Annotated in this window: 52 protein-coding genes and 1 riboswitch (1 of these 53 only partly in view); of the genes, 34 read left to right on the forward strand and 18 right to left on the reverse strand. The window is 70.7% G+C overall.

Annotation, left to right across the window (positions count from 1 at the left end):
• Positions 1 to 261: 261 nt before the first annotated feature.
• Both ccmD and ACRWK7_RS14125 read left to right on the forward strand, forming a co-directional pair.
• Entirely contained in the window at positions 262 to 459 is a 198-nt protein-coding gene (gene ccmD / locus ACRWK7_RS14120; RefSeq protein WP_431856883.1) for a heme exporter protein CcmD, read from the forward strand.
• Between the two features lie 88 nt (positions 460 to 547).
• Positions 548 to 958: a bacteriohemerythrin gene (locus ACRWK7_RS14125; RefSeq protein WP_431856884.1), complete on the forward strand. Its 411-nt coding sequence runs from the start codon at positions 548 to 550 to the stop codon at positions 956 to 958.
• 137 nt (positions 959 to 1,095) lie between these two features.
• Here ACRWK7_RS14125 and ACRWK7_RS14130 read toward each other — a convergent pair whose 3' ends face one another.
• Complete coding sequence (locus ACRWK7_RS14130; protein ID WP_431856885.1) at positions 1,096 to 3,237, reverse strand: methyl-accepting chemotaxis protein; 2,142 nt, start codon at positions 3,235 to 3,237, stop codon at positions 1,096 to 1,098.
• A gap of 278 nt (positions 3,238 to 3,515) precedes the next feature.
• Between ACRWK7_RS14130 and ACRWK7_RS14135 the strand changes: the two genes are divergently transcribed.
• A complete protein-coding gene (locus ACRWK7_RS14135) occupies positions 3,516 to 4,097 on the forward strand; it encodes a YceI family protein (RefSeq protein WP_431856886.1) in 582 nt (193 codons plus the stop codon).
• An 83-nt stretch (positions 4,098 to 4,180) separates the two neighbouring features.
• On the opposite strand, the gene ACRWK7_RS14140 is transcribed toward ACRWK7_RS14135, so the two are convergent.
• From ACRWK7_RS14140 to ACRWK7_RS14155, 4 genes are all read right to left on the reverse strand, one after another.
• The gene (locus ACRWK7_RS14140) at positions 4,181 to 5,998 is read right to left on the reverse strand and encodes a tetratricopeptide repeat protein (RefSeq protein WP_431856887.1); all 1,818 of its coding nucleotides are present in this window, start codon (positions 5,996 to 5,998) and stop codon (positions 4,181 to 4,183) included.
• Between the two features lie 8 nt (positions 5,999 to 6,006).
• Complete coding sequence (locus ACRWK7_RS14145) at positions 6,007 to 7,590, reverse strand: spermidine synthase (RefSeq protein ID WP_431856888.1); 1,584 nt, start codon at positions 7,588 to 7,590, stop codon at positions 6,007 to 6,009.
• A gap of 459 nt (positions 7,591 to 8,049) precedes the next feature.
• Positions 8,050 to 8,646, reverse strand: coding sequence for a lytic transglycosylase domain-containing protein (locus ACRWK7_RS14150; RefSeq protein WP_431856889.1), 597 nt, complete (start codon positions 8,644 to 8,646; stop codon positions 8,050 to 8,052).
• A gap of 172 nt (positions 8,647 to 8,818) precedes the next feature.
• The gene (locus ACRWK7_RS14155; protein WP_431856890.1) at positions 8,819 to 9,448 is read right to left on the reverse strand and encodes a DUF4136 domain-containing protein; all 630 of its coding nucleotides are present in this window, start codon (positions 9,446 to 9,448) and stop codon (positions 8,819 to 8,821) included.
• A 506-nt stretch (positions 9,449 to 9,954) separates the two neighbouring features.
• On the opposite strand from ACRWK7_RS14155, the gene ACRWK7_RS14160 reads away from it, so the two are divergent.
• From ACRWK7_RS14160 to ACRWK7_RS14220, 13 genes are all read left to right on the forward strand, one after another.
• On the forward strand, positions 9,955 to 10,791 hold the full coding sequence (locus tag ACRWK7_RS14160) for a cytochrome c3 family protein (protein WP_431856891.1): 837 nt from the start codon (positions 9,955 to 9,957) through the stop codon (positions 10,789 to 10,791).
• 78 nt (positions 10,792 to 10,869) lie between these two features.
• Positions 10,870 to 11,865, forward strand: a complete 996-nt coding sequence (locus tag ACRWK7_RS14165; RefSeq protein ID WP_431856892.1) for a peptidylprolyl isomerase — start codon at positions 10,870 to 10,872, stop codon at positions 11,863 to 11,865.
• A 31-nt stretch (positions 11,866 to 11,896) separates the two neighbouring features.
• On the forward strand, positions 11,897 to 13,705 hold the full coding sequence (locus tag ACRWK7_RS14170; protein WP_431856893.1) for a hypothetical protein: 1,809 nt from the start codon (positions 11,897 to 11,899) through the stop codon (positions 13,703 to 13,705).
• 145 nt (positions 13,706 to 13,850) lie between these two features.
• Positions 13,851 to 14,297, forward strand: a complete 447-nt coding sequence (locus ACRWK7_RS14175; RefSeq protein ID WP_431856894.1) for a c(7)-type cytochrome triheme domain-containing protein — start codon at positions 13,851 to 13,853, stop codon at positions 14,295 to 14,297.
• The gene (locus ACRWK7_RS14180; RefSeq protein WP_431856895.1) at positions 14,294 to 15,355 is read left to right on the forward strand and encodes a c(7)-type cytochrome triheme domain-containing protein; all 1,062 of its coding nucleotides are present in this window, start codon (positions 14,294 to 14,296) and stop codon (positions 15,353 to 15,355) included. Before ACRWK7_RS14175 ends, ACRWK7_RS14180 begins: the two co-directional genes overlap by 4 nt.
• Positions 15,356 to 15,368: 13 nt before the next feature.
• A complete protein-coding gene (locus ACRWK7_RS14185; protein ID WP_431856896.1) occupies positions 15,369 to 16,262 on the forward strand; it encodes a hypothetical protein in 894 nt (297 codons plus the stop codon).
• Positions 16,263 to 16,352: 90 nt separating this feature from the next.
• Positions 16,353 to 16,922 carry a c(7)-type cytochrome triheme domain-containing protein gene (locus ACRWK7_RS14190; RefSeq protein ID WP_431856897.1) on the forward strand — a complete coding sequence of 190 codons (570 nt, stop codon included), beginning with the start codon at positions 16,353 to 16,355 and terminating at the stop codon, positions 16,920 to 16,922.
• Positions 16,922 to 18,118, forward strand: a complete 1,197-nt coding sequence (locus tag ACRWK7_RS14195) for a hypothetical protein (protein ID WP_431856899.1) — start codon at positions 16,922 to 16,924, stop codon at positions 18,116 to 18,118. Before ACRWK7_RS14190 ends, ACRWK7_RS14195 begins: the two co-directional genes overlap by 1 nt.
• A complete protein-coding gene (locus ACRWK7_RS14200; protein ID WP_431856900.1) occupies positions 18,115 to 19,185 on the forward strand; it encodes a 6-bladed beta-propeller in 1,071 nt (356 codons plus the stop codon). The genes ACRWK7_RS14195 and ACRWK7_RS14200 overlap by 4 nt, the downstream gene beginning before the upstream one ends.
• Entirely contained in the window at positions 19,185 to 20,213 is a 1,029-nt protein-coding gene (locus tag ACRWK7_RS14205) for a cytochrome c biogenesis protein ResB (RefSeq protein WP_431856901.1), read from the forward strand. Before ACRWK7_RS14200 ends, ACRWK7_RS14205 begins: the two co-directional genes overlap by 1 nt.
• The gene (locus ACRWK7_RS14210) at positions 20,206 to 21,003 is read left to right on the forward strand and encodes a cytochrome c biogenesis protein (RefSeq protein ID WP_431856902.1); all 798 of its coding nucleotides are present in this window, start codon (positions 20,206 to 20,208) and stop codon (positions 21,001 to 21,003) included. Before ACRWK7_RS14205 ends, ACRWK7_RS14210 begins: the two co-directional genes overlap by 8 nt.
• A complete protein-coding gene (locus tag ACRWK7_RS14215; RefSeq protein WP_431856903.1) occupies positions 21,000 to 21,614 on the forward strand; it encodes a tetratricopeptide repeat protein in 615 nt (204 codons plus the stop codon). The genes ACRWK7_RS14210 and ACRWK7_RS14215 overlap by 4 nt, the downstream gene beginning before the upstream one ends.
• Position 21,615: 1 nt before the next feature.
• Entirely contained in the window at positions 21,616 to 22,140 is a 525-nt protein-coding gene (locus ACRWK7_RS14220) for a TlpA family protein disulfide reductase (RefSeq protein WP_431856904.1), read from the forward strand.
• Positions 22,141 to 22,192: 52 nt separating this feature from the next.
• Here the strand turns inward: ACRWK7_RS14220 and ACRWK7_RS14225 are convergent, their stop codons facing one another.
• Positions 22,193 to 22,867 (reverse strand): LuxR C-terminal-related transcriptional regulator, encoded by a 675-nt coding sequence (locus tag ACRWK7_RS14225; protein ID WP_431856906.1) that lies wholly within the window; start codon positions 22,865 to 22,867, stop codon positions 22,193 to 22,195.
• Here ACRWK7_RS14225 and ACRWK7_RS14230 point away from each other — a divergent pair.
• Together ACRWK7_RS14230 and ACRWK7_RS14235 are read left to right on the forward strand one after the other, a co-directional pair.
• Entirely contained in the window at positions 22,866 to 23,036 is a 171-nt protein-coding gene (locus ACRWK7_RS14230) for a hypothetical protein (RefSeq protein WP_431856907.1), read from the forward strand. The genes ACRWK7_RS14225 and ACRWK7_RS14230 overlap by 2 nt on opposite strands.
• Before the next feature lie 259 nt (positions 23,037 to 23,295).
• On the forward strand, positions 23,296 to 24,567 hold the full coding sequence (locus ACRWK7_RS14235; RefSeq protein WP_431856908.1) for a diguanylate cyclase domain-containing protein: 1,272 nt from the start codon (positions 23,296 to 23,298) through the stop codon (positions 24,565 to 24,567).
• A 207-nt stretch (positions 24,568 to 24,774) separates the two neighbouring features.
• Here ACRWK7_RS14235 and ACRWK7_RS14240 read toward each other — a convergent pair whose 3' ends face one another.
• The 4 genes from ACRWK7_RS14240 to ACRWK7_RS14255 all read right to left on the reverse strand — a co-directional run bounded on the left by ACRWK7_RS14240 (position 24,775) and on the right by ACRWK7_RS14255 (position 29,553).
• Positions 24,775 to 26,076, reverse strand: a complete 1,302-nt coding sequence (locus ACRWK7_RS14240; protein ID WP_431856909.1) for a ChaN family lipoprotein — start codon at positions 26,074 to 26,076, stop codon at positions 24,775 to 24,777.
• The gene (locus ACRWK7_RS14245; protein ID WP_431856910.1) at positions 26,022 to 28,157 is read right to left on the reverse strand and encodes a PAS domain S-box protein; all 2,136 of its coding nucleotides are present in this window, start codon (positions 28,155 to 28,157) and stop codon (positions 26,022 to 26,024) included. Before ACRWK7_RS14245 ends, ACRWK7_RS14240 begins: the two co-directional genes overlap by 55 nt.
• Before the next feature lie 22 nt (positions 28,158 to 28,179).
• Positions 28,180 to 28,662, reverse strand: a complete 483-nt coding sequence (locus ACRWK7_RS14250) for a rhodanese-like domain-containing protein (RefSeq protein WP_431856911.1) — start codon at positions 28,660 to 28,662, stop codon at positions 28,180 to 28,182.
• Positions 28,663 to 28,869: 207 nt separating this feature from the next.
• On the reverse strand, positions 28,870 to 29,553 hold the full coding sequence (locus ACRWK7_RS14255) for a hypothetical protein (protein ID WP_431856912.1): 684 nt from the start codon (positions 29,551 to 29,553) through the stop codon (positions 28,870 to 28,872).
• Between the two features lie 238 nt (positions 29,554 to 29,791).
• Between ACRWK7_RS14255 and ACRWK7_RS14260 the strand changes: the two genes are divergently transcribed.
• The 6 genes from ACRWK7_RS14260 (at position 29,792) to ACRWK7_RS14285 (ending at position 35,684) form a co-directional block, all read left to right on the forward strand.
• Positions 29,792 to 30,208, forward strand: coding sequence for a bacteriohemerythrin (locus tag ACRWK7_RS14260; protein ID WP_431856913.1), 417 nt, complete (start codon positions 29,792 to 29,794; stop codon positions 30,206 to 30,208).
• Complete coding sequence (locus ACRWK7_RS14265; protein ID WP_431856914.1) at positions 30,189 to 31,415, forward strand: hypothetical protein; 1,227 nt, start codon at positions 30,189 to 30,191, stop codon at positions 31,413 to 31,415. The genes ACRWK7_RS14260 and ACRWK7_RS14265 overlap by 20 nt, the downstream gene beginning before the upstream one ends.
• A gap of 289 nt (positions 31,416 to 31,704) precedes the next feature.
• Positions 31,705 to 33,276 (forward strand): sensor histidine kinase, encoded by a 1,572-nt coding sequence (locus ACRWK7_RS14270; protein WP_431856915.1) that lies wholly within the window; start codon positions 31,705 to 31,707, stop codon positions 33,274 to 33,276.
• Positions 33,273 to 34,649 carry a sigma-54-dependent transcriptional regulator gene (locus ACRWK7_RS14275; RefSeq protein ID WP_431856916.1) on the forward strand — a complete coding sequence of 459 codons (1,377 nt, stop codon included), beginning with the start codon at positions 33,273 to 33,275 and terminating at the stop codon, positions 34,647 to 34,649. Before ACRWK7_RS14270 ends, ACRWK7_RS14275 begins: the two co-directional genes overlap by 4 nt.
• 12 nt (positions 34,650 to 34,661) lie before the next feature.
• Positions 34,662 to 35,231, forward strand: a complete 570-nt coding sequence (locus ACRWK7_RS14280; RefSeq protein WP_431856917.1) for a tetratricopeptide repeat protein — start codon at positions 34,662 to 34,664, stop codon at positions 35,229 to 35,231.
• 51 nt (positions 35,232 to 35,282) lie between these two features.
• Entirely contained in the window at positions 35,283 to 35,684 is a 402-nt protein-coding gene (locus tag ACRWK7_RS14285) for a bacteriohemerythrin (protein WP_431856918.1), read from the forward strand.
• Positions 35,685 to 35,735: 51 nt separating this feature from the next.
• Here ACRWK7_RS14285 and ACRWK7_RS14290 read toward each other — a convergent pair whose 3' ends face one another.
• The 4 genes from ACRWK7_RS14290 to ACRWK7_RS14305 form a co-directional block, all read right to left on the reverse strand.
• Positions 35,736 to 36,494 (reverse strand): helix-turn-helix domain-containing protein, encoded by a 759-nt coding sequence (locus ACRWK7_RS14290; protein ID WP_431856919.1) that lies wholly within the window; start codon positions 36,492 to 36,494, stop codon positions 35,736 to 35,738.
• Positions 36,495 to 36,629: 135 nt separating this feature from the next.
• Positions 36,630 to 38,168, reverse strand: coding sequence for a hypothetical protein (locus ACRWK7_RS14295; RefSeq protein ID WP_431856920.1), 1,539 nt, complete (start codon positions 38,166 to 38,168; stop codon positions 36,630 to 36,632).
• 290 nt (positions 38,169 to 38,458) lie between these two features.
• Entirely contained in the window at positions 38,459 to 39,508 is a 1,050-nt protein-coding gene (locus tag ACRWK7_RS14300) for a c-type cytochrome (RefSeq protein WP_431856921.1), read from the reverse strand.
• Positions 39,400 to 40,665 (reverse strand): cytochrome c, encoded by a 1,266-nt coding sequence (locus ACRWK7_RS14305; RefSeq protein ID WP_431856922.1) that lies wholly within the window; start codon positions 40,663 to 40,665, stop codon positions 39,400 to 39,402. The genes ACRWK7_RS14300 and ACRWK7_RS14305 overlap by 109 nt, the downstream gene beginning before the upstream one ends.
• Before the next feature lie 177 nt (positions 40,666 to 40,842).
• On the opposite strand from ACRWK7_RS14305, the gene ACRWK7_RS14310 reads away from it, so the two are divergent.
• From ACRWK7_RS14310 to ccmI, 8 genes are all read left to right on the forward strand, one after another.
• On the forward strand, positions 40,843 to 41,574 hold the full coding sequence (locus ACRWK7_RS14310) for a cytochrome c3 family protein (protein ID WP_431856923.1): 732 nt from the start codon (positions 40,843 to 40,845) through the stop codon (positions 41,572 to 41,574).
• Between the two features lie 35 nt (positions 41,575 to 41,609).
• Complete coding sequence (locus ACRWK7_RS14315; protein WP_431856924.1) at positions 41,610 to 42,668, forward strand: 6-bladed beta-propeller; 1,059 nt, start codon at positions 41,610 to 41,612, stop codon at positions 42,666 to 42,668.
• Positions 42,669 to 42,803: 135 nt separating this feature from the next.
• Positions 42,804 to 43,115 (forward strand): c-type cytochrome, encoded by a 312-nt coding sequence (locus ACRWK7_RS14320; protein ID WP_431856925.1) that lies wholly within the window; start codon positions 42,804 to 42,806, stop codon positions 43,113 to 43,115.
• A gap of 34 nt (positions 43,116 to 43,149) precedes the next feature.
• Entirely contained in the window at positions 43,150 to 44,238 is a 1,089-nt protein-coding gene (locus ACRWK7_RS14325) for a ligand-binding sensor domain-containing protein (protein WP_431856926.1), read from the forward strand.
• Between the two features lie 14 nt (positions 44,239 to 44,252).
• Positions 44,253 to 45,503, forward strand: coding sequence for a ligand-binding sensor domain-containing protein (locus ACRWK7_RS14330; protein ID WP_431856927.1), 1,251 nt, complete (start codon positions 44,253 to 44,255; stop codon positions 45,501 to 45,503).
• 139 nt (positions 45,504 to 45,642) lie between these two features.
• On the forward strand, positions 45,643 to 47,634 hold the full coding sequence (locus ACRWK7_RS14335) for a heme lyase CcmF/NrfE family subunit (protein WP_431856928.1): 1,992 nt from the start codon (positions 45,643 to 45,645) through the stop codon (positions 47,632 to 47,634).
• A gap of 3 nt (positions 47,635 to 47,637) precedes the next feature.
• Positions 47,638 to 48,102, forward strand: coding sequence for a cytochrome c-type biogenesis protein (locus ACRWK7_RS14340; RefSeq protein ID WP_431856930.1), 465 nt, complete (start codon positions 47,638 to 47,640; stop codon positions 48,100 to 48,102).
• Positions 48,099 to 49,475 carry a c-type cytochrome biogenesis protein CcmI gene (gene ccmI, locus ACRWK7_RS14345; RefSeq protein ID WP_431856931.1) on the forward strand — a complete coding sequence of 459 codons (1,377 nt, stop codon included), beginning with the start codon at positions 48,099 to 48,101 and terminating at the stop codon, positions 49,473 to 49,475. The genes ACRWK7_RS14340 and ccmI overlap by 4 nt, the downstream gene beginning before the upstream one ends.
• A gap of 57 nt (positions 49,476 to 49,532) precedes the next feature.
• Here ccmI and bluB read toward each other — a convergent pair whose 3' ends face one another.
• Entirely contained in the window at positions 49,533 to 50,243 is a 711-nt protein-coding gene (gene bluB / locus ACRWK7_RS14350; protein WP_431856932.1) for a 5,6-dimethylbenzimidazole synthase, read from the reverse strand.
• A 46-nt stretch (positions 50,244 to 50,289) separates the two neighbouring features.
• Positions 50,290 to 50,474, reverse strand: a riboswitch (cobalamin riboswitch).
• Between the two features lie 28 nt (positions 50,475 to 50,502).
• Entirely contained in the window at positions 50,503 to 51,192 is a 690-nt protein-coding gene (locus tag ACRWK7_RS14355) for a hypothetical protein (RefSeq protein WP_431856933.1), read from the reverse strand.
• A gap of 392 nt (positions 51,193 to 51,584) precedes the next feature.
• On the opposite strand from ACRWK7_RS14355, the gene ACRWK7_RS14360 reads away from it, so the two are divergent.
• A complete protein-coding gene (locus ACRWK7_RS14360; protein ID WP_431856934.1) occupies positions 51,585 to 53,039 on the forward strand; it encodes a 4Fe-4S binding protein in 1,455 nt (484 codons plus the stop codon).
• Positions 53,040 to 53,080: 41 nt separating this feature from the next.
• The gene (locus ACRWK7_RS14365; RefSeq protein ID WP_431856935.1) at positions 53,081 to 53,644 is read left to right on the forward strand and encodes an iron transporter; all 564 of its coding nucleotides are present in this window, start codon (positions 53,081 to 53,083) and stop codon (positions 53,642 to 53,644) included.
• Between the two features lie 74 nt (positions 53,645 to 53,718).
• Here the strand turns inward: ACRWK7_RS14365 and ACRWK7_RS14370 are convergent, their stop codons facing one another.
• Both ACRWK7_RS14370 and ACRWK7_RS14375 read right to left on the reverse strand, forming a co-directional pair.
• Complete coding sequence (locus ACRWK7_RS14370; RefSeq protein ID WP_431856936.1) at positions 53,719 to 54,075, reverse strand: hypothetical protein; 357 nt, start codon at positions 54,073 to 54,075, stop codon at positions 53,719 to 53,721.
• Positions 54,076 to 54,252: 177 nt separating this feature from the next.
• On the reverse strand, positions 54,253 to 55,161 hold the 3' portion of the coding sequence (locus tag ACRWK7_RS14375; RefSeq protein ID WP_431856937.1) for a M48 family metalloprotease. The gene runs 183 nt beyond the window's last position; only the last 909 of its 1,092 coding nucleotides appear in the window; the start codon falls outside the window, past its right edge — the gene reads right to left on this strand; its stop codon occupies positions 54,253 to 54,255.

Raw genomic sequence — 55,161 nt, forward strand, 5'->3', positions numbered from 1 at the left:
AGCGTCATCAAGATGGGCGGGCCGGCGATCGCCGGGCCGATGCTGTGGCCGCTGCTGGTGATGGCGCTGGCCTTCACGCTGTACTTCGTCACCGTCGCGCTGCTGCGCGTCAAGGCCGAGATCATCGGCCGCAAGGTACAGACGCTGCGCTTCTCCGAGGCGCGCGGCTGACGGCTTGCTTTCGATCAAAGCGCACGGCCAAGCTGTGCCGTAAGCAGTGGGCACGATCTGAAACGCCGAACGGACAGGAGCAGGGGAGCCATGACCGAGTTCTTCGCGATGGGCGGCCACGCCGCGTACGTCTGGCCCGCCTACGCCGTGGCGGCGCTGATGATGCTCACCGTGCTGGCATCGACGCTGCGCGGCCTGCGGGCGCGCGAGGCGACGCTGAACGCGCTGGAGAGCGGCCGCCCGGCCCGCCGGCGCGGGCGCCGCACGGTCGCCCAGAACGCCGTCTGACCACCACCACACCGTCGAGCCGGACCGGGGTGCGGCGCCCGCCGCGGCCCGGTCCGGCATTTGCCGTTTCGGAAAGGAAGGCTCCACGATGGAGGGGACCGTCGCGCCGCTCGAATGGACCGAGGCGCACGCCGTCGGCGACCCGGAGATCGACGAGCAGCACCAGCAGCTCTTCGAGCTGTACAACCGCGCGCTCCACGCCCTGCAGGCGAACCCGGGGCAGCTGACGCCGGGGGCGGTGCTGCAGGCGCTGATCGACTACACCGACTACCACTTCGCCACCGAGGAGGCGGTGATGGACAGCGCCGGCTATCCCGGCCGCGCCGAGCACGTGCGCGAGCACAAGGCGCTGCTGACGGTGGTGTCGGACTTCGTGGTGCGGGTGGAGGCGGATCCGCGGGTGCTGTCCGACGTGGTCGGCCTGCTGCGCGTGTGGATCCAGGGGCACGTGCTGTGCGCGGACCGGGACCTGGGGGCGTTCCTGAAGGGGCGGTGGTAGCACGGCCCCTCCCCCGCCTCCGGCGGGGGAGGTTAGGAGGGGGCAGCGGCGTTTCGGGAAGACCGTAGCCCCCACCCTCCCGCGCTGCGCGCGGGGCCCTCCCTCCCCCTGCTCCGCAGGGGGAGGGCTTGATGAGATCACCCCCGCACCGTCCGCAGGAAGCGTTCGACCTCGGTGCGCAGCAGGCCGGACTGTTCGGTCACGCCGTGCGAGGCGGACAGCACGTTCTCCGCCGCGCTCTCGGCGTCGCTCGCCACCGTGCTGACCTTGGCGATGTTGGCGGAGACCTCGACCGTGCTCGCCACCGCCACCTGGGTGCTGCGGGCGATCTCCAGCGTCGCGGTGTGCTGCTGAACCACGGCGGCGGCGATGTCCGCCGCCACCTCGTCGATGCGGCCGATGATGGCGCCGATGTCGGTCATCGCCGCCGTCGCGTCGCCGGTGGCCGCCTGGACCGAGGCGATCAGGTGGCGGATCTCGTCCGCCGCCCTGGCGGTCTGGTTGGCCAGCGCCTTCACTTCGCTCGCCACCACGGCGAAGCCCTTGCCGGCCTCGCCGGCCGAAGCCGCCTCAATGGTGGCGTTGAGCGCCAGGATGTTGGTCTGGCCGGCGATGCGGTGGATCAGGCTGACCGCCTCGCCGATCTTCTGCGCCGCGCTGTTCAGCGACTGCACGTTCGCCTGGCTGGAGTTGGCGCGGTCCACCGCGGCGCGGGCGATGCTGGTGGACTGCGAGACCTTGGCGTTGATCTGCTCGATGGAGGCGGCGAGGCTCTCGGCGGCGTAGGCCGCGGTCTGCACGCTGCGCGTCGCCTCCTCGGCCGCACCCGCCACCACGGTGGACAGCCTGCTGGTCTGGTCGGCGGTCTGCGCCATGGACTGCGCGGTGTACTCCAGCTCGGTCGAGGAGTTGGCGACCGTCTCGACCACCTGGTTCACGCTCGCCTCGAAGCGGTCGGCGAGCTGCTGCATCATCTGCCGCTTCTCGACCTCGGCGCGGGCGTCGTGTTCCTTCTGCTCCCGCTCCAGGCGGCGCATGGCGATGGTGTTGTCCTTGAACACCTCGACGGCGCGGGCCATGCCGCCGATCTCGTCGCCGCGCGCGGTGCCCGGGACCTCGGCCTCCAGGTCGCCGTGCGTCAGGCGGTCCATGGCGCCGGTCAGGCGCTGGATCGGGCGGCTCATCAGCGTGCCGACGCCCAGCCCGGCCAGCAGCGTCAGCACGGCCGCGCCCAGGCCCATCAGCAGCAACTGCCGTTCGAGCTGGTTGATGGTGGCGAACAGCTCGCTCTCCGGCAGCAGCACCAGCGCCGACCAGTGCAGGCCCGGGAAGTCGTTGGCGCCGTTGGAATGCGCGTAGCCCAGCGCCTGGGCGCTGCCCTTCATGGGGTGTGGCGACTGCGTGGCGCCGCTGTCGCCCTTGAGGACCCTGGCGACCGGCTCGGCGCCGGATTCCTGCCACGGTGCCTTGCCGAGCGCCGCGGGGTTGCGGCGGGTGGCGCCCTTGGCGCGGGCCTCCGGATCGAAGGCGGCCAGCGTGCGGCCCTTCTGGTCGAGCAGCACGATCTCCGTCCCCGGCATGCCGCCGGCGGAGAGGTGCTGGTAGGCGGTGGCGAGGATGTCGTCCACCACGCCGAAGTCGGCGAAGTTGACCCACACGGCGATCGGCTTGCCGTCCTTGTCGCGCACCGGGGCGGCGAAGGCCAGGCTGTAGCCGTCGGAACCGTGCAGCCTGGCGACCTCCGGCACGAAGGCCGGCGGCTCCACCACCGTGCCGGTCAGGCCGTTGCGGCCCTGCAGGAACTCGCCGGCCACCGCCTTCTTCAGCCAGGGGGCGTCCTTGAACTGGTGGTCGTAGAGCCACAGCGTGTCGAGCGGCTTGCCGGCGCCGTCGATGTTCGGCACCGCCAGCACCTTGCCCTGCGGATCGACCAGGGCCATGAGCTTGTAGACGCCGTAGACGCGCATGTAGGCGTTCATGGCGTCGGTCAGCGGGTTCGGGTAGTCGGGTGTGTTGTAGTACGCCTTCACCTGGGTGGCGCGGTTGAGCGCGAAGGCCTGCACGTCGGCGTAGCGCTGCAGCAGGTTGCGGTCGATGGTCTCGGTGAGCTGCACGGCGGCGTCGCCGGCGCGTTGGAGGCCCATGGCGCGGAACTGCCCCTCGCTGCCGACGACGCTGACGAAGCCGCCGATGGCCGGCATCGCCGCGAACACCAGCAGCCATCCCGTCAGCTTGACGCGGATGCCGCCCAGCAGCTTGCGCAGAACTCCGGTGCGCATGACCGTACCCTCCAATTCGATCAGTCGGGGGCATGTCTGCAAAATCCGGTGCAGTTTCCGGAGCGCCCGGAAAAATCCCGGAGGCGTTTAGGAATACGCGGGCATGCGGGCGCGAGCGTGCGGGACGGACCTCCCATTCCCGGGAATGGCGGCGGGCGCTTCCCGGCATCGGGAAGCGGCGGGCCGCCGCGGCGCGGATCGGCGGGCGCGCGGCTCTGGCCCACCGCTTGCACAGGAAGGAGCACCAACGCATTTCCGCCCATCGCGAGAGCCACCCCATGAAGACCTTCGCTTCCGCCCTGCTGCTGGCCGGCCTGTTCGCCGGCGCCGCCACCCCCGCGCTGGCCCTGGACAGCTACAAGCTCGACCCGGCGCACGTCAGCGTCGTGTTCAAGGTCAACCACCTCGGCTACTCGAACCTGTGGGGCCGCTTCAACGCGGTGTCCGGCGCCTTCGCGCTCGATCCGGCGGACCCGGCCAACAGCAAGGTCGAGGTCGTCATCAAGACCGAGAGCGTCGATACCAACCACCAGAAGCGCGACGACCACCTGCGCTCGCCGGACTACCTGAACTCGGTCGAGTTCCCGGAGATGAAGTTCGTCAGCACCAAGGTCGAGAAGACCGGCGACAAGGCCGCCAAGGTGCACGGCAACCTTACCATGCTGGGCGTCACCAAGGCGGTGGTGCTGGACGCGGTGCTGAACAACGCCGGCGCCCATCCCTTCCGCAAGGAGGTGCAGATGGCCGGCCTGTCGGCGACCACGAAGATCAAGCGCTCGGATTTCGGCCTGACCTATTCGGTCCCGGCCATCGGCGACGACCTCGAACTGTTCCTCGAGATCGAGGGCGTCAAGCAGTAAGTCCCGTTACCGGTTCGTTGTTCTCCTCCCAAGCAAGACTTCACGGGCCCATGGCGACATGGGCCCGTTTCTTTTGTCCGGTGTCAGTCGCGGGTGCGGAGAAGCCATTCGGCGCGCGGCAGCGCCGCGGCGACCGCGGCCAGCACGGCGGGCCAGTCGCCGGCGCGCGGCTGGCGGAACAGGCGGGCCGAGGGGTACCAGGGGGTGTCGGCGCCCTCCAGCCCCCAGCGCCAGTCCGGCACCGCCGGCAGCAGCACCCACACCGGCACGCCGAGCGCTCCGGCGAGGTGGGCCGGCGCGGTGTCGACCGAGATCACGAGGTCGAGCCCGGCCATCGCCGCCGCGGTGTCGGCGAAGTCCGTGAAGCTCGCGCCGAGGTCGGGGACGCCGGGCAGGTCCTTCGCCGCGGGGCCGACCTGCAGGGAGACGAAGTCGATGTCCGGCGCGCCGCGGACGAGGTCGGCGAAGAGGTCGGCGGGGATCGAGCGGTTGGCGTCGTTGCGGTGCCCGGCCGCCCCCGCCCACACCAGACCGACGCGGCGCCGGTCGCCGCGCGGGGCGGCGGGCGCGCTCAGGTAGGCGGGCGCCGCCGCGTCCTCGGGGGCAAGGCGCAGCAGGTGCGGCAGGCTCATCAGCGCGGCGTGGTGGTCGGTGCGCGGCGGGGCGTCGGCGCGGGACACCACCTGCCGCACGCCAGCAAGGCCCTGGAGCAGGCGGACCAGCGGCGGCTGGACGTGCAGCACCACCTCCATGCCGAGTCTGGCGACGTGGCCGGCGAAGCGGGCGAACTGGATGGTGTCGCCCAGACCCTGCTCGCCGAACAGCAGGATGCTGCGGCCGGGCTTCGGTTTGCCGTTCCAGGGCTGGGAGGCGCGGTAAGAGGGCAGGGGCTCGCCGCCGCTGCGCTTCCAGCGCCATTCGTACCCGGCGAAGCCGCCGGCCCAGTCGCCGGTCAGCAGCTTCAGCAGCGCGAGGTTCCAGTGCGCGTCGGCGTGCGCCCCGTCGTGCATCACGGCGTCCTGGTAGGCCGCCATCGCGTCGGTGAGCGCGCCGCCATCCTCGTGCAGCGTGCCGATGTTGTAGTGCACCGTCGCCATCGCCGGGCACAGGTCGCGCGCCTTGCCGTAGGCGGCCAGCGCGTCGGCGGTGCGCCCCTGGTCCTGGCGCAGGCTGCCCAGGTTGTTCCAGGCCGCGACGCTGTCCGGGTCGAGGTCGGTGGCCCGCAGGAAGCAGGCTTCCGCCTCGGCCAGCCGGCCGCGGGCCTGATGCAGGTTGCCCAGCGCGATGTGCGGGCCGGGATCGCCGGGCAGGAGCCGCGCCGCCCCGGTCAGCGCCGCGACGGCCTCGTCGTCGCGGCCGAGCGCCGCCAGTCCGGTGCCGCGGCGGGTGAGCGCCTCGCCGTCGTCCAGGCCGTCGAGTGCGGCGAGGGCGTCGGCGGTGCGGCCCTGCGCGGCCAGGGCGTCCGCCAGCTTGAGACGCGGCTTGGCGGCGTCGGGGCGCAGGCCGAGGGCGCGGCGGAACGACGCCTCGGCGTCCACCGGGCGCCCCTGGGCGAGCAGGACCAAGCCCATGGTGACGTGCGCCTCGTAATGGTCCCTCTTCAGCGCGATGGACTGGCGCAGCGCCGCCGCCGCCTGATCCAGCCGGCCCAGGTCGTACAGCACCGCGCCGAGGTTGGCGTGCACCTCCGCCCATTTGGGATTGAAGCGCAGAGCGCGGCGGATGCAGTCCACCGCGAGGTCGCCGTTGCCGCGCTTGTGCTCGACCAGCCCCATCAGGTGCAGGGCGTCGGGGTGTTTGGGCTGGAGGCGCAGGACCAGCGCGTAGCCCTCCGCCGCCGCGTCGAGGCGTCCGGCCTGATGGTGGGCGATGGCGGCGTGCAGGGTGTCGGCGACGGTCACGGGCGGCCTCAGTTCAGCAGGATTTCGGCCGGCGTCTGCCGCAGCAGATGACGGCGGAAGGCGACCTGGAAGTCGGTGCCGACGCGGCTCCAGGCGTTCGCGTCGTCGGTCAGCGGCGCCAGGCCGGCCAGCGTGGCGTCGCCGGCGGCGATGACGCGGCCGTTGCGCAGCGCCCGCACGAACACCGGCCGCAGGTCGTCCGGCAGCCCGTCGGTGCCCACCGCGCGGCGGTCGAGGGGCGCGGTGCGGCTGGCCAGCAGGTAGCCGTTGCTCAGCTCCGCCCCGGTGTCCTCCGGCAGGAACAGCACGCGGCCGAACACGCGGGTCATGGTGGCGATCAGCAGCCGCTGCGACAGCGGGTTGCCGGTGGCGAAAAAGGTGTTGGCGGCGACCGCCCCGCCCGGCGTCAGGCAATTCGCCAAGTCGGTCATGAACTCCAGCGTCACCAGATGCTCGGGCATGCCGTCGCCGTTGAAGAGGTCGACCAGGACGATGTCGTAGGGCTCGGCGCAGCGGCGCACGAAGGTGCGGGCGTCCTCGGTGTGCACGCCCACCGCCCCGGCGCGGAAGCCGAAGTGGCGGCCGGCCACCTCGACCACCTTCGGGTCGATCTCCACCACGTCCACGCTCACGCCGCGGGCCGCCAGCGCCATCGGCACGAACCCGGCGCCGAGGCCGAGCACCAGCGCCCGCTTCGGCGCCGGCACGGCGCTCAGCGCCAGATTCTCCAGCGCGTAGGCGAACAGCGCGTCCGAGCGGCCGTCTGCGGCCATGGCGTTCTGCACCAGTCCGTCCCGCAGCAGGGCGCGCACCGGCGCCACTCCCGCCGGGTCGGCGATGGACACCACCTTGAGCCCGCCGAAGGCGGAGGGTGCCTCGGCCAGCACGGTCCAGGTGTTGCCGTCGCCGTCGCGGGCGGTGCGGACGGCGCCGCCCGGCACCTCGGCCAGCAGCCCGGTCGACACCAGCCCGACCGCGCTCAGCACGGCGAGCGCCAGCCGGTGCCGGCGGGCCAGCGGCCCGTCGCCGCGGCGGCGCAGCAGACCGGTCAGCGACAGCGCCGCCGCCAGCAGCAGCACCGCATCGCGGTTGCCGGCGTAGGGGATGATGAGGAAGGCGCAGACCAGCACGCCGGCCACCGAGCCGATGGTGCTGACGAAGAAGACCCAGCCGGAGCCGCCGTCGTCGCCCGCCGCCGCGTCGCGGTTCAGCGCCACCAGCAGCGGGTTGAGCGCGGAGAGCAGCAGCAGCGGCCCGGACAGCAGGATCAGGCAGGCGACGAAGCTGCCGCCCAGCAGGTCCCACAGCGCCAGCGGCCGGAAGACCGCCGGGTAGAGCCGGCAGGCGGCGACCAGCCACAAGGCCGATAGCCCCGGCGCCAGCTGGAACGCGAGGTCGAGCCTCGGCCGCGCCCACACGCGCGTCAGCCGGCCGCCGGCCGCGTAGCCAAGCGCCAGGAACAGCAGCGTGATCGACAGGATGCTGGTCCAGATGAACAGGCTGACGCCGAAGTACGGCGTCATGATGCGCGACGCGATCAGCTGGAGCGCCAGGATCGTTCCGCCGGTCAGGAAGATGATGAGCGGCCGCATGCCCCGGTCACCCGGCCGTCGGGGCTGGTGCGATGGTGTGGTCCATGGGGATCTCCGCGCGGTCGTGGGCGCGCGGAGACATGCAAGCGGTGCGCCGGCCGAGTGGAACAGTTTGGAACACCGTGGAACAGTGTGCGGGGGCTGTTCAGTTCACGTCCCCCGGCTGCGCACGGACACCGGGCTTCTATGACTATGATCCTATACGGTCGGGGCGCGTCTGGCAAGCGGACGCGACAGGGCAGTCGCTTGAAAGCACCTCCTTTGATGCTGAGCGCCCTCGTCCGTTTCGCTATGCCATCGTGAACCAACAACAATTTTCCGTTATCCCCGCCTTCGCGGGGATGACGGTCTGGAAAGGAAACGAGCGCCGGGGGACGCCGCCGGTCGCTTAAATCAGCGCCTATGCGCCTTCGCGGGGATGACGATGAGAAGGCGTGTGCGCCTACCCGGGGGACGACCTCAATCCACCGCCGCGCCGCCGTCCGGCCGTTCCGCCGTCTGGACGGCGGGCAGGCCGCGGGACAGCGTCGCGACGTAGGCCTGCGTGCTGCGCGGCAGCTTCTGGCGGCCGGCCAGCACCGCTTCGTAGCATTTCGGGCCACAGTTGTAGGCGGCGAGGTAGCCCGGGGAGCCGAAGCGGTCGTACAGGGCGCGCAGGTACGCGGTGCCGGCGAGGATGTTGTCGCGCGGGTCGGCCGGGTTGCGGCCCAGGCCGTGCCGGCCGCTCAGGCCGCGGTAGGTGTCGCGGGTCACCTGCATCAGACCGACGGCGCTGCCGTTGCGGGCCTCGGCGCGACCGCCGCTCTCGTGGCGGATCACCGCCTGGATCACCGGTTCGGGAATGCCGAAGCGCAGACTGGCCTCGCGGACCAGCGGCGACCATGGGTCGGTGGAGGGCCGGGGCGCCGGAACCGCGGTCACTGTCGGCGCGGGCCGCAGCGGCGCTTCGAGGCGGGAGGCGGGGAGGGTCTGCGCGCAGGCCGTCAGGGCCGCGCCGAACGCCAGGGTCAGCGCGATGCGCCGGGGCCGCACTGGCGAAGAAAAAATCGCGTACATCGCATCACCGAAGTGAACGTGCTTGCGTGAAGCACAAATGCCACTTCCGCTTTTGCAAGGCAGAGGCCAGAAACGGCGCCGCTGTTGGCGGCGCCGTTTCTGGCCTGGAAATGCGGGGTTTCTTGAGTTTGGGGGCGATTCTTCCCGGAAGCGGGAACGTGGCCGCGCGTGATTACTTTGATTTGTTGCCGCAGCAATCGGGCGTTACAACGACCGTGCGGGTCTCGCCGTTCAGGCCGGGGAATTCGGTGAACAGCGCGGCGATCAGTGGCGGCACCACCTCGGGCAGGTTGCGGTTGACGCCCTCGCTGTAGGCGCGGGCCTCGAACAGCTTCACCGGCGGCGCGGCCTTCTTGCGGGTGTCGGTGACGCTCAGCTCGACCCAGCGGGTGAAGACGGTGAAGCTCTGGATGTCGTTGGTCACCGGCGGGACGTAGCAGTCGAACGGTGGCATCACGCGCGCGCAGTTCTGACGCTGCCAGTAGGTGTCGCGCCCGAACAGCGGCGTGGTGACCAGCTCCGAGCGGCCGTTGTCGACGCCGTAGCGGAACTCGACCACCAGGTCGGCCGGCTTGCCGGGCGCGGCCGGCTTGTATCCGGCGGACACCATCTGGCCGGCGACGGTGCCGGCGTAGGTGTCGAACTCCACGCTGCCCCTCTGGTCCTGCTGCGGCTGGATGGCGAACGTCTCGCCGGCCGGGGGCAGGTCGCGGTGGAAACGGGTGACGGTGGCCGAGAAGTTCTGCGTTCCGCACCCGGTGACGGTCAGCGCGAACAGGAGCAGGAGGGCTTTCTTCATCATCGGGGGTCTCGCTGGAGCGGAAGCCTTATCGGCAGTGTGCCCGTTCGGCCGGCCGCGGGGAACGGCGGAATGCGGCGACGGCGGCGGGAAGCGGCGTGCGGAAACAGTGTCCCCGGCCCCGCCCGCCGCGGTCGAGCCGCGGCATGTCCGGGGGATGCCGGTCTCGATGGTGACGGCGCGGCGGGTGTGCCGCTCCTGTCCGCCGGATAGTGCGTCCGCGGAGGGTGCGTTCGGCCGCGATGTCCGGAGCGTTCACCGTGGTTCTCCAAGCCGGGTCGGCGCGGGTCCGCGGTGCAACACCCGGGCCAACGATTTCGGCCAGGGAACTCCCATCGGAGGTGCCCGAAACATCCCGAATCCGGGAGGGGGCTTCCCGCATTCAAGACGCCGGCGCGCCTCCACACCGGCTGAAACGGGGAATCACGGTCCTCCAGGGTCTGGCACGGGGCATGCACTTCCGCCCGTCAGGACACCAAAGACCAGAACGGCTTGGAGGAGTGACTACAATGAAACGCCTATCGTTCGTTCGCGCAGCTACGCTGATGGCGGCGACCGCTGCGGTCGTAACGGGTCTGTTCGCGGCGTTTTCGGGCTCCGCCGACGCCGCCGGCCTGACGGGTATCCGCAGCACGAAGCACAATCTGTCGAAGGACGGTCCGGGTATCAACAAGACCACGGACGTCGGCGAGATCTGCGTGTTCTGTCACACCCCGCACGGCTCGTCCTCGACGGCGGCGGCGCCCCTGTGGAACAAGAAGGTCGCCGACCCGGCGTCCTTCTCGGGCAAGATGTACAACTCGCAGACCTTCGACGCGGTCGATACGGTCGGCTTCATCAGCTCGTCGGTGTCGCTCGCCTGCCTGAGCTGCCATGACGGCTCGCAGGCCATGGATACGGTGCTGAACGCGCCGGGGTCGGGCGGCTACAACGCCAACGGTGCGACCTTCGCCGCCGGCTGGCAGGGCGCCAACCAGAACTCCGGCAAGATGACCGGCCTGGCCTGCCTGATGTGCGACGGCGATCTGAAGAACGACCACCCGGTCGGCATGGAATACGCGAAGTGGCAGGGCAACACCGGCGCCAACCTGGATGCCGACTTCAACCAGGCCTCCAAGATCGTCAAGGGCGGCAACAACATCTGGTACGTCGAGTCCGGTGCCGCGTCGCTCGACCCGGCGGCCCGCGACAAGCAGGACATGTTCCTCTACACCCGCAACGTCAACGGCACCGACAAGCCGTACGTCGAGTGCGCCAGCTGCCACGATCCGCACTCCGACAACGCGACCTTCCTGCGCATCCCGAACACGAACAGCCAGGTGTGCCTGACCTGCCACACCAAGTAGGTCGCGTCCCTCAGCACGTGTCCTGACATCCGGCCGGACGGCATACCGCCGCCCGGCCGGAATCGGAAAGGAAATCCAATGAAGCACGGTCTGCTTCTGGCAACCTGGATCGCCTCCGCGGCGGTCCTTTTGCCGACGTCGCTCCCGGCCCAGGGCATCGAACGCTCGCCCGAGGCGGTCATCGCCAAGGTCAACGCCGAGCCGATCACCCTGATGGAACTGGAAACCGTGCTGTCGCGTTCGGCGCGGGCCTCGTTCTATCACGGCCAAGTCAGCCCCGAGCGTCTGGCCGAGCTGCGCCAGAAGGTGCTGGGCGAGATCATCACCGAGCGCCTGGTCCTGGCCGAGGCCCGCAAGCGCGGCATCGCGCCGGACGAAGCGGCCGTGGAGGCGCGCATCGCCGCCTTCGAGCAGCAGTACAAGGACAGCCCGCAGTGGCCGCAGATCCGCGAGCAGGCGCTGCCGCAGCTGCGCGCCAAGATGCGCGAGAACAGCATGCGCGCCAGCCTGGAGGCGCAGGTCCGCGAGGTGCCGGCGCCGACCGAGGCGCAGCTCAAGGCCTTCTACGACAAGAACATCCCCTCCTTCACCGAGCCGCAGCGCACCCGCGTGTCGGCGATCCTGCTGAAGGTCGACCCGTCCGCGCCGCGCGCCACCTGGGACGCCGCCAAGCAGGAGGCCGAGCGCATCCGCACCCGCCTGCTGAAGGGCGAATCCTTCGCCGATCTGGCGGCCATGCATTCCGCCGACCCGTCGTCGAAGAACGGCGGCGACATGGGCTACCTGCACCGCGGCATGCTGGCCAGCGAGGTCGAGGAGTCGCTCGACAAGCTGCCGGTGGGCGAGCTGTCGGAGCCGATCCTGATGCTGCAGGGCTACGGCGTCTTCAAGATGACCGAGCGCAAGGCGCCGCAGGTCCGCAAGCTCGACGAGGTGCGCGAGCGCGCCGGCGAGCTGTACCGCCGCAACACCGGCGACAAGCGCTGGAGCGAGATGACCGAAAAGCTCCGCCGCGAGGCGAAGATCTGGATCGACGAGCCCTTCAAGCCGAAGCCCTCCGCCGCCCGGAACTGAGCGCGGCGGCATCGCCAAGGGGGCATGAGCCATGCGCCCTCTCCTGCACAGCGGCTGCATCGTCCTCGCCGCCATCCTTGCCCGCAGCGCCGCCGCCGAAGACCTGGTTTCGGGCTTCGAATGGCCGGCGCTGAGCTGGAACGGCGCGACGAGCTATACGCTCTCCTCGGCCCGCGCGGCGGGCGAGAGCGGCCGCACGATGCGGCAGTCGGTTACGCAGACCCTGGAAGGCGCCACCTACGTCTACGCCCCATGGCTGGCGGGGGTGACCGGCACGCTGAACGTGACCAAGGCGGTGGGCAGCTCGACGGGCGCCAGCGAAAGCTCGCTGATGCTGACCGGCAGCGCCGCGCTGAGCATCCTGCCGCGCAGCCTGTACCCGGTCGAGATCACCTACAACCGCACCAACAGCTCGCTGAGCTTCGGCACCAGCAACCCGGCCGACGTCTCCGGCGACACGCTGTCGATCCAGTCGCGCATCCTGTCCTTCGACCGGACGTCCATCGGCACCACCATCAACGTCTCGCGCATGCGCTCCGACGACGGCTTCCAGGAGAGCTACAAGGAAGCCGACGTGAACGTGAACCGGTCCTTCGACAAGGACGACCTGAACGTCCGGTTCACCTACCGCGACCGCGACTTCAGCCGCCCGGACGGCGACAGCGAGCTGGGCCGCTCGGCCAGCTTCTCCTGGCGCTACCGCTCGGTGCCGTTCATCGACGTCACGACCGAGAGCGTGACGACGATCCGCCACACCACCCTGGACAGCACCAGCTACAGCGAACGCAGCCTGGTCTTCCAGGGCGTGTCCACCGCGCTGTGGCGGCCGAAGGAGCTGCCGGAGCTGGGCGTCTCGCTGGCGACGCGCACCTACAGCGAGAACGGCGAGGCGGTCTACCGCGACACGAACCAGCGCCTGCAGAACGTCTACAAGACCGCCTTCGTCGACCTGGCGGCGAGCTACCTGTTCGCCCCGCGCCTGATCGGCAACATCGGCGTCGATGGCGGCTACGACCAGCGCCAGCAGCAGACGCTGGCCGCGGTGGCGTCCGGCAACTCGGCCATCCGCTACGGCGGGCGCACCAACCTGACCTACTCGTCGCCGACCGAGCAGATCCTGGGGGGCCTCGACTGGAACTGGAGCACCTCGGCCGGCGTCACCTACCGCTACTCCAGCTTCGGCACCACCCACACCGAGACGGTCAACGCCAGCCACGGCGGCCGCTACGCGCTGGAGCTGCCGTTCCTGGAGACGCCGCTGCAGCTCAGCGTCAACCAGTCGGTCGGCACCGGCTATTCCGACGCCGGGTACCTGTTCAGCCTCGGCCACGCGGTCTCGCTGGGCCGCACGGCGCGCGAGGGCAAGAACTGGGACTACGCGCAGATCTCCATCAACGACACGCGCGCCTTCGGCACCGCGGCCACCGACGGCCAGCTGCTGAACATCATGTTCACCCGCGGCTACGATCCCGACCGCTTCACCAGCCTGAGCGGCACCGTCACCTACCAGATCGCCCGCTTCCGCTCGGCCAGCGGCGAGGCGGTCGCCACCGACTCGCTGGGCGGCAACATCAGCTTCCGCATGATGAACGTCTTCGGCATGGACCGGCTGAACTTCACCTCCGACCTGTCGCTGGAGCCGCCGTCGATGTTCCGCTCGGAGCGCTCCTACTTCTCCGCCTACCGGCGCGAGGAGGACATCGGCTTCGGCACGCAGCGCTGGACCAACCGCCTCGACTACACGATCGGCAAGCTGCGCACGAGCCTGATCGCCCGCATCATGAACAGCCCCAAGGGAATCGGCGAAAGCTTCTTTTTCCAATTGGGGAGAGCGTACTGACCGCTTTTCCCGTTTTTGGCAAGCGGGCCCGGACGGCGGCGGTGGCGGTGGCGGAATCCAGGGTTTCCAAGGCATCCACAATTCGGCTCGGGTCTTGCAATGGGGTGCTCCGGGGCGCGAATGCCCGTTCGCCCAGGAGTTCGTTATGCTGAGAAGGTTCCTTGCCAAATGGCGCCTCGCCGCCGCGCTGCTGGTCGTGGCGGTCGCCGGCGTCCTGGCGACGGCCGAGATCAACGAGGCGAAAGCCGAGTACGGTGACGTCGTCATCAACAACTATTCGGACGCGGCCGGCATGCGGCCCGCCGTGTTCCCGCACTGGTTCCACCGCATCCGCTTCCGCTGCAAGGTGTGTCACGGCGACCTGGGCTTCCAGTTCAAGGCCGGCGGCAACGACATCACCATGCTGAAGATCTTCGACGGCCAGTTCTGCGGCGCCTGCCACAACGGGCAGATCGCCTGGTCGGTGGAGAACTGCACGCTGTGCCATTCCGGCAAGCCCAACACGCCGACGAAGGTGCACAACAGCACCATCGACCGCCTGGTGACGCCGCCCAGCAAGGCCGGCCAGACGCCCGCGGGAGGTGCCAAATGAGCCGCATGAACACCCCCAGCATGAGGGCTTTGGGCGCGCTCGGCGCCGCGCTGGTGCTCAGCCTGTCCCTCGCCGTTGCCCCGGCGCAGGCGCAGGACGGCGCCAACAAGTTCAACCGCCTGATGAAGTCCTCGGTCGAGAGCAACGCGCCGCCGACCTCCGACGGCATCCACGACGCCACCAACGCCGGCACCGGCGCCCTGCAGCCGCCCAAGGAAGCCTTCGGCGAGCTGCCCAAGGGCAACTCCGGCAACAAGGTCGATTGGGTGAAGGCGCTGCGCTCCGGCGCGGTGTTCCCGCGCGTCGACAAGGAAGGCACCAAGACGCCGAAGCAGACGATGGACCTCGACATCATCCGCGAGGTGAAGGGCTCCATGCCCGACGTCGTCTACCCGCACCTGGCGCACACCGAGTGGCTGGACTGCGCGCAGTGCCACCCGAAGATCTTCGTGCCCAAGAAGGGCGGCAACCCGATCAGCATGGCCGCCATCCTGATGGGCCAGTACTGCGGCGTCTGCCACGGCAAGGTGGCGTTCCCGGTTTCGGAATGCTCCAAGTGCCATTCCAAGCCGAAGTCGAACGCCAAGATGGCCATGTCGCACGCCTCGCGCGACAGCGCGGACGAGCCGGCCCCGGTGGTGACTCCCGCCGCCGCCCCGGCCGCCCCGCCGGCCCCGGCGCCGGCCGTCGCCGCCGCTCCGGCCGCGGCTCCCGCCGCCCCGGCCAAGCCGGCCGCCCCGGCCGCGACGCTGACCAAGGATCAGCTGATGACCAAGGGCAAGGCCGTGTTCCTCGACAACTGCGCCGGCTGCCACGGCGAGAACGGCGAGGGCCAGCCCGGCACCTTCCCGGCGCTCAAGGGCTCCAAGGTCGTGCGCGGGCCGATCGACAAGCACATCAAGACCGTGCTGAACGGCGTCGAGAACACCGCGATGCCGCCGTGGGCCGAGAACCTCAACGACGAGGAGATCGCCGCGGTGATCACCTTCAAGCGCAACTCGTGGGGCAACAACACCGGCGACGTGGTGCAGCCCGCCGCCATCAAGGCCGCGCGCTAAAAGGAAGAACAACATGAACGTGCTCTTGAGACTGGGCGGCGCCGTCGCCGCCGCCTTCCTCGCGATGGTCCTGGCCTGCTCGCAGCCCATGGCCCAGGCCGACAAGCGCGTGCCGGTCACGCCCTCGACGACCGAGCAGAAGGCGAAGTTCGTCACCAACCTGGTCAGCCACTCGGTGGCCAGCAAGACCATCGAGTCCAGCGGCGACGACGCGGCCAAGAAGGCGCTGGCCAACTCCCGCGCGCTGGTCGAGGCGGCCAAGCAGGACATCGCCAACAGCAAGTACGAGCAGGCCGACGCCAAGCTGAACCAGGCGGTGGACGGGGTGATGAACCACTCCCGCCGCCTCTCGGAAGGCTCGGTCAAGGCCGACCGCGCGCAGGAGGTCTACGCCAGCCGCGTGGCCTCGGTGAAGGCGTTGATGGACGCCTACACCCGCGTGGCCGAGGAGAAGAAGCAGGCCGGCAAGGCCGCCGAGCGCAAGGCGGCGATCCAGCAGACCCTCAGCGAAGCCGAGGCGATGGCCGCCAAGGGCAACAAGGAGGGCGCGCTGGTGGTGGTCGAGCGGGCCTACACCGCGGTCAGCAAGGAGGTCGCGGCGCTGCGCGACGGCGACAAGCTGACCAAGACGCTGAAGTTCGACTCGCCGGCCGACGAGTACGTCTACGAGATCGACCGCAACGACTCGCACTTCTTCCTGCTGAAGCTGACGATCTCGGAGAAGAACCCGGATCCGATGATCCTCAAGCAGGTCGAAGACCTTCGTGGCAAGGCCCAGGGCATCCGCAACGATGCCGAGGCCCGCGCCAAGAAGAACGATCACAAAAAGGCCATCGACGAGCTGGGCCAGTCCACGGATATCCTGATCCGCGCGCTGCGCATGGCGGGAGCCTACATTCCCGGTTGATGGGCCCGGTTGATGGGCCCGGCTGATCGGGGTCTTGCCAGGGAGGGCGGAGGGTGCCGCGCATCGTCCGCCCGCCTTTTGAGAGGCATCATGCGTCGCTATCTCACCATCGTCGCGCTCCTGGGCGCGGTCCTGTTCGGCGGGACGGCGCTCGCCCCCGCGGCGGAGAAGGCGCCGGCCGCCCAGCCGCCGGCCCAGTGGCAGCTGCACCCGCCGCTGGGCGCGGAGGGCATCTACGACCCCTCCAACCCGTCGCTGTCGGTTCTACAGGCGCCGCAGGAGGCGCTGGGCGTGCTGCCGCCCAACCCGACCGGCGGCAACTACGTCAACTGGGTGGACGCGCTGCGCCGCGGCGCCATCAACCCGCGCAAGGGCGTGCAGCCCGACGCGCAGATGAACGTTGTCGACATGAACGTGCTGATGACCCGCACCGCGTCGATGCCCAACGTCAAGTTCCCGCACCGCGAACACACCGAGTGGCTCGCCTGCACCAACTGCCATCCGGCGATCTTCCTGCCGAAAAAGGATGGCAATCCGGTCAACATGTACTCCATCCTGAAAGGCGAGTTCTGCGGGGTGTGTCACGGCAAGGTGGCGTTTCCCGTGACGGACTGCTTCCGCTGCCACAACACGCCGCAGGACCCGCGGAGACTGAAGTGATGCCGTCCGGCGGACATTTCGCCACACTTGCCCCCTCCCTAACCCTCCCCCGCTGCGCGGGAGAGGGAACTCCGCCGTCTTCCCCCTCCACCGCGCAGCGGGGGAGGGCTGGGGAGGGGGCAAGACGCGTTGCGTTTTTCGGCTTTGCCATCGCCGCCACCCTCCTTCTCGCCGCCTGCCAGTCCGCGAAGAGCCCGGCCGACGCGCAGCGGCAGTGGCGGCTCTATTCGGTCGAGCAGGCCGGTGGCGGCGGCGGCAAGCGGCTCATCCCCTTCACCACGCTCGACGGCTATCTGGCGCAGACCGGCGGCGGCCTCGGCTCGGTGGCGCGAGCGATCACCGGGGCGTCCGACCTCAATCCGCTGGTGCGCAACCCGGTGGCGGTGGCGGCCGGCGAGCCCGGCGTGTTCATCGTCGATGAGGCGACGCAGTCGCTCTACCGCTTCCGCTGGCGGCCCGACCAGGCCAAGGACGGGCTGCCCGGCGCCGACTTCGCGCACCTGCGCACGCTGACCGAGCTGGACGAGCCGACCGACCTGCACCTCAGCCAGCTCGGCGACCTCTTCGTGTCGGACGGCAACGGCAAGAAGGTCGTGCAGTACGACAAGGACGCCGAGAAGATCAAGGTCTTCAAGGACGAGGAGAACCTCAACCGCCCGGTCGCGGTGACCACCGACAAGCGCGGCCTGCGCATCTTCGTCGCCGACGGCCTGTACGACCGCGTGGTGGCGTTCAATCGCGCCGGCGTGTCGCTGTACGGCATCGGCGAGCGCGGCGACGGCGACGGCAGCTTCCGCAACATCCGCGCCATGATCCAGGGGCCGGACGGCCTGCTCTACATCGTCGACGGCATCAGCCGGCACATCAACGTCTTCGGCCTGGACGGGTCGTACATCGCGACCTTCGGCAAGGAGACCTTCACCGACCCCGGCGGCATCGCGGTGGACGACGACGGGCGCGTCTACGTCTCCGACGGCTTCAACCACCGCATCCTGATCTTCGCCAACCGCCGGCTGGTCGAGACCTACGGCAAGCCGGGCCAGGGGCCGGGCGAGTTCCAGAGCCCCGGCAACCTCGCCTACCACCAGGGCCGGCTGTACGTGGTGGACCGGCAGAACGCCCGCGTCCAGGTCTTCCGCGTGGTGCCCGAGGAGCAGGCGCGCCAGCGCACCGCGGCGGGGGACGCGTCCCAATGAGTGGAGAAATGAAGGTCGGCACCACCGTCCTGCTCGCCGCGCTGCTGCTCGCCGGCTGCGCCGGGCCGAAGCTGGCGCCGACGCTGGCGCCCGCCGGGCAGGCCAAGGTCTGGCCCGACCCGCCGGAGACGGCGCGCTACGCCTACGCCGGCACGCTGATCGGCGAGAACGACTTCACCACCGACACCGCCGCCACCTCGCGCAACACCGCGCTGAAGATCGCCGAGTTCATCACCGGCGCGCTGTTCGGTCAGGCGGCGCCGGTGGAACTGCAGCGCCCGGTCGCCGGCACCGTGGATGCGGAGGGCCGCGTCTACGTCGCCGACATGGGCCAGCAGGCGGTCATGGTGTTCGACATGCCCGCCAAGAAGTTCCTGCGCTGGAGCCAGGCGACCGACGAGCAGGACTTCGCCGCCCCCTCCGGCGTGGCGCTGGACGGCAAGGGCGGGCTGTACGTCACCGACACCAACCTGGGCGTCGTCGTCCACCTCGACCGCGCCGGCAAGCCGCTGGGCACCTTCGGGGCCGGCGAGATGGCGCGCCCCACCGGCATCGCCCGCGACCCGCGCACCGGGCGCCTGTACGTCACCGACACCGCGCGCCACAAGGTGCTGATCTTCTCGCCCGAGGAAAAGCTGGTCGACACCATCGGCGCCCGCGGCCACGACGCCTACGAGTTCAACTTCCCGACCCACATCGCGATCGCCGGCGACCGGCTGTACGTCGCCGACACGCTGAACTTCCGCATCCAGGTCTTCTCGCTGGAGGGCGACGGCAAGCAGGCCTTCGGCCAGATCGGCCTGACCGTCGGCAACATGGCGCGCCCCAAGGGCGTGGCAGTCGGCGGCGACGGGCGCGTCTACGTGGTCGAGTCCTACTACGACCACCTGCTGGTCTTCGATCCGCAGGGGCGCTTCCTGCTGCCCATCGGCGGCACCGGCAAGGAGGACGGGCAGTTCTACCTGCCGGCTGGCGTGTGGACCGACGCGCAGAACCGCGTCTACGTCGCCGACATGTTCAACGGCCGTGTCGCCGTGTTCAAGGAACTGACGCAGGGGATGGAGTGATGGGCGCCGCCATGCTCGGCCGTCCCCGCGCGCGGGCCGCGTTCCGCCTTCCGTCCGCCGTGGCGCGGGCGCTCGGCGCGCTGGCGTCGCTGTGGTGGACGCTGGCGTGGATGGGGGTGACCGCGGCCATCCTGGCGCACGGGCTGGCGACCGAGGCGATGGACGCGCGCTGGCTGGCGCTGCCGTGCGGCGGGCTGTTCGTCAACCTGGCGGCGGCGCTGGTCACCAACGAGAAGCTGCACCGGCAGCCGGGGCTGCTGGTCTTCCACGTCGGCTTGGCGGTGCTGGCGCTGGCCGCGGCGGGCGGGCGGCTGACGGCGATGACCGGCTCGGTCGAGGTGACGCAGGGCGGTGCCTTCGATCCGGCGCTGGTCAACGCCAAGGCCGGGCCGCTGCACCCCTGGGCCCTCGGCAAGATCACCTTCGTGCAGGGGCCGTTCCGCATCGACTACGACGCCGGATTGCAGCGCCGGCACACCAACAGCACCGTCTTCGTGCCCACGGCGGGCGGCGGCTGGGACGAGGTGACGGTCGGCGACGATCGGCCGCTGAAGATGTTCGGCTACCGCTTCTACACCACGCCGAACAAGGGATTCGCGCTGCTGCTGACGCACATCGGCGCCGACGGGCAGCGCCGCACCGGCGCGGTGCATCTGCCCTCCTACCCGATGCACGACTATAAGCAGGCCAACAGCTGGGCTATGCCGGATGGGCCGGAGCTGGAGCTGTGGCTCGACCTGCCGACGCCGGTGGCGACGCCGGAGCAGCCCTGGAGCTTCCGCGTGCCGGACGACGCGACCCTCGTGGTCGGCCTGGGCGCGCGGCGGCACGAGTTGAAGCCGGGGCAGGAGGTGCGCATCGGCGACGCCCGCCTGCGCTATGAGGAGCTGCGCGCCTGGATGGGCTACACGGTGTTCTTCGACCCGACGCTGCCCTGGCTGGCGGCGGCGGTGCTGGTTGCCTGCGCCGGGTTGGGCTGGCACGCGGTTGCGAAGATCCGCGCCGTGGCGGGGGATGCCGATGCTTGAGGACTGGACGCTGTTGGGCGCGATCGCGCTGTACGCGCTGGCCGCGGTGCTGGCGGCGATCGAGGCGCGCCGCGGCCGGGTGCTGCCGGTGCCGGCCCTGGTCGGCATGGCGCTGGTGGTGCACGCGGTGTCCATCGCGCTGCGCTGGCAGCGGCTGGGGCACGGGCCGTATGTCGACATGTTCGAGGCGCTGTCCAGCAACGTCTGGAGCCTGCACGCCGTGGCGCTGGCCGGCGTGCTGCTGATCCCGCGGTTGCGCGGGCTGCTGGCGGCGGTGCTGCCGGTGCTGCAGGTCCTCGTGGTCTGGCTGCTGACGGTGGAGGCGCAGGACACCCTGTTCCCGGTCACCTACGACACGCCGTGGCTGCCGGTGCACGTGCTGCTGGGCAAGGTGTTCCTCGGCGTCACCGTGGTGGCGGTGGGGGGAAGCGTCGTCATCCTGCTGCGCCGCTGGACGGGGTCCGGCTTCGCCGCGCTGCCGTCCACCAAGCTGCTGGATGAGATCAACTTCCGCCTCGTGCTGCTGGCCTTCGTGTTCGAGTGCCTGATGCTGGCCGCCGGCGCCGTGTGGGCGCAGGACGCCTGGGGGCGCTACTGGAACTGGGACCCGCTGGAGACCTGGGCGTTCCTGACCTGGCTGGCGGTCGCCGGATACCTGCACCTGCGCGTCACCCGCAAGCCGCCGCCGGAGGTGTCGGCCCTGGCCATCCTCGCCATCTTCGTCGTCGCCTTCGGCACCTTCTTCGGCATGCCGTTCGTCTCCGTCGCGCCGCATAAGGGAATGATATGAGAAAGACCCCGCGGACCTCCTGGATCCTGGCCGGCGTCGTCGTCGCCGTGACGGCGGTCGGCTCGTTCATCCTCGGGCTGACGTCGGAGGACCGCGGCGTGGTGGTCGAGGCGCCGCCCGCCCCGGCGTCCGCCCCTGCGCCCGCTTCCGGGCCGGCTCCGGCCGCCGCCCCGGCGCCGGGCGACGACGCCTTCCGCGACCACTTCACCGCCGGCGTCGAGTACCTGCGCCAGGGCCGCCCGCACGAGGCGCTGGTCAGCTTCAACGCCGCCAGCCACCTGCGCCCGCACGTGCCGGAGGTGTTCGTCAACATCGGCTTCGCGCAGGCCACCATGGGCAAGCACGGCGACGCCGCCGAGGCCTTCGACAGGGCGTTGCAGATCAAGCCGGACCAAACCAACGCCTATTTCGGGCTGGCGGTGGCGCTGGAGGGGATGGGCCGGCTGGAGGAGGCGCTGGGCGCCATGCGCACCTTCGAGCACCTGACGCCGCGTGAGGACGAGAAGTTCCGCGTGCTCGCCGCCAGCGCCATCTGGGAGTGGTCGGCGACGCTGGAAGCCCGGCGCGCGGAGGCCCGTCCGCCGGACGCCGAACCCAAGGAGGGCAACTGACATGGACCGCCGGAGCTTCCTGGGGGGTGCCGCGGCCGTCGCGGCCGGCGTGCTGGCGGGGTGCCGCGAAGACCGGGTCGCGGAGGCGCCGGCGGTCGACCTGCCCGGCGACCTGCGGATGGTGCGCCTGTTCGAGGAGGGGGCGGACACGCTGGCCGACTTCGCCGGCAAGCCGCTGCTGATCAATGTCTGGGCCACCTGGTGCCCGCCGTGCCGGGCGGAAATGCCGTCGCTGCAGCGCCTGTCGCTGCGGCTGGCGGCGCGCGGCGGCCTGCTGATCGGCCTGTCGGAGGACGCCAACCCGTTCCCGGTGCGCGAGTACCTGCGCAGCCAGGGCTTCACCTTCGCCCGCCACATCGACCCCGACCACGAAACGGCGCGGCGGCTGGGGCTGGCCGACTACCCGACGACGCTGGTGGTGGACGCCGCCGGCCGGTACAAGACGCGCCTCGTCGGCGCCGCCAACTGGGACGACCCGGCGATGATCGCCACGCTGGGCAAGCTGATGGGCCTGCGGCTGGGGTAGGGGATCCGGGCTTGCCCGCCCCCGCCTCCGGCGGGGGGCGGACGCAACACCGTCAGCAGCAGGCGCGCGTGTAGCCCGCCTTCTCGGTGCCGTTGGTCAGCAGGCGCAGGGCGTGCACGCGGTTGCGCGCGCCGATCTTGCGGAAGACGTTGGACAGGTGGCTCTTCACCGTGACGACGCTGATGTCGAGGGTGTTGGCGATCACCTTGTTCGGCATGCCCTCCTTGAGGAGCTGGAGGATGTCGCGCTCGCGGTCGGTCAGCGCCTTGGCGCCGCAGCCGCCGTCCGGCGTCAGGTCGTGGCCGCAGACCTGGCCGTTCGGCGCGTCCTCCAGCGACAGCATGGCGGCCGGCACGTACTGCTCGCCGCTGGCGACCAGACGGATCGCCGACATCATAATGTTGGCGTTCATCTGCTTGGAGATGTAGCCGGACGCGCCGGACTTCATGACCTCCAGGATGAAGGAGCGGTGCAGCGCCGGGCCGAGCACGATCACCGCCGTGTCCGGGCGCTGGCGCTTGATGTCGCCGACCAGCTCGGCGGTGTTGACGCCGGGCATGCAGAAATCGACCACGACCACGTCGATCGGCGCGTCGTCCTGCAGGGCCGCGCGCAGGAGGCGCGTGTTGCTCGCCTCGGTCAGGCCGGTCTCGCCGCACATCGGCGCGAGGTAGGGGCGGAGCCCGTCGATCAGCAGAACGTGATGGGTTGCCAGGACAATGTGCATGGAGGGTCCGTTCAATGCCTTTGCGATCGGTGGATTGAACGCAGGTCCCGCTGCGCCGGTCGAAAGCCTTGTTGCCCTTTTCTTTAGCACACGGCCGCGATCTTTGAAAGAGGGGATCGCTGGCTATCAAAGCATTCAAAGTCGCAGGGCAGAGTTGCTTTTGGATTGAGAAGGATAGTTGCTCTTATCTTCTCGGAACCGGGAATTCGAGTTCTTTTTTCTACGTTTCGAGATTTGTGCCCGGCGGCGGTCGAAGCGGCGCGTACGCGGCTATGTTGTTGAAGGCGGAAGGAGGCGTGCGCACAGTCGGCGGCGTGGTTGTTGCATGAGGAGTTTCCAAGGTTCGCGAAAGACTGTATGGAATAAATGGATGCGGCCGTGCCCTGTTCGTGCGCCTTGTGCTGGAGACGGGGGCGGAGGTTCCGTGAATGACCGGAGAAACCGTGGATCCCGGCAAGATTTCATTGTTGAAGCACGACGGGGACCGGCGTGCCCGCGCCCTGCGCGCGGCCTTCGAACCTTCGGCGCCGAAGGATCTGCTGCGCGGCTTCGCGGCGCTGCTGGTGGCGACGGCCGTGGTGATTTCCGTCCTGTTCGGGGTCGGCGTCAGCGTCATCTACCGGGCGGAGATGATCCGCGACGCGGAGGTGCTGGCGGACAGCGTCGCCGAGGCGCTGCTGGCGCAGGAGCGTGACCTGCTGCTTGCCCCGGCCGAGCCGGGCGTGGTGGCGGTGCGGCTGGCGGAGGAGCATTTTGCCGCCTTCGACCGCCGCATGCGGCGCTACCTCCAGCCCTTCGGCATCTACAAGATCAAGGTCTACGACGCCGACGCACGCATCGTCTACAGCACGGACGTGCCGCTGATCGGCCGCGCCGATCCGGACAATCCCCTGCTGCGGCAGGTGCTGGCGAGCGGCGCGACGCTGTCGGAGATCAAGCGCCGCGGGCAGGTCGCCGACCTGGGCGGCGGGGTGCGCTTCGACGTCGACGTGGTCGAGACCTACCTGCCGATCCGCCACGATTCCCGCGTCATCGGCAGCTTCGAAGTGTACCTGGACCTCGGCCGGCAGTACGAGCAGCTCGACCGCTCGGTGGCGGTGTCGGTGGTGGCCGGCGTGCTGGTCGTGCTCGTCGCCTTCGCGGTGCTGTTCGCCTTCGCCCGTCACGGCGCGGCGCGCTACGCCCTGGTCCTGTCGGAGTTCGCGCACCGCGACGCCACCGACCCGCTGACCGGCGCGCTCAACCACCACGTCCTGCTGGAGAAGACGGAGGCGCTGCGTCAGCGGCTCGGCGACGGGGAGGGGCAGCGCGGCGCCATCTGCCTGGCGCTGATCGAGGTGGACCAGTTCCCGGCGCTGGTGGACGCCGCCGCGCCGGTGACCGTGGACGCGGCGCTGCGCGGGGTGTCCAGCGCCATCCACGAGCAGATGCGCGACGACGAGCTGCTGGGCCGCCACCGCGGCGGCACCTTCCTGGCGGTGCTGGCGCGCCCCGACCTGAGCGACGCGGTGCTGTTCGGCGAACGCATCCGGCGCGCGGTGTCCGGCACCGCCACCCCGGGCGGCGGCCGGTCGGTGACCGCCAGCGTCGGCATCACGCGCTGCCTGCCCGCCGACGACGTCGCCACCGCCGTCCGCCGCGCCGAGGACGCGCTGCGCCGCGCCAAGTCCGACGGGCGGGATTGCGTGCGGGCGGCGTAGCGGAGGTGTGGAGCGGGGGGCAAGGGTTCACACGGATTTCACGGATTGAGGCACGGATTACACGGAACTCTTTATTATTTCTGCGCGCGGGCAGGTCCTGAAGGCCAGCACCGTGCGCGAACAAAAAATCCGTGTAATCCGTGCCCCAATCCGTGAAATCCGTGTGGCTGTTGCCGCGGACGCGCGACCTCCGGAACAACCAGGCGCCTACGGTTGCTGCGCCGGGAACTTCGCCACGAACGTCCGGGTCTTGCCCTTGCGCTTCACGGTGATCGGCATCCAGGTGCCGGGCGCCTGGCGCTGCACCACCGCGGTCACCTCGGCGAGGCGGTGGACCGGGGTGCCGGCGGCGGTCTCCAGCACGTCGTCCACCGCGAGGCCGGCGCGGGCGGCGACGCTGTCCTCGCCGATGCGGACGATGCGCAGGCCGTCCTTGCCCGGCTCCAGCGTGACGCCCAGGCGCGGCTTCTGCGCCGTCGCCACCTCGTCGGTCGGCGCCAGTCCGAACACCGCGTCGGCCACCGTACCGTCGAGCATCGCGCAGGTGCGCGCGCCGTCCCACGGCAGCAGCACCGCCGAACCGGCCACGCCCAGCGCGTCCAGCTGGTGCGGGATGCCGAAGCGCTTCTCGACGTGTCCGTAGCCGACGATGGTCACCACCGTGCGGCCGGTGTCCTTGTGGTAGGAGGCGATGCGCTCGGCCATGGCGCGGTCCCACACCGACTGCGCCTCGACGAAGCGGCGGAACTCCGGCGCGTTGCGGTCCGGGCCCTTGGGAGCGCCGCTCTGGTTTTCCGGCGAAGGCTTGTCCTTGCCGCCCTCGTCGTGCATGCCGAGCGCCGCGGCGAGGTAGTCGATGTAGCCGGCGGGCGGCGGGGCCGGGTTGCCGACGCCCTGGCGCTCGGCCTCCGGCACGGCGGCCCAGCCCTCCCGGCGGGTGCGGCCGACCAGCCCGCGGTCGATGTTCACCGCCAGCAGGGGCACCCGGTTCATGCGGGCGAAGTGCAGGATCGGCAGGTAGAGCTGCGGGTCCATACCCCACAGCGTCGCCCAGTCGGTGTCGCGCAGCATGTCCGCTTCGCTCAGCTCGCCCGCCACCCAGCGGTCGAGCACCGCCTGCCTGGAGCGCGGCAGCATCTCCAGCCCGATGGCGATGTCCGGGTTGAGCGCGTGGATGGCGGTCAGTGTCTGCAGCTGCCAGCGGTGATGCTCGACGCTGTCGTGCCGCTCGCCCAGGAAGACGGCCGGCGCCGCCGCGGCCCGGCGCAGCACCGCGTCGGTCGCGAGGCGGCCGCCGCGCGCGTCGTGCCAAGCCCCCGGTGCGGCGCAGCTGCCTTCCGCCCGATTGGCGGAGGGGGAGGGGGACACGGCGGTGGCGGAGGCGCAGCCCGCCAGCAGCAACAGGGGAAGCAACCGGGTCAGCACGCGGATCTCCATGGGGGAGGCGGCGCCGCTCAGGCCCGGCGGCGCGCCGGTTCCGCGATAGCAGGCGGCGGTGCGTCCTCGCAAGGGAAGAAGATCTCCACCCGCGTGCCCCACGCCGGGCGCGACCGCACCCGGATGGCGCCGCCGTAGCGCTGCACGATGCCGTGCACCGCCGAGAGGCCCAGCCCCTTGCCATCGCCGACGCGCTTGGTGGTGAAGAACGGCTCGAAGATGCGCGGCAGGTTCTCCGCCGGGATGCCGCAGCCGGTGTCCTGCACCACCAGCCGCACCGCCCGGCCGGACGGCACGCGGCCGACCTCGACGCTGCGCAGCGCGTCGTCGGTGGCGTCCGCGGGCGCGGCATCCGCATCGGCGGCGTCGGCCACCGCGTCCACCGAAACGGTCAGCGTGCCGCTCTCGCCCATGGCGTCCACCGCGTTGCGGCACAGGCCGTCCACCACCTGCTCGATCTGCTGCGGGTTGGCGCGGACGACGCACGGCGCCTCGGTGATCCGGGCCTCCAGCGCCATACCCGTGGGCGCGCTGGCGCGCAGCCGGTCGACCACCGCGCGGGCGGTGGTCTCGACGTGCGCCGGCTCGTCCGACTCCTCGGGCGGCTGGCTGAAGGCGAGCAGGTCGCGGACGATGGCGGCGGCGCGCCAGCCGCCGTCCAGCACCTCGCTGAGGTGCTTCTGGACGGGGTGGTCGGGATCGACCTCGTAGGCCGCCGCCTCGGCGCGGGCGAGCAGCGAGTTGAGGATGTTGTTGAACTCGTGCGCCGCGCCGGCGGCGAGCGTCGCCACCGCCTCCATGCGCTGTGCCTGATGGTAGCGCTCGGCCAGCAACTGCTGCTCGTGCTCGGCCTTCCGGCGTTCGGAGATGTCGCGGATGATCGAGGTGGAGAACATCGCCCCGTGCGACGTCCAGTGGGCGTTGGTGAACTCGATCGGAAGCTCGTGGCCGTCCTGGTGGCGGCCGTAGGTGGTGATCAGCCGGCCGCAGCTCTCGTACCCCTCGCCGCCGCCGCGGCAGACCAGGCAGCGGGCGTGCTGGCTGCGGTACTGGGGCGGGATCAGCCGCTCGATCGGGCTGCCGAGGATGTCGGCCTCGCGGTAGCCGAAGGCGCGCTCCGCCGCCTTGTTCCAGAAGATGATGCGGCCGTCCTCGTCGGCCGACACGATGGCGTCGGTCGCCGATTCGGCGACGCGGCGGAACTGCTCCTCGCGCTCGCGGGCGGTCTGCAGGGCGCGCGTCACCTCGCGGCGCAGCCGCTCGGGCGAGGCCAGCAGCACGTACATCAGCAGGCCCGTGGCGAGCGCCAGCAGCACGCCGATCATCCAGATCGCCGCCGACGCCGCCCCCGCCGCCGGCCAGCCCTCGTGCGGCATGACGGCGAGCTGCCAGTTGCCGGTCGGCAGGCTGACGTCGAGCAGGACGGGATCGCGCTGGAACAGCGCGGCGTCACCGAAGAAGTTGGCGCCGCCCTCGCCCAGGCCGTCGACGCCGCGCAGCGCGACGTCGTACTCGCTGCTGGCGGGCAGCAACCCGCCCTCGCGCAGCAGCGGTTCGAGGTCGAGGACGATGGTGGCGAAGCCCCAGAACCGGTCCTCGGGGCCGCCCGGCGTGCTGGACAGGAAGATCGGCAGCCGCGCGATCAGCCCGGTGCCGCCCTGCACCAGCGCCACCGGGCCGGCGACGATGAACAGGCGCTGGGCGATGGTGCGGTTGACGGCGTCGCGCCGCGCCGGGTCGGCGCGCAGGTCGTGGCCCCTGACCTGCTGGTTGTTGGTCAGCGGGTAGACGTGCGAGACGATGCCCTGCGGGGCGAGCTGGAGGCTGCGGATGCCGTCGATGCCGGTGTTGGTCATCGCCTCGGCGAAGGGCTCGAAGCCCTCGTCCAGGCGGTTGATCTGGCTGCGCGCGAAGGCGGACATGCCGTAGACCAGACGCAGGCGCTTGTTCAAGGCACCTTCCAGCTTGGCGCGCAGCACGCTGGCGTAGAGCACCGCCTGCAGGCGGTTTTCCTGCTGGTAGCGGGCGCGCTCGAAGGTGTCGAGCACGCCGACGGTGGCGAGGATGAGCAGCGAGGCGACCAGCGCGCCGACCACCGCCCGGATCGGCATGCCGACACCCCTGCGCGCCATGATGCGAGTGTGTCCGTTCATGCCCTGGAACCCTTCCTGGCGATTATCCGGCTTCCGCCACCATGGTCGGCGGGAAGCCGTAGTCCTGCGCCGAGCGCAGCCGTCGCTGGCGCGGCGTTTCGGCTGGATAGCCGGCGGCGATCCAGCCGGTCAGCCCGGCCGGCAGCCAGCACGCCCCGCGGTAGCCCCAGGCGTGCACCCGGCGCACCGCCACGGCCGCGTCGTAGGACCCGTGCCCCTCGCCGTAGAAGACCATCGGCGTGTCCTTCTTGGCAAGCCGCGCCAGGTCGAACTCCCGCAGCTGGTCCATCTGCACGTTCAGCGCGCCGGGGATGCGCGAGGCCCGCCATTTCGGCCGGCAGCGCACGTCGCAGATCAGTGCCCCGCGCTCCTTCAACGCGCAGGCCACCTGGGCGTCCACCGCGGCGATGGCCTCCAGGACCCTCGGCGAGGGCTCCGGCATGCCGTTCACCTGACCGCCGACCAGCTGGAGCAGTGGCTCGAGCGGCAAGAGGATTCTCTGCATGGGGTTTCCCTCCAGTGGCGCCGCACCGTGCGGTCGCTTTCCGGAAGGCATGAAAGCAATCGGCGTGCCTGACGCGAGTCCTTGATTTTCCGCCGTTTTTCGGCGCCCCGGCCTCGCCGCGCACCATCGGCGCGGGAAAAGTTTCCGAGTCTGGGAAGGAACGTTCCAACATCTGGCGTGCCATCGGGGTGTCGGGCGCAAGCGGGGTCAGGGCCTGGCGGCGGTGTCGAGCATCACCGGCGCGTCCTCGCGGAACTCGCTGCGCCACTTGGCGCGCCGGGCGCCCAGCTCCTCCCAGTTGCCGGGGGGCGGCGTGACCTTGAACGACCGGCTGGCGTCCGCCTTGACGAAGTCGCCGACGCGCTCCAGCCGGCCGTCCGGCACGAAGCTCAGCAGGCTGTCGACGATGTTCGGGCTGGTCACGTCGGCGCCGCCGACCGTGTAGGCCAGCAGCGCGTCCTTGACCTGGCAGCCGAGCGCGAAGCCGGTGGCGTCCGCGCCGCCGCGCCGGGCGTGGAACTCGTACAGCGCGCAGGGGCGGTCGGCGTCGCCGCGCAGGAACACCCGCTCGAACATCCAGCCGTTGGGGGCGGCGTAGCGCAGCGCGGCGAACTCCCCCGACCGCCCGGAGGCCGAGCGCGAGAAGGCGAGCAGCGTCGCCTTATCGGCGGCGGACAGCCCGTCGAACACCTTGGGCGCGATCGCCGGGCCGAAGGCGACGCCGACCTCGCCCATGCGCGCCCAGTCCTCCAGGCCGGGGGAGGCCTCAACCCGCGGCAGCAGCGCCGCCTCGCGCGCCGCGATGTCCTCGGCGCGGTTGCCGGACGTGGTGGCGTTGCAGCCCGCCAGCAGCAGCACGGCGAGCGGCAGGGCGATCGGGAACCGGGGCATGGGGCGCATCCGCATGGCTCTGGGCAGTTTCATAATGGTTCGGACTCGCTTCCGCCACAAGGAGGACCTCGGGTCATCCTTGGGGAGGGCGAGACCGTCCGTTTCCCGTTGCAACAGACGTGCCGTTACGCGCGCCGCGCGCCGTCCGCCAACGTCCGGGGCGGACGGCGGCGGCACGCCAATTGCTTTGTCACAGGCGAAGGAACGCACCGAGCGAACCGGCGGCGGGAGACCGGACATGAACGAGATTTTCGCCTGGACACCGGAGATGAGCGTCGGCCGCGACCAGCTCGACCGCGACCACAAGGGCATCATCAAGGCCCTGAACGAGCTGTCGGCGCTGCGGGACAGCCACGACGACGACAAGGTCCAGCCGGTCCTCGGCCGCCTGCTCAGCTACACCGTCTCGCACTTCGGCCGGGAAGAGGCCTGGATGCGCGAGATCGGCTTCTCCCGGGTGGAGGAGCACGAACGGCAGCACGACGCGTTCATCCAGAAGATCCAGTTCTTCCTGGGCGAATACCGGGACGGACGGCGCTCCATGCTCGCCGGCGAGATGGCGGAGTTCCTCCGCTCCTGGCTGGTCGAGCACATCATGAGCGAAGACAAGGCCTACGCGGCCGAGGCGGTGTCCCATGGACCAGCTGACGAATAGGGCCAATTTCGAGGATCTGCTGCGCACCCAGCTGAAGGACGGCGACGTCGCCACCTTCGACCGCCTGCACGTCATCAGCCTCGATCAGGTCGCCACCGCCTTCGGGACGGAATGGGGCCGCATCCGCGAGCGCGCCATGGCCATCGCCGAGCGCGTGCTGACGCAGAGCCTGACCGCGCGCGACGGCTATCTGATGCAGGACGACCGCTTCGTGGTGATCTTCGCCGGCCTGTCGATGGCCGAGGCGTCGATCAAGGCCAATCAGGTCGCCCGCCGCATCCGCGAGAAGCTGATCGGCGCCCAGGGCACGGCGATGAACGGCATCGACATCGCGGCGTCGCTGCTCGACGTCCGCCAGTTCGGCGAGGGGGCGGCGGCGCGGCCGCCGCGCGGTGCCCGCGGCCACGGCCATTTCCACCACGCCGTCGCCGAGGACGACCGGATCGGCGGCGCCGACAACCTGGTGCGGCGGGTGCTGAACTCGATCGAGATCTCCTACGTGGCGGTGTGGTCGCTGCAGGCGCAGCAGGTGTTCGGCTACCGCCTCTACCCGTCGCGCGCGGTGCGCGGCAAGGTGGTGTCGGGCGAGGCGATCCTGATCGAGCGCGCCTACGACCCGATGGTCGCCTACCTCGACCTGTTCATGCTGGAGACCGCCGCCGACATGATCGCGCGCGGCCTGCACAACGACGCGCAACTGGTGGTGCCGATCCACATGGGCACCTTCCTGAACGAGGGGAAGCGCGAGTTCGAGCAGTTCGCCATGACCCTGGCCGCCGATCCCTGGCGCCAGTCCATCGTCTACGAGCTGATCGGCGTCAACGACGACACCTCGCGCGCGGTGCTGGAGAACGCGCTGCGGCTGCTGTCGCCGTCCGCCAAGTTCATCATCGTCCGCTGCGAGACCGAGGCGTCGAACATCGAGTACGTCAAGGATTTCGGCGTCCGGCACCTCGGCATCAGCCTGCACGCGGCGTTCATCTCGCCGTTCGGCAAGAAGACGATCCGCAAGTACATCTCGCACTTCGGCAACGACTGCCTGCGGCGCGGCTTCCACACCTTCATCTGGGGCGTCGATACGCGCCTCGACGCGCAGCTCTCCATCGGCGCCGGCTACGCCATGCTGGCCGGCAGCCTGTTCGGCAAGCCGCGCGAGCAGCCGATCCCGCCGTACCCGGTCGGCCAGCGCAGCCTGTTCCAATCGTGAGAATCGCCGCTCCGGTTCCCCGATGCGGGAACGCGACTCCCAGATGCGGGAATTCCGCGGCGCGCCCGAACGGCCGCCGCGGGCGGGCGCCGCCCGGCGGTCGGGCGGAAGTCGGCAGATATTCGGCATTTGAGGGAAGCCGGGAGCAACATTGTCGCAGCTGTGGAATTATGCCGAAGGCCATAATTTGTTGGCATGCGGCATGCTCTCTCCGTTCCGTCCGGCCGGATTCCGCCCGCGCGCCGAAGCGCGGAGCGGTCGCCCGGACCGGTTGAGGAGGCGTCACCCTTTGTCCAGCATCGAGGCAGTGCAGCGCGACGACGGCGCTCCGGGCTTCGCCGGCGGAACCCCCGCCGCGGCGGGGCTCGCGCGGCTGGGCTCCGCCTTGCGCGCCCGCACGCTGGCGGCCAAGGCGCGGCTGCTGTTCGCCTCGGTCGGGCTGCTGGTGGTGCTCGCCGTCGGGCTGGCCGTCGTCTACTACCAGCGCGCCGAGACCGAGCTGGCGCACGTCAGCACCATCGAGCACCTCGCCTACGGGCTGGTCAGCGTGTCGACCCAGGGCGAGGACCTGACGCGCGACCTGACCATCCCCGGCGACATCGGCGGATCGAGCGCGCGCGGGCTGGCCGAACACTGGATGGCCGACCTCGTGCTCATGCGGCCGGAGGGGCTGCTCGCCGCCGCCCTCGATCCGCGGGAGGTCGCGCTGTTCGAGCACGACGTCCAGCGCCTGGAGGCGCTGCTGACCGACGGCATCGAGACGCTGGAGCGGCTGGAGGCCTTCCGTCTCGAGGTCGATCTGGTGGTGCAGCGCTACATCGAGCAGGCGAAGCGCACCCTTACCGAACTGCGCCGCCGCCACCTTGCGGACCTGGAGGGGGCCAAGGCCCGCCGCCAGCAGCTGATGATCGTCTTCGTCACGCTGTGCGTCGGTGCCTTCACCGGCATCGCGGTGCTGGGCGGGGTGTTCGTCACCCGGCTGCTGCGCGCGCTGGCGGTGCTGGAGCGGCGCAGCCAGAGCATCGCCGCCGGCGACTACGGCGAGCCGATGCCCGCCGGCCGCGACGACGAGGTCGGCCACCTGATCGAATCCGTCAACACCATGGCCTGCAAGCTGGCCGAGCGCGACCGCGAGATCACCGCGGTCCGCCGGCAGACCGCCCAGCAGGAGAAGATGCTGGCGCTCGGCACGCTGGCCGCCAGCATCGCGCACGAGGTCGGCAACCCGCTGCAGTCGATCATGGCGGTGTGCGACCGGCTGGCCGGCTGCGTCTGCGAGGCGCGCTGCGCCCACCACGACGAGGTCGCGGCGCACGTCGACGTCATCGCCGAGCACGCCGCCCGCATGGCCCGCACGCTGGAGGAGGTGCGCGGCTTCGCGCGGCCCAGCGAGCCGGAGACGCAGCGCTTCGACCTGAACCGGGTGGTGGAGCGCACGCTGCGGCTGATGCGCTTCGAGCCGCGGCTGGCGAAGATCCGCCTCGACACCGAGCTGGGGGCCGAGGCACTGTTCATCGAAGGCGTGCCGGACCACGTGGTGCAGGTGTTGATGAACCTGCTCATCAACGCCGCCGACGCGGTCGAACCCGGCCAGGGGGCGATCACCGTCGCGACCGGGAGAGCCGGACGCCACGTCGTCCTGTCGGTGTCCGACAACGGGCCCGGCATCCCCGAGACCGTGCAGAAGGCGGTCTTCGAACCGTTCTTCACCACCAAGCCGGAAGGCAAGGGCACCGGGCTCGGGCTCAGCATTTGCCGTTCCATCGTGAAGGACCACGGCGGCCGGATCGAGATCGACAGCGCCCCCGGGCAGGGGGCCTCCATCCTGATCCGTCTGCCCTACAGCGGGTGCGAAGCATGAGGGTATTGGTCGTCGAGGACGAGGTTTCGTTCCGCCAGGTGCTCATCGAGCAGATGGGCAAGGACGGCATCGAGGGGGTGGGCGTGGGCACGGCCGGGGAGGCGCTGGCGCTGCTGCCGGACGGCGGCTTCGACATCCTGCTGACCGACCTGCGCCTGCCCGACCGCGAGGGCATCGAGATCCTGCGCGAGATGCGCGAGCAGGGCGTCGAGATCCCGGCGCTGCTGATGACCGCCTACGCCTCGGTCTCCACCGCGGTCGGCGCGCTGCAGGCGGGGGCGGCCGACTACATCATCAAGCCGGCCCGCGTGCCGGACCTGATCCGCCGGCTGCGCCAGATCCACGAGCTGGACCAGCTCAAGCGCGAAAACCAGCTGCTGCGCAAGATCATCCAGCAGGAGCCGGGGCGCTACTGGTTCCCCGACACCTCGGACGGCCACCAGATCAAGCAGATGCTCGGCAAGGTCAGCCGCACCGACCTGACCGTGCTGATCACCGGCGAAAGCGGCACCGGCAAGGGCATGACCGCGCGCCTGATCCACTCGCTGTCCTCGCGCGCCGACAAGCCGTTCATCCCGGTGAACTGCGGCGCCATCCCCGAGACGCTGGTGGAATCGGAGCTGTTCGGGCACGTCAAGGGCGCCTTCACCGGGGCGGAGAAGGCCAAGGACGGGCTGTTCGTCGGGGCCAACGGCGGCACGCTGTTCCTCGACGAGATCGGCGAGCTGCCGCTGCCGATGCAGGTGAAGCTGCTGCACGCCATCGAGGAGAAGACGGTGCGCCCGCTGGGCGGCAACGCCTCGCGCAAGACCGACGTGCGCATCATCGCCGCCACCAACCGGAACCTGGAGCAGATGGTCTCGGAAGGCAGCTTCCGCATGGACCTGTACTACCGCCTGAACATCTTCGAGGTCGGGCTGCCGCCGCTGCGCCAGCAGATGTCGGTGTTCCCGACGGCGGTGGAGTTCATCCTGATGCGCTACCGGGCGAACCATCAGATGGAAAGCCTGCGCATCGATCCGGAGGCGGAAGCGCTGATGCGCGCCTACAGCTGGCCGGGCAACCTGCGCGAGCTGGAGAACGTGCTGGAGCGCGCCGTCCTGCTCTGCGAGGACAACCTCATCACCCGGTGGGACCTGCCGGCCAGCATCACCGGCGCCAGCCCCGGCATGCCGGTGATGGCGGACTCGGGGCCGCTGGAGGCCGGCGGCTCGCTGAAGGACCAGGTGGCGGCGTTCGAGCGCAAGCTGATCCTGAACGCCATCCAGGCGGCCGGCGGCGACCGCCGCGTCGCCGCGCGCAACCTCGGCCTCGGCCTGTCCACCCTGTACCGCAAGCTCGAAGAGACCTCTCCCGCGAGCAACGACGAATAAGGAAGAAGAAACATGAGGCTGCTCGTTGCGCTCTCCGTCGCCGGCCTTCTGGCCGCCGGCGCGGCCCACGCCACCCATCAGGCCGGGCACGGCACGCCGGCCAAGACGCTGCCGGAGCTGACCAGGGCCGCCGAGCAGAACGACGCGGTGGCGCAGAACAATCTGGCGGTGATGTACGCCACCGGCTCGGGCGTGAAGCAGGACTACGGGCAGGCCGCCAAGTGGTACGAGAAGGCGGCCGAGCAGGGCTACGCCATCGCGCAGTACAACCTCGCCGCCATGTACGAGCACGGCATGGGTGTGTCGCGCGACCTGCGCGCCGCGTCGATCTGGTACCAGCTCGCCGCCGATCAGGCCGACCCCTGGGCGCAGTTCAACCTCGGCCGGCTGGAGAGCGGGGGCGAGCTGAAGAACATCGTCAGCGCCTACCGCTGGCTCTACCTCGCCAGCGAGGCCGAGGACGCCGAGGTGCGCCGGGTGGCGGCGCCGCAGCTCAAGGAGGTCGCCGCGCAGCTCACCCCGGCGCAGTCGGCCGAGGCGACGCGGCTGGTCACCGCCTGGAAGTCGCGCGCGAAGAAATGAGCCGGCGCCCGCGGCGTCGACAAGAACGGATCTGCGTGGAGAAGAGACATCATGGCTTGGGATGACAGCTGGCGCACCGGTCACAGCGTCTTCGACCTCGATCACAAGCAGCTGGCGACGTTGCTCGACCTGCTGGAGGATTCGCTGTCGATGCTGCCCGGCAGCGCCTATCCGGCCACCATGGCGCAGCGCCTGCTGGTCGAGGCGCGCGAGCATTTCCGACGCGAGGAGGACTACCTGCTGCAGCACCCGACGCCGCAGACCGGGAGCCACATCGCCATGCATCGTACGTTCGCGGACACGCTGGCGTCCGTGGCCGAGGCGGTCGGGCGCGCCGACGTGCAGGCGGCGCGGACGCTGATCGGCACGGCGCACGCGCTGTTCGTCGAGGAACTGCTGCCGGCGGACGCGGCGATGGTGGCGTATTTCAAGGAGCGGGCGACGGCGGGGTAAAATCGAAGCCCCTCTCCCTTGACGGGAGAGGGGGGAGGGGCTTTTGCGTTCTCACCGTCCCGCGGCGATCTCCGCCAGCCGCTCGGGCTCGACGATCTCCACCGTGTAGGTGTCGACCAGCCGGATCACGCCGCTGGCGCGCAGCTTGGTAAAGGTGCGCGACACCGTCTCGATGGTCAGGCCGAGGTAGTCGGCGATGTCCGTCCGCCCCATCGGCAGCGCCACCCGCTGCGGCGCCTCGCCGCCCGCCGGCTGGCGGTCGCGCAGCAGCAGCAGCAGCGAGGCCAGACGCTCCGACACGCTCTTGCGGCCGAGCAGCAGCAGGCGCTCGTGCGCCGCGACCAGATCGGCCTGCATGCGGGTGAACAGCTTGCGCGCCAGCGCCGGGCGCTGGTCCATCGCCGCCTCCAGGCGCGAGCGCGGCATGCGCACCAGCCTGGCCGCGGTCACCGCCTCGGCGGTGTGGGCGTAATCCGCGCCGGCGCTCAGGCCGACCATGTCGCCCGGCTGCAGGAAATCGACGATGTGCCGGCGGCCGTCGGCCAGCATGACGCTGATGCGCACCATGCCCTCGACCACGCGGTAGACCGTGCGCGCGTCGTCGCCCTCGTAGAACAGCGCCTCGTCCTTCTCCAGCGCCACCGTCTCGGCGCCGAGCGGGAAGATGTCGTCGCCGATCACCACCACCGGGCCGACCGCGGGCGCGCGCGTCCGGACCGTGGGGCGGGCCGCCGGGCGCAGGGCCGGGAGCATGGCCGGGATCGGCTGCGGGGACGCGGGCTGGCGGAGGGCGGCGGTGTGCAGGGGCATGGCGCGTTTCCGTTTCCGAGGGCCGCCGAAGGGGTGGCCGTCTAAGGTTCGAATGTATGGTTGATGGGCGTTAACCAAGTCCTAAGAAGCCCCGCTGCGGCGGCTGCGCAGAAGGGGGAGGCACGTCTCTTCCGGCTAGGCCCCGGCGCGGCGGTACCAGCCGGTGCGGTCGGCGGTCTTCAGCAGGCTCATGACCTCCGGCGACACCCACCAGCGGCAGCGGCGGCGCTCGTCGCTGGCGGTTGTCAGCAGGCGGTCGATCAGGCCGGACTCCTCGTTGCTGAAGCGCTGGCGCATGGCCAGGGCCTCCTCGACGAGGCGGATCAGCGCGCCGTCCAGCGCCGTCACCTCCAGCGGATGGCCGATCAGGTCCATCAGCTCGGCCAGCTTGCCGAGGCGGGGCAGGTCGGCCGGCTGGCCGGCGGCGGTGAGGTCGCGGAACAGGCCGGCAAGGTGCTGGGCGATGGCTGGCTGCCAGGGCTTGATGGCGGTGGCGATGCCGCGCGGCTTCAGGCGCGCCTTGAAGGAGGCGACGTAGCGGATGCGTTCCAGCAGCGGGTCGGGCGCGGAATAGCGGGTCATCGCCATCAGCCGCTGGCCGAGCGCCGGGACCAGCTCCAGCTCGACCGCGTTGATGAAGCGGCCGAAGGCGTCGCGGATGCCGGCCTGGTGGCGATCGCTCTCGTCGATGCCCAGCGCGTGCAGGGCGTCGTACCAGGCGAACACGCACTCGGTCAGGATCTCGATGTCGCCGCTGCTGGGCGGCGTGCGGGTCGGCGTGCGGCTGAGGTAGTGCTCCTCGATCCACTCGCGGGCCACCTGCGCGGCGAGTTGGAAGTGCGCGACGATGCAGTCGCGCACCAGCGTCTGCGGGAAGGTGTGGTGCACCTCCATCGCCGTGCCGGGATGACGCCGGGCGTGCAGGTGGGCGACGACCAGCAGCAGCGCGCCCTCGGCGCCGGGGCGGCGCTCCTCGGCGGCGGTGAGGACATAGTCGGTCAGGGCGTCGAGGTCGCTCGCCGGGGCCGGCTTGGCGAGGTCGCGCCACGCCGGGGCGACGGTCAGCAGGAACTCCAGCGTGTCGAGGTCGGCGGCGGTGAGCGGCGGCGTGGCGCGGCAGCCGCGCGCCGCCAGCATCGGCTTGCGCTGCAGGTTGGCCTCGGCCAGGAAGCGGGCGCGGGCCTCGGCCTTGGGCTTCACCGCGGCGATGATCGCCAGCGACTCCTTGCGCAGGTCCTCGGCGATGCGCTGGGCGGCCGGGGAGGCGAAGATCTCGTCGAGCGGCTTCTCGCGGCTCTGCCTGGTGATGACGCGCTGGATGCGGTCGATGCCCGGACCCATGTGCTGCGACAGCGCGAACCACCACGCCCCGGCGTCGATGATGTGCATGCTGGCGGGCAGGCGGGTCTCGGCGCGGATGGACACGTCGTCGCGCAGCAGGATCGGGTCGAACCAGCCGGTCCACAGGCGCCGCGCGTGTTCGGTCCGGCGGCCATTCAGCATCTCCAGCAGCAGGCTGGCGACGTGGGGGCCGAGCGCCGGGTTGTCGAGATGGCCGTCGCGGATGAGCTGGTGCAGGCGCGCCTTCTGCTCGCGGTCGAGCGGCTCCAGCACTTCGCGGACGCGCGCGAGGTTCTCTTCGGCGAGCGGAAGGGGCGGGGGTGTGGGGCTCATGGCGTTCATCGTGCCTTCTCCCTGCGCCGGCCCGCCGTGACGCGGCGGCCTGCACGGCGGGGGTGTAGCAATAATTGAGCCAATTTCCGGACAGCGGGGACGGGGTTGTTCGGGCGTGGGAACGCGGTATGGCCGCGCTTCCGTTTCCGGGAATCGGGGATGGGCTTTGCCGGTTTTGGGAGAGGCGTTGCCCCCTCCCTAACCCTCCCCCGCTGACGCGGGAGAGGGAACTCCGCCGCTCTGCCCCCTCCACCGCGAAGCGGGGGAGGGATGGGGAGGGGCAATCGCCGCTACTTCTTCCGCATGCCCTCCTTGTCCAACCGCTCCGCCTCGGCCTTGGCGGCGGCGCGGGTGGGAGTCAGGAAGGCGCGCTCGACGTAGGAGATCACCGCCGCGATCTCGGCGTCCGACAGCACCGCGCCCCAGGCCGGCATCGAGGTGTTGGGCAGGCCCTGGCGGACCGCCTTCTCCAGGCGGGCGCGGTCCAGCTCGGCGATCTGGGTGATGTCGGTGAAGTTGCGCGGGTGCGGCTGCAGGAAGGCGCCGATCCAGTTCTTCGCGGTGCCGTCGGCGGCGTGGCAGAAGGCGCAGTTCTGGTCGAAGATCGCCTTGCCCTTCGTCTCCTGCTCCGAGAGGCCGGCGATCGCCGGCGGCACGTCGTGGCTGGCGTAGGTGCTGGCGCGGCTGATGGCGTCCACCTGCTCCCGGCCGCGCACCACCGTGCCCATGTGCGACAGCGGGAACGCCTCGATGGTCGGGTTGGCGGTGTTGCGCGGCTCGTGGCAGGTGATGCAGGCCTCGACGAACAGCGCGCGGCCGGCGCGGGCCTTGTCGTCCAGCGTGCCCGGCGGCGTGTCGAGCGAGGCCTTGCCTTGCACGAACGGATAGGCGGCGCCGTACCTGGCGGCGTGGTCGGGCCAGCCGTTCTCCGGGGTGTGGTAGGCGGTGTTGTGGTTGCCGCGGCGGACGAACTCCTCCAGCACGAAGACGGCGACGTCGCGCCGCTCCTCGGTCGAGAGGACGTTCCGGAAGCTCTTCATGCCGGTGCCGGGGCTGCCGTGCTCCAGCGTCGACAGGATCTTCTCCAGCGTCAGGCCGGGCGACTGGACGAAGTTGCGCGGCGGCGGGTCAAGCTGTTGCGCCGCCACCGTCCGCGCGTCGCCGCTGTAGCCGTGGCAGAAGTAGCAGCGGAAGTTGTAGACCTTCCGCCCGTTCTCGATTTCAGGCGCCGCTAGGGCTTTTTTTTTGCGTCGGCGTCCGGGGCCGGTGCCGGAACCGGCGCGGCGGCCGGCGCGGCCGGGGCGGCGGCGTTCGGGGCCGGGGCGGCGCCGGGCGTCCATTGCGGGGCGGCGGGGGCCGCCTCGGGCTGGATGAAGGCGGTGAACACGTACTCCGCGACGTTGGCGATCTGCTGATCGTTCAGAACCTTCGACCACGCCGGCATCTCGGAGCCGACGACGCCTTCGCTGATCGCCTTGAACAGGGTGGGGCGGTTGAGGTCGGCCCTGGTCTCCGGCTGCTGGAAGTTGGCCGGGCGCGGGTTGATGAAGTACGCGCGCGGGCCCTCGCCGTCGCCCTGCTTGCCGTGGCAGGTGGCGCAGGTCTCCTCGAACAGCGTCTTGCCGGCGGCGCGGTCGCCGGCGAGCTGGAACGGCATCGGCAGCGACAGGTCGGCCGGGCCGACGCTGTGCATCAGCTTGGCGGTCTTGGAGCCGGTCGGCTTGCCGTTGTAGGGCGGCAGGGCCGGCTGTGCGGCGGCGCCGACCGGGGCGTGGCCGGCGGGCAGCGCGGCGTGCGCGGGGTTCTCCGCTTTGGCAACCGGGGCATCGTCCTTCCCGGTTTCGGGAACACCGGCCGGGTAGATGAAGGTGCCGCGGACGTAGTCGACCACCGCGGCGATGTCGCTGCGCGACAGCTTGGTGGAGAAGCCCATCATCGCCGTCTTCGGGCTGCCGTAGGTGACCGTGTTGATCATGTGGCGGCGCGACAGCTCCTTCGCCTTGGGCGAGGTGAAGTCGAAGGGCGAGGGGTTCAGGCTGTTCTTCGCCCAGGTGGCGCCGTTGCCCTTGTCGCCGTGGCAGACCGAGCAGGTGCGGGCGAAGATGGCGCGGCCGCGGCTGGCGTCCTCGGTCTGCGCCGGCATCATGAAGGCTTCCCGCATGTAGGAAACCACGGAGGACAGACGGTCCTCCGACAGCGCGGTCCAGCCCTGGCGGGTCGTCTCGCCGTGCGCCGTCCCCAGCCCGCGGAGCATGCGGTCGTACGGGTAGCGCACCACCGCCTGCGGCGTCGTGAAGTTGGGGATCGGCTGCGTCGAAGACGCCGCGGACGGCCCGTCCCCGGCGCCGCCCTTGCCGTGGCAGCCGAGGCAGTACGCCGTGTAGTCCTGCATGCCCGAGATCTTCTGCGACGCGGCCTTGCGGCTGTCGGCTTCCTGGGCGTGCGCGCTCGTCGTCAGCAGGGACAGCGCGATGATTGCCAAGGACAGGGACCGCATTCTCTCGCTTCCTCACTTCGTGCCAGGGGCGCCGCAGGGGACGGTACGCCCGGATCGGTCCCGTTTTCACAGCAAGAACCGGGCCACCCACTGGCACGCCGGTTGCTTGCTTTCGCCCCTGATCCTCCCCGCGTCCGTTCGCGGGGGCGTGCAAACCCCGAGCGCAGGGATGGCCCCTTGACGACCTTCATGCGGATCGCGTCCGCCCTGCTCGCGCTCGCTGCGGTGCCCGCGCTGGCCGGAACGCTGGTGGGCTCGAAGCACGACCTGACGGCGCTCAACATGCGCGCCAAGGTCGAGGCCATGACCGGTCTGGCGTTCAACAACTACCGCGACCCCTGCATCTACTGCCACCTGCCGGCCGACGCCAAGGCGACCAGCGCCTTCAACGACGACGAGCGCTACAAGGACTGGAACCGGTACTTCTCCAACCAGGAGGACTACCTGCGGTACGAGAGCGCGTCGAACAAGGTGAAGCCGGGGCAGCTCGGTCCGCAGAGCCTCGTCTGCCTGTCCTGCCACGACGGCAGCATGGCGGTGGACATGGTGGTTTCGAAGCCGGGCGGCTGGTCCACCAAGGACGACGCCCCGATGCACATGAAACTGGACAAGGGCGGCGGCCTCGACCGCTGCACGCAGTGCCACGACGGTGTCACCGCGCACAAGATGGACCACGTCGTCATCGGGCGGAACCTGATGGACGACCACCCCGTCGGCATCAAATACCCCGGCCTGTTCGGCAACGAGGAATACCATCCTCCCGGCCGCGACGGGACCTTCCGCAATGGCGTCAAGCTGTTCGACAACCAGGTCGAGTGCGCGACCTGCCACGATGTCCACCAGCCCGACGTCGTCCCCTTCCTACGCGTGGAGCAGAGCGAGCTATGCATAACCTGCCACAACAAATAGGCCGGCGTTTCGCCGGCTCCCTCCTGGCGGTGGCATTGGCCCTCACCTTGGGGGCTTGCGCTACCGAGCAGAAGAAGACGACGCAGCAGACCCTGGTGTGGCCGGCGCCGGACGACGCGCGCTTCTATTGGGAGCAGACCCTGACCGGGTCCGGCGACCTGACGGAGGAGACGCAGCAGCAGCGTCTGCGCCGCATGGCCACCGGCGAGACCACCGCCGGCCATTCCCTGCAGAAGCCCTGGGGCGTGGCGGCGTACGACGGCAAGCTGTACGTCGGCGACACCGTGGCGCGCCGCGTCCACGTCTTCGACCTGCGTTCCAAGAAGTACGCGACCATCGCCGACAGCGGGGTCGGCGCACTGGCCAAGCCGCTGGACATGACCACGGACGCCAACGGCCTGCTCTACGTCTGCGACAACGCCGGCCGGCGCATCGTGGTGTTCGACGCGGAGGGCAAGTTCCTGCGCTCCGTCGGCAACAGCGGCGCGCTGCAGCGGCCCAGCGGCGTGGCGGTCAACAAGGACGGCTCCCGCGTCTACGTGGTCGATACCGGCGGCGTGAACTCCGAGAAGCACCAGGTCGTCATGTTCGACGGCCAGGGCAAGGAGCTGGGCACCATCGGCACCCGCGGGTCGGCGCCGGGGCAGCTCAACCTGCCGCTCTCGGTCACCTACAACGTGGCCAACGACCATATCTACGTGGTGGACGGCGGCAACTTCCGGGTCAGCGAGTTCGCCGCCGACGGCCGGTTCGTCCGCGCCTTCGGCGACATCGGCCGCAACTCCGGCCAGTTCGCCCGGCCGAAGGCGATCACCTCGGACCGCGACGGCAACGTCTATGTGACCGACGCGGCGTTCGGCAACTTCCAGATCTTCGACAAGGACGGCAAGCTGCTGCTCGACGTCGGCGGCCGCGGCGCCAGCGGCGTGGGCGGCGAGTTCATGCTGCCGGCCGGCATCACCGTCGATAAGTTCGACGGCCGCGTCTACGTGGTGGACCAGTTCTTCCCGAAGGTCGACGTCTTCCGCCCGGCCGGCACACCGGAGGCCCGCGCCCCACGCCCGGGCGACGCCACGCAGCAAGCCAAGAAGTAGGATCCGGCTTTCCCGGATTCGGGAAAGCCGAGCGTCGCGACGGCCGCCCACCCCATGGGCGGCCGTTGTCGCACCGGGTGGCACGATCATTGCGATCAAGCGGTTGCGACTGCCCCGCTACGGAGACACCCCGCCATGCGCACCCTTCTGTTCGCCTCGACCGCCGTCCTGCTGAGCACCCTGACGCTGTCGGCCGCCAACGCCGCCAACCCGGCCGCCGGCAAGACCGTGTTCGAGGCCAACTGCGCCGCCTGCCATGGCACCGACGGCACCGCCACCGTGCCCGGCACGCCGAACTTCGCCAAGCGCGAGCGGCTGGAGAAGCCGGACGGCCAGCTCCTCACTTCGATCCGCCACGGCCTGAACATCATGCCGGCGTGGCAGGGCCAGCTGAGCAGCGACGAGATCACCTCGGCGCTGATGTACATCCGCACGCTGGGCCGCTGAGCCCGCGCGACCGGACCCACGGGAGACGCCAATCGTGACGACGCTGCGCCGCCTTCGCCTGCTGCTCGCCGCCGGGGCCATGGCCCTGACCGCGATGGGCACCGCTTCCGCCCAAACCCGGACGGCGCCCCCGGCCGTGATGGAGAGCTTCAACGTCGGCGAGCGGGCGTACGTCCGCTCCCTGGCGGTGGACCAGGGCCGCAACTCGCTGTGGGTCGGCACCTCGGTCGGCGTGCTGGAGGTGGACCTGAAGGGCAACGTGCCCAGGAACACCTTCACGCGCGAGCACGGCCTCGCCAACGAGTACGTCTTCGCCATCGGCGTCGCCCCGGACAGCAAGGTCTGGTTCGGCACCAACGCCGGCGGCGCCAGCACCTACGACAAGGCCGGCGCGTGGAAGGTGTACTTCCCGATGCACGGGCTGGCCGACTACTGGGTGTACGCCTTCGCCTTCGACAGGAAGGGCGGGGCGTGGATCGGCACCTGGGACGGCGCCAACTACGTCGATCCGCAGACCGGCGCCTTCACCACCTACCGCAACGAGCTGATCAACATCTGGGTCTACGGCATCGACATCGACGCGCAGGGCCGCGTGTGGTTCGGCACCGAGGGCGGGGTGACCATGCACGACGGCCAGAGCTGGACGTCGTGGACGCACAAGGACGGCCTGGGCGCGGAGAACGCCGGCAACCTGCCGCGCAGCGCCAACACCGGCCTCGGCACCCGCTCGCGCCACGACCTGGCGCTGGAGGCGGCGGGGCAGGAGACCTACAACCCGAACTACGTCTTCTCGGTCAAGGTGGACAACACCGGCCGCGGCGTGTGGTTCGGCACCTGGGGCGGCGGCGTCTCGCTCTACGACGGCAAGTCCTGGACGTCGTTCAGCACCGCCGACGGCTTGGCCGGCAACGTCGTCTACGCCATCGCCCAGGACAAGGACGGCGGCCTGTGGTTCGGCACCAACCACGGCGTCAGCCACTGGGACGGCAAGCGCTTCGTGAACTACGGCAAGGCCGACGGCCTTCTGAACGACAACGTGTACGCCATCGCGCTGACGCCGGACGGCTCCGCGTGGTTCGGCGTGCAGGGTGGCGTCAGCCACCTCCTCCACCGCAAGCAGTGATCGGAATCCAGTCCATGCGGAACGTCCTCATCGCCGCCGGCGCCGCCGTGGCCGTCGTCGCCGTGGGAGCCTACCAGCTCGGCCGCCAGCAGGCGCCGGCCCCGGCCGCCCCGGCCCCCGTGGCGAGCGCGCCGGCCCCCGTCGCCGCGCCGCCCATCGCGCCCGGTGCGCAGCCGCCCGCCGGCCATCCGGCGGTTCCCGCGGCCGCCGCGCCGCAGGCGGCGGCTCCGGCCAACCACCCGGCGCTGCGCGACTTCGACCACTTCCGCATGGGCAACCGCAACGTCAAGGCGCTGTGGGCCGACGGCGACACGCTGTGGGTCGGGTCCTCGGGCGGCGTGATCCGCTACTCGATCCCCGAGGACAAGTACACCGTCTACGACAACAAGTCCGGCCTGCTGTCCAACGGCATCTTCTACCTGCAGCGCCACGGCGACGAGATGTGGGTCGGCACCTACGGCGGCGGGCTGTCGGTCCTGGACCTGAAGACCAACGCGTGGCGCGGCTACAACGTGCCGGAGGGCATGGGCGACGCCTTCATCTACGGCGCGCTGCGCACGAAGAGCGGCGACGTGTGGATCGCCACCTGGTCCGGCGCCAACCGGATCAAGGGCGGCGCGATGGACGACATCGACGCCTGGGAGCTGCACACGGTGGCCTCCACCGGCGGCGGTCTGCCGAACGACTGGGTCTACGGCCTCGCCGAGGGCAAGAACGGCGAGGTCTGGATGGCGACCGAGGGCGGGCTCGCCCGCTACCAGGACGGCAAATGGGAGAACTGGACCCACGCCCGGGGGCTGGGCGCCAAGGCCGAGACGGTGAAGGGCCAGGGCGAGCTGAACAACGACCCCGGCACCCAGTCGCGCCACCACGCCCAGCAGAAGCAGGAGCAGGGGCTGGGCGACGTCACCACCGCCTACAACCCGAACTACGTCATCTCGATCGCCGTGGACGATGGCGGCAACGTCTGGGCGGGCACCTGGGGCGCCGGGCTGTCGCGCTTCGACGGCAAGGAGTTCAAGACTTTCACCGTCGCCGACGGCCTGCCGTCCAATCACATCTTCATGCTGAAGAAGGGGCCGGACGGCACGATCTGGATCGGCACCAACCGTGGCCTCGCTCGGTACGACGGCAAGGCCTTCACGACCATCACGGAGCAGGACGGCCTGCTCGGCAACAACGTGTTTTCCATGGCCTTCGCCGGGAACGGCGAGGTCTGGGTCGGCAGCTTCGGCGGCCTGACCCGTTTCCGCAAGGGCCTCTGAAGCCCCTCCCCCCTTGAGGGGGAGGGGTTTGGGGAGAGGGGGATCGAACTTCCTGGCCGCTTCGCGGCGCCACCCTCTCCCCAACCCCTCTTCCCTCAAGGGAGAGGGGCTCTGAAACGAGCGGCAGGAGCCAACTCGGATGATCACGGAAATCGGCCATTACGCGCTGGTCATGGCCGTCGCGGTGGCGATGGCGCAGGCGATCGTTCCCCTGGTCGGCGCGCAGCGCGGCGACCGCGCGCTGATGGCGTTCGGCCGCACCGCGGCGTTCGCCCAGCTGCTGCTGGTCGGCACCGCGTTCGGCGCGCTGATGCACGCCTACGTGACCAGCGACTTCTCGGTGGCGAACGTCGCCCAGAACTCGCACACCGACAAGCCGATGCTCTACAAGGTCAGCGGCCTGTGGGCGAACCACGAGGGCTCGCTGCTCTTGTGGATCACCATTCTCGCCGGCTTCGGCGCGGCGGTCGCCAGCTTCGGCCGCAACCTGCCGGCCAGCCTGCGCGCGCGGACGCTGGCGGTGCAGGCGATGATCGCGGTGGGCTTCACGCTGTTCATCCTGCTGACCTCCAACCCGTTCGAGCGGCTGGACCCGGTGCCGCTGAACGGCAGCGGCCTCAACCCGCTGCTGCAGGACCCCGGCCTCGCCTTCCACCCGCCGTTCCTGTACCTGGGCTATGTCGGCTTCTCCATCGCCTTCTCCTTCGCGGTCGCCGCGCTGATCGAGGGGCGGGTCGACGCCGCCTGGGCCCGCTGGGTGCGGCCGTGGACGCTGGCCGCCTGGACCTTCCTGACCGTCGGCATCGGGCTGGGCTCCTGGTGGGCCTACTATGAACTCGGCTGGGGTGGCTGGTGGTACTGGGACCCGGTCGAGAACGCCTCCTTCATGCCGTGGCTGGCCGGCACGGCGCTGCTGCACTCGGCGATCATCGTCGAGAAGCGCGACACCCTGAAGACCTGGACCATCCTGCTCGCCATCGTCGCCTTCAGCCTCAGCCTGCTCGGCACCTTCCTGGTGCGTTCGGGCGTCATCAGCTCGGTGCACTCCTTCGCCTCCGACCCGGGGCGCGGCCTGTTCATCCTCGGCCTGCTGCTGGCGACGGTCGGCGGCTCGCTGGGCCTCTACGCGGTGCGGGCGCCGGTGCTGAAGTCGGGGGGGCTGTTCTCCGGCGTCAGCCGCGAGGGTTCGCTGGTGCTCAACAACGTGCTGCTGGCGACGGCGACCGGCACGGTGTTGCTCGGCACGCTGTACCCGCTGTTCGCCGACGCCCTGAACCTCGGCAAGCTGTCGGTGGGGGCGCCGTTCTTCAACGCGGTGTTCGTGCCGCTGTCGGTGCCGCTGGTGATCGTCATGGCCATCGGCCCGCTGCTGGCCTGGAAGCGCGGCAACCTGATGCGGGCGTTGAAGACGCTGAGCCCGGCGGTGGTCATCGCGCTGGCCGTCGCGGCGGCGACGCTGCTGTTCGGCGGCTCCACCTCGCCGTGGTGGGCGGCGCTGGGCACCGGACTGGCCGCGTACCTCGCCGTCGGCACGCTGGCCGAGACCGTCGAGCGCGTCCGGCTGTTCCAGATCCCGCTGGGCGACAGCCTGCACCGGCTGGTGCACCTGCCGCGTTCGGCCTACGGGCTGCTGCTGTCGCACCTCGGGCTGGCGCTGGTGATCGCCGGCATCACCGGCTCCTCGGCCTGGAAGGTCGAGAGCATCCAGACCCAGCGCATCGGCGAGACGGTGACGGTCGCCGGCTACGGCTACCGCCTTGACGCGGTCGAGGAGGCGCGCGGGCCCAACTACGTCGCGGCGCGCGCCACCTTCACGGTGACGAAGGACGGCAAGCCCTTCACCGTGATGCACCCGGAAAAGCGCATGTACATGCAGCCGCAGCGCCCGACCACCGAGGCGGCCATCGAGACGACCGTCCTCGGCGATCTCTACGCGGTGATCGGCGACAACGAGAAGGGCGCCTTCGTCACCCGGCTGTACTTCAACCCGCTGGTGCCGTGGCTGTGGGCCGGCGGCATCCTGATGGCGCTGGGCGGGCTGGCCAGCCTGTCCGACCGCCGCCACCGCGTCGGGGCGCCGGTGCGGGCGCGTGCCGCGCTGCCGGCCGGCAGCGCCGCCGGGAGAGCCTGAGCCATGAAACGTCTGCTCTTCGCCGTCCTGCTGCTGGTGCTGCCCGCCTCGGCCGGCGCCGTGATGCCCGACGAGGTGCTGAAGGACCCGACGCTGGAGCTGCGGGCCCGCGGGATCAGCAAGGATCTGCGCTGCCTCGTCTGCCAGAACCAGTCCATCGACGATTCCGACGCGCCGCTCGCCCGCGATCTGCGCGTCATCGTCCGCGAGCGGCTGAGCGCCGGCGACAGCGACGCCGACGTGGTGCGCTTCCTCACCGACCGCTACGGCGACTACGTGCTGCTGAAGCCGCCAGTGAAGGCGACGACGGTGGCGCTGTGGACCGCGCCGGCGGTCCTGCTCCTGCTCGCGCTGCTGGCCGCGCGCCCGCTGCTGCGCCGCCGCGCCGCCGAGGCCGCCCCAGCACCGCTCAGCGAGGCCGAACAGGCCCGCCTGCACCAGATCCTGTCCAACGGAGGCCAGGCATGATGACCTTCTGGCTCGTTCTCGCCGCGCTGACCGCGGCGGTCCTCGCGCTCCTGCTGCTGCCGCTGCTGCGCCGGGGCGACGCGTCGGCGTCCGACCGCGCCGCGCACGACGTGGCGGTCTACCGCGACCAGCTCGCCGAGGTGGAGCGCGACGTCGAGGCCGGCCTGCTGACGCCCGATCAGGCCGAGGCGACGCGCATCGAGGTCCAGCGCCGCATCCTCGGTGTCGGCCGCGACGGCGCCGCCCGGCCGGTGGGTCGCGGTGCGCGGATGGCGCTGGCCGGCTCGCTGGCGGTGGTCGTGCCGGCAGCGGCGGTCGGGCTCTACGACCACCTCGGCGTGCCCGGTTTGCCCGACAAGCCCTACGAGGTGGCGCAGGCCGAGCGCCAGCAGCTGGGCGGCGACCAGGACCCGACCATCCTGGCGATGATCGAGGGGCTGTCGGCCAAGCTGACCGAGAACCCCAACGACGTCGAGGGCTGGCAACTGCTCGGCCGCTCCTACCGCGCGCTGAACCGGCTGGACGAGGCTGCGGCGTCGCTGCGGCAGGCCGCCAAGCTCGGCAGCACCGACCCGGAGACCTACGCGACGCTGGGTGAGTCCATCACGCTGGCCGGCGGCGGCGCGGTGACGGCGGAGGCCGGCAACGCATTCCGCAACGCGCTGCGCCTGCACCCGGGCGACCCGCGCTCGCGCTTCTATCTGGGAATGGAGGCGATGCAGCTCGGCGACGCCGTGCAGGCGGTGGCGATCTGGCGCGACCTGGAGAAGGACTCCGCCCCCGAGGCGCCCTGGCTGCCGTTCCTGCGCGAGCGCATGCGGGAGGCCGCCGCCTCGGCCGGCGTCGCCCCGGAGAGCGTACCGCCGCAGTCGCCGGTCACCGCCTCGGTGGGCGACGCCCGCCACGAGCGCGTCGCCCCGGCCCAGCGCGACACGCCGGAGATGGTCAAGGCGATGGTGGTGCAGCTCGCCGACAAGCTGGCGCAGAACGGCGACGACGCGGAGGGCTGGGTGAAGCTCGGCCGCTCCTACCGGGTGCTCGGCGACATGGAGAAGGCACGCGACGCCTACGCCAAGGCCGTGGCGCTGAAGCCGGCGGACGTCCAGGTCAAGATGGACTACGCCGACGTCCTGCTGCTGATGGCCGGCGAGCCGGAGCAGCTGCCGGGCGAGTACGTCGCGGTGATGCGCGAGATCCTGGCGCTCGACCCGGCGAACGCCGACGCGCAGTACTTCGTCGGCTTGGCCGAGCTGCAGGCCGGGCATTTCCGGATGGCGCGGACGCACTGGTCGAAGCTGCTCGGCGGGCTGGATCCGAAGTCGGCCGAGTTCAAGGAGCTGAAGAAGCAGATCGAGGAGTTGCCGGAGGGCTGACCGCGCCTTCGGGTTTTTGGGAGGGGGCCGCGCGGGTTTCGCGCGGCCCCTTTTTCGTTACGGCTGGAGATGCTCCAGCAGCGGTTCCGCCCCGGACCGCTCCTGCCAGCGGTCGAACCACACGATCTCCGACAACGGCGTGCGCGGCAGCCAGCCGGCGGTTTCCAGTTCGGGCTTCTCGAAGAAGTGCGAGACGCGGCCGACGCACAGGTAGGCGATCGGCCGGATCGACGGCGGGATGCCCAGCGCCCGGCGCAGGTCGGCGTGCCGCATGATGCTCACCCAGCCGACGCCGAGGTTCTCCGCCCGCGCCGCCAGCCACAGGTTCTGGACCGCGCAGACGGCGCTGTAGAGGTCCATCTCCTTTTGGTGCGTCCGTCCGACGACGACCGGGCCGGTGCGGCGGCGGTCGCAGGTGACGCAGATCCCCACCGGCGCTTCGAGAATGCCTTCCAGCTTGAGCGTGCGGTACGTCCGCTGCCGGTCGCCCTCGAACATCGTCGCGGCTTCGGCGTTGGCGGCCGCAAAGGCGTCGTGCACCCGTTGCTTGGCCTCGGCCTCGCGCACGACGATGAAGTCCCAGGGCTGCATGAAGCCGACCGAGGGGGCGTGGTGCGCGGCCCGCAGCAGGCGCGCCAGCGTCGCGTCCGGAATCGGGTCCGGAAGGAACTGGCCGCGGACGTCGCGCCGCTGGTGGATGCACCGGTAGACGCTGTCGCGCTCGGCGGCGGAAAAGTCGGGATTGCTCTGGATCAGACTGGCTTCCATGGTGTCCCCTGCATGGGAAAGCGTGAGCCGCCGCCCGTCCATGGCGGGGCCCTATGGCTTTCAGGCCGGTCTTCTGACTCGGGTTCATCCCGTTCGGACGCCTTCCCAGCGCGGGCCAGTGGCGTGTGTCCGGACGGTCCCCCTCACAGCGTTGGGCACGTGGCGGAGTCGCACCGCCTTCCCGATTCTCCCAGGGGAAACCCCGTGGGCACCTGAAACGCGGCCAGTCCTACACCGAAGGCGCGGCGCGATCCAGCCTTCAGCTGTCCTTGGGCGTGTCCGCCGGCTTGCCCTCGGCCGGTGCGTCCGCCTTGTGCTCCTGCTGCTGCGGGGCCTTCCTGTCGCGCTTGGCCGTCTTCGCCTGCCAGGATTTCTCGGCCGGGGTGGCGTTCTGCGGGATCGACTTGGCGGGCGAGGGCAGGGGGATCATCGGCTTGGTGCCCGCGGCGTCGGCCGAGGCGTCCACCTTCACCGCCGGGCGCGGCACCGCGGGCGGCGCCTTCTGCTCGGGGTATTGCGGCTTGGCCACCACCTGGGTGTCATCCGGCTTGGCGTCGTCGGGCGGGGTCGGCAGCGTCTGCTTGTTCTCGGGGGGCTTGCTCTCCGCCGGTTTGGGCTCGGCGGGTTTGGGTTCGGCCGGGGGCTTGTCCTTGTTGTCGACGCGCTCCTGCGCCTTCTTCAGGATGGCGACGTCGGAGTCGTCGCCCTTCTCGGCGGGCTTGCCGTCGCCGCCCTTCTTGGCCTTCTCCGCCTCCACCTCGGCCTTGGTCTTTACGATGACCTTGCGTCGGCGTGCGCCGTCGCGCTCCTCGGCGTAGGTCGGCTTCTTGGCGACCTCCAGCTTGGCGCCGGTCACGAACTGGATCAGCGTCTGGTTCGTGTCCCACAGGCCATAGCATCCGCAGAGCGGAAGGCTGAGCATGGCGGCGAGGACGAGACGGCGGGACATGGTTCTGAACCACGGCTGCGGGAAGGGCGCCGCGCGGACGCCCGCCGGGGTCCATGCCAAAGCCGGGCCACTGCGGCACGGTCGCAGAAAAATGCTGCCGGCCGTCCGGCGCCGCTGGCACGCGCTTTGCGAAAGTCAGCGTGCACAGTGCGGCTTCACGATCTCTCCCAACGCCGCTTCCTCGACGCACCGCCCGTTTCCACGGCCGGTGCGTTTTCTTTTGCGGGACGCGCCGTCCGCCGGCTTCCCCGCGCCGGGAAGCGATTCCCGGAAATGGAAACGCCGGAACGGACTCCCGACCTTGGGAACGCCATGGGTGCCGGGCGCCGCGTTGGTCCGGATCTTGCTGCCGTGTCCGCGGGCGTCGAGCCCGATGCAACCGGACACCTGCCATGAGCGGCAACACTTCCCAAGCCCGGACCGTGGAGTCCACCCCCTGCGCCATCCGCCGCGCGCCGGCGCGGCCGTCGGCCGTCACCGCGCTGACCCGCGCCGTCGAGGGCTTCTTCGTCCGCCACCGCCGCCGGCTGGCCGCCGTGCACGCGGCGATGTTCGTCGTCTTCATGACGATCATCTTCGGGCCGCTGTTCACGCCGGAAGCGCCGCCGGGCGCCGGGGCGTTCGACCACATCACGCCGTTCGCATCCTACGTGCTGTGGGGGCTGTGGTTCCCGCTGGTGTTCCTGTCCGTCATCGTCACCGGGCGCTCCTGGTGCGGCATCCTCTGCCCGATGGGCGCGGCGGCCGAGTGGGGCAACCGCTTCGGCCCGCAGTGGGGCATCCCCGCCTGGATGCGCTGGGAAGGTCTGCCGGTGGTCAGCTTCCTCATCGTCACCATCCTCGGCCAGACCGTCGGCGTGCGTGACCACCCGGAAGCGGCGGCCGGCGTGTTCGGCGGCACCATGGCGGCGGCCGTCGTCGTCGGCTTCCTGTACGGCCGGCGCCGGCGCGCGTGGTGCCGGCACATGTGCCCGATCGGCCTGCTGCTCGGCGTCTTCTCGCGCCTCGGCGCGGTGGAGTTCCAGCCGAAGCTGCGGCTGCCCGGCGGCGAGGCCTACACCGAGCACGGCGTCTGCCCGACCATGATCGACGTGACGCGCAAACAGGAATCGCGCCACTGCATCGAGTGCTTCCGCTGCGTCAACCCCGAGGCCAAAGGCGGCGTGGCGCTGCGCCTGCGCCGGCCGGGCGAGGAGGTGGAAGAGATCCGCCACCATCACGCCAACCCGATGGAGGTGTGGTTCCTGTTCATCGGCACCGGCATCGCGCTGGGCGGCTTCCTGTGGCAGATCCTGCCGGTGTGGCAGGACCTCCGGCAGGCGTTCGGCGAATGGGCCATCGAGCGCGACCTGCTCTGGCTCGCCGAGCCGGGGCCGGCGTGGCTGATGAGCGTCCACCCGGAGCGCCGCGAGGTTCTGGTCTGGCTCGACTTCTTCCTGATCGTCGCGGCGATGCTGGCGGTGATGGCGCTGTACGCTGCGCTGCTGGGCGCAACCACGGCCGCCGCGGCGCGCCTCGCCGGCCGGGCCGGGGCGGACTCCGGCTTCGCCCGCCGCTTCACCGAGCTGGGCTACCAGTACGCGCCGGTGGCCATGGTGTCGCTGGCCGTCGGGCTTGGCACCGCGCTGTTCGCGCCGCTGCAACTGCTGGGATTCGGGCCGGAGGCGGTGCGCGCCGCCAAGGGCCTGCTGTTCGCCGCCAGCCTGGTGTGGAGCGGCTGGCTCGGCTGGCGCATCCTGGCCGGCCAGGGCTTGGCGGCGTCGCGGCGCTGGCTGCCGCTGCTGCCCGGCGCGCTGGGCAGCGCCGCCATCGCGTTCGGCTGGTGGCCGGCGCTGTTCGGCCTGTGATCCGGACTCTGACGACCTTCCGTTTGCCTGAGGATTTCCCGATGAAGACCCTGTACGCCCTTCCGCTCGCCGCCCTGCTGCTGGGCGCCGCCGCGCCGGTGGCGCTCGCCGCCGGCCGCGACATCGGCACCGCCGAGCGCGAGGGCATGAGCATCGTCACGCGCTACATCCAGGCGGTCGAGGTGGAGACCAGCGACGAGCCCGGCAAGCCCGCCGCCAACCCGCACGCCGGCCACAGCGGCCCGGCCGACGCGCACCTGGAGGCGGTGATCACCGCCACCAGGGACAACGCCTACGGCTTCTTCCCCGGCGCCTTCGTGCCCTACCTGCAGGTCGAGTACATCGTGCGCAAGCAGGGCACCGACTGGGTCGGCGACGGTGTGCTGAAGCCGATGATCGCCTCGGACGGCCCGCACTACGCGGCGAACCTGCTGCTGAACGGGCCGGGCAAGTACACGGTCGAGCTGATCGTCGCCCCGCCGTCGGCCAAGGTGTTTCCGCGCCACCTCGACAAGGAGACCGGCGCGAAGCCCTGGTGGCAGCCGGTGTCGCTGGAGTGGGCCTTCACCTTCGTCGGCAGCACGGGGAAGAAGGGCGGGTACTGAGCCGCCCTCCCGCCACCGCAGGCAACAAAAAGGCCGGGCGTTTTGCCCGGCCTTTTCCGTGGCGTGCTTACCGTTCATTCCGCCTGGAGGGCGGCGATGACGTAGACGCCCGCGAAGGTGCGGTTCAGGTCGGTGGCGTGGACGTTGCGTTGCAACGTGCCGTCGGAATGGCGCACCGCCATGCCCGGCTTCACCGCGGCGCGCGGGGCGGCCAGCCAGCGGCGGCCGTCCTCGTCCTCGACCAGGGCGTAGGTGTGTTCGGCGGTGTCGTAGGCCTCGATCACCGTGGCGGTGAAGGGCATCTCGACCGCGATGGAGAGGCTGGTGCCGGCGCGGTGCAGCGGTGCGGCGTCGCGCGGGGTGGCGGAGGACAGGGCGGCCGGAGCGGCGATGGCCACCAGGGCGGCGAGGGCGGTCAGAGTGCGCGTCATGGCGGTCTCCCTTGTCCGGTGCGCGGGTCCGACGTCCGGCGGCGCGCATCCCGGTCTTCGCAAGGGGCGTGCCAGGGTCATGGCCTGTGAATCCGTGGAGGATTCCCGCCGGGATTCCCCATTCCCGGAAAACCGCGCCTTGGCATTCCCGCGGTGGAGACAAGGGCCGTCCGGTGGTCAGCGCAGTCGGATCTCCGGGCGCAGCTCGGCGCCGGTGCGGCGCTTGGCGTCGATCTCGCGGGCGGCGGATTCCAGGGCGACGAAGCGGGCGGGGTTGGTCGGGTGGCTGGTGGACATGGTGATGGTGCGCGGGTTGGCCGCCCCCAGGCGTCGCCAGACGCCGGCCGCCGCCGCCACGTCGAAGCCGGCGCGCGCCGCGTAGTAGGCGCCGACATAGTCGGCCTCCGCCTCGAAGTCGCGGCCGTAGGCGCCGCGCGCCACGTCGGCCCAGTAGCCGCCGAGATGCTCCGCCCCGGTCAGCAGGTCGAGGACGGCGCCGAGCGTCGAGCCGGCGCGGGCGTTCTCCTCGCGCTTGTCCATGTGCTCCATGGCGTTGTGGCCCAGCTCATGGCCGAAGATCAGGCCCAGCTCGTCGTCGCCGGCGAAGTCGACCATGCCGGTGGTGAAGCGCACCGAGCGGCCGTCGGCGAAGGCGTTGACCATGCCGGCGCGGTCCAGCAGCACGTCGTAGTCGCAGCGCAACCTCGGCGTCAGTCGAAGCTCCAGCGGCGCGTCGTCGCGGCGCAGCGACAGCACGACCGGGCGCCCCGTCGCTGCCGCGCGCTTCAGCAGCGCCTGGACCTGCGGGAGCGTGTCGCGGCCGGTCGGCACCGGCTCGCCGTCCACCGCCAGCAGCCGGTCGCCGGGACGCGGCCGGTCGGGCCCGGCGGGGCCGGTGTCGGCGAGCACCACGACGGCCGGGTCGTTCTCGAAGTGGCGCAGGAAGTCGGCGGCGAACGGGCTGTCGGAGCGGTTCATCGGCACCACGCCGAGATCGTGGCGCAGCCGCCGGCCGCACAGTGGCGCGTTGGCCTCCAGAACCCGGGCGCCGATCGCGTGCAGGCGTTGCAGCCGGGTGATGCCGTC

It is taken from the genome of Azospirillum sp., assembly GCF_050789165.1.

Excerpts from the sequence above, each read along its gene's own strand:
- ccmD (WP_431856883.1), top strand. The coding sequence starts at position 262 with ATGACCGAGTTCTTCGCGATGGGCGGCCACGCCGCGTACGTCTGGCCC.
- ACRWK7_RS14125 (WP_431856884.1), top strand. The coding sequence starts at position 548 with ATGGAGGGGACCGTCGCGCCGCTCGAATGGACCGAGGCGCACGCCGTC.
- ACRWK7_RS14130 (WP_431856885.1), bottom strand. The coding sequence starts at position 3,237 with ATGCGCACCGGAGTTCTGCGCAAGCTGCTGGGCGGCATCCGCGTCAAG.
- ACRWK7_RS14135 (WP_431856886.1), top strand. The coding sequence starts at position 3,516 with ATGAAGACCTTCGCTTCCGCCCTGCTGCTGGCCGGCCTGTTCGCCGGC.
- ACRWK7_RS14145 (WP_431856888.1), bottom strand. The coding sequence starts at position 7,590 with ATGCGGCCGCTCATCATCTTCCTGACCGGCGGAACGATCCTGGCGCTC.
- ACRWK7_RS14150 (WP_431856889.1), bottom strand. The coding sequence starts at position 8,646 with ATGTACGCGATTTTTTCTTCGCCAGTGCGGCCCCGGCGCATCGCGCTG.
- ACRWK7_RS14155 (WP_431856890.1), bottom strand. The coding sequence starts at position 9,448 with ATGATGAAGAAAGCCCTCCTGCTCCTGTTCGCGCTGACCGTCACCGGG.
- ACRWK7_RS14160 (WP_431856891.1), top strand. The coding sequence starts at position 9,955 with ATGAAACGCCTATCGTTCGTTCGCGCAGCTACGCTGATGGCGGCGACC.
- ACRWK7_RS14165 (WP_431856892.1), top strand. The coding sequence starts at position 10,870 with ATGAAGCACGGTCTGCTTCTGGCAACCTGGATCGCCTCCGCGGCGGTC.
- ACRWK7_RS14170 (WP_431856893.1), top strand. The coding sequence starts at position 11,897 with ATGCGCCCTCTCCTGCACAGCGGCTGCATCGTCCTCGCCGCCATCCTT.
- ACRWK7_RS14175 (WP_431856894.1), top strand. The coding sequence starts at position 13,851 with ATGCTGAGAAGGTTCCTTGCCAAATGGCGCCTCGCCGCCGCGCTGCTG.
- ACRWK7_RS14180 (WP_431856895.1), top strand. The coding sequence starts at position 14,294 with ATGAGCCGCATGAACACCCCCAGCATGAGGGCTTTGGGCGCGCTCGGC.
- ACRWK7_RS14185 (WP_431856896.1), top strand. The coding sequence starts at position 15,369 with ATGAACGTGCTCTTGAGACTGGGCGGCGCCGTCGCCGCCGCCTTCCTC.
- ACRWK7_RS14190 (WP_431856897.1), top strand. The coding sequence starts at position 16,353 with ATGCGTCGCTATCTCACCATCGTCGCGCTCCTGGGCGCGGTCCTGTTC.
- ACRWK7_RS14195 (WP_431856899.1), top strand. The coding sequence starts at position 16,922 with ATGCCGTCCGGCGGACATTTCGCCACACTTGCCCCCTCCCTAACCCTC.
- ACRWK7_RS14200 (WP_431856900.1), top strand. The coding sequence starts at position 18,115 with ATGAGTGGAGAAATGAAGGTCGGCACCACCGTCCTGCTCGCCGCGCTG.
- ACRWK7_RS14205 (WP_431856901.1), top strand. The coding sequence starts at position 19,185 with ATGGGCGCCGCCATGCTCGGCCGTCCCCGCGCGCGGGCCGCGTTCCGC.
- ACRWK7_RS14210 (WP_431856902.1), top strand. The coding sequence starts at position 20,206 with ATGCTTGAGGACTGGACGCTGTTGGGCGCGATCGCGCTGTACGCGCTG.
- ACRWK7_RS14215 (WP_431856903.1), top strand. The coding sequence starts at position 21,000 with ATGAGAAAGACCCCGCGGACCTCCTGGATCCTGGCCGGCGTCGTCGTC.
- ACRWK7_RS14220 (WP_431856904.1), top strand. The coding sequence starts at position 21,616 with ATGGACCGCCGGAGCTTCCTGGGGGGTGCCGCGGCCGTCGCGGCCGGC.
- ACRWK7_RS14230 (WP_431856907.1), top strand. The coding sequence starts at position 22,866 with ATGGAGGGTCCGTTCAATGCCTTTGCGATCGGTGGATTGAACGCAGGT.
- ACRWK7_RS14225 (WP_431856906.1), bottom strand. The coding sequence starts at position 22,867 with ATGCACATTGTCCTGGCAACCCATCACGTTCTGCTGATCGACGGGCTC.
- ACRWK7_RS14235 (WP_431856908.1), top strand. The coding sequence starts at position 23,296 with ATGACCGGAGAAACCGTGGATCCCGGCAAGATTTCATTGTTGAAGCAC.
- ACRWK7_RS14245 (WP_431856910.1), bottom strand. The coding sequence starts at position 28,157 with ATGAACGGACACACTCGCATCATGGCGCGCAGGGGTGTCGGCATGCCG.
- ACRWK7_RS14250 (WP_431856911.1), bottom strand. The coding sequence starts at position 28,662 with ATGCAGAGAATCCTCTTGCCGCTCGAGCCACTGCTCCAGCTGGTCGGC.
- ACRWK7_RS14255 (WP_431856912.1), bottom strand. The coding sequence starts at position 29,553 with ATGCCCCGGTTCCCGATCGCCCTGCCGCTCGCCGTGCTGCTGCTGGCG.
- ACRWK7_RS14260 (WP_431856913.1), top strand. The coding sequence starts at position 29,792 with ATGAACGAGATTTTCGCCTGGACACCGGAGATGAGCGTCGGCCGCGAC.
- ACRWK7_RS14265 (WP_431856914.1), top strand. The coding sequence starts at position 30,189 with ATGGACCAGCTGACGAATAGGGCCAATTTCGAGGATCTGCTGCGCACC.
- ACRWK7_RS14275 (WP_431856916.1), top strand. The coding sequence starts at position 33,273 with ATGAGGGTATTGGTCGTCGAGGACGAGGTTTCGTTCCGCCAGGTGCTC.
- ACRWK7_RS14280 (WP_431856917.1), top strand. The coding sequence starts at position 34,662 with ATGAGGCTGCTCGTTGCGCTCTCCGTCGCCGGCCTTCTGGCCGCCGGC.
- ACRWK7_RS14285 (WP_431856918.1), top strand. The coding sequence starts at position 35,283 with ATGGCTTGGGATGACAGCTGGCGCACCGGTCACAGCGTCTTCGACCTC.
- ACRWK7_RS14290 (WP_431856919.1), bottom strand. The coding sequence starts at position 36,494 with ATGCCCCTGCACACCGCCGCCCTCCGCCAGCCCGCGTCCCCGCAGCCG.
- ACRWK7_RS14295 (WP_431856920.1), bottom strand. The coding sequence starts at position 38,168 with ATGAGCCCCACACCCCCGCCCCTTCCGCTCGCCGAAGAGAACCTCGCG.
- ACRWK7_RS14300 (WP_431856921.1), bottom strand. The coding sequence starts at position 39,508 with ATGGACGCCCGGCGCCGCCCCGGCCCCGAACGCCGCCGCCCCGGCCGC.
- ACRWK7_RS14305 (WP_431856922.1), bottom strand. The coding sequence starts at position 40,665 with ATGCGGTCCCTGTCCTTGGCAATCATCGCGCTGTCCCTGCTGACGACG.
- ACRWK7_RS14320 (WP_431856925.1), top strand. The coding sequence starts at position 42,804 with ATGCGCACCCTTCTGTTCGCCTCGACCGCCGTCCTGCTGAGCACCCTG.
- ACRWK7_RS14330 (WP_431856927.1), top strand. The coding sequence starts at position 44,253 with ATGCGGAACGTCCTCATCGCCGCCGGCGCCGCCGTGGCCGTCGTCGCC.
- ACRWK7_RS14335 (WP_431856928.1), top strand. The coding sequence starts at position 45,643 with ATGATCACGGAAATCGGCCATTACGCGCTGGTCATGGCCGTCGCGGTG.
- ACRWK7_RS14340 (WP_431856930.1), top strand. The coding sequence starts at position 47,638 with ATGAAACGTCTGCTCTTCGCCGTCCTGCTGCTGGTGCTGCCCGCCTCG.
- ccmI (WP_431856931.1), top strand. The coding sequence starts at position 48,099 with ATGATGACCTTCTGGCTCGTTCTCGCCGCGCTGACCGCGGCGGTCCTC.
- bluB (WP_431856932.1), bottom strand. The coding sequence starts at position 50,243 with ATGGAAGCCAGTCTGATCCAGAGCAATCCCGACTTTTCCGCCGCCGAG.
- ACRWK7_RS14355 (WP_431856933.1), bottom strand. The coding sequence starts at position 51,192 with ATGTCCCGCCGTCTCGTCCTCGCCGCCATGCTCAGCCTTCCGCTCTGC.
- ACRWK7_RS14360 (WP_431856934.1), top strand. The coding sequence starts at position 51,585 with ATGAGCGGCAACACTTCCCAAGCCCGGACCGTGGAGTCCACCCCCTGC.
- ACRWK7_RS14365 (WP_431856935.1), top strand. The coding sequence starts at position 53,081 with ATGAAGACCCTGTACGCCCTTCCGCTCGCCGCCCTGCTGCTGGGCGCC.
- ACRWK7_RS14370 (WP_431856936.1), bottom strand. The coding sequence starts at position 54,075 with ATGACGCGCACTCTGACCGCCCTCGCCGCCCTGGTGGCCATCGCCGCT.